The following is a 57,671-nucleotide window of genomic DNA, read 5'->3' on the forward strand; positions in this document are numbered from 1 at the left end:
TGGAGCCGATCCGCCGCCGATTTCGTCTCTTACTACACACAGTTGCGCGAAGAGCCAGCCCAGCGAGCCTGGCTCCGGCTCGCCGCGATGGTCAACGACTATCTGTCCGACCCAGATGCTGATCGCGCCAGCGGCCTGGAGACGGCGATCAAGGCAGAGCTAGGGCCGGTCAGATCACGGAAGATCACGCGAATCCATAATCAGCCACTGCCGACCGAAACTGCCGCGGCGCTGAGCCCAACTGAGGTTCGGCTAATGGATGCATGGTTGCGCCATCACACGCCGATGCGCGATCGAGTATTTCGCAACACACGAGATACGTTGCTGGCGTACCAAGCGGCGGGAATTATCGGCCCCGAAGTCACTATCCCGGAACGGCACGTGCAAGACGTGTTCATCGACTTGGACCAGCGGGAACGGCGGCTGTATGAGCGTATTGAGAACTACATCCGCCGTTACTACAACGCGTACATGGCCGGAAATACTACGCAAGCTCTCGGTTTCATTATGACCGTATACCGACGCCGCCTCACCTCATCCTTCTATGCCATTCGGTGCTCACTTGAGAGGCGTCTGGCCGCGCTCGAACACGGCGCGACGCTCGGCGATTTGCTCACCGATGACGACCAAGCCAGCCTCGACGAAAGCCCTCTTTTCGACGTCGATGATCTGGATATCAGCGTCCGCCTGCTAGAGGGCGAGATCGCAGAGCTGCGCGACTTCGTCGCCGACCTCGCCACATTCGCCGGGGAAGACACGAAAGCTTCGCGACTTGCAGATGATCTCGCCGAGTCGCTCGCCACCTACTCCTCTGTCGTCGTGTTCACCCAGTACACGGACACGATGGACTATGTGCGCGAGCGGCTGTTGACTGCTGGATACGACAAGGTCGGCTGTTACTCCGGCCGCGGCGGCGAGTTATGGGACGGGGGTGCGTGGCGACACGTATCCAAGGCCGAAGTCAAGGACGAGTTCAGGCGCGGCGGGCTACACGTACTCATCGGCACGGACTCGATGAGCGAGGGCCTTAACCTGCAGACCTCCGGCCGGCTGATCAACTACGACATGCCATGGAACCTGATGAGGGTCGAGCAGCGTATCGGCCGTGTTGACCGCATCGGCGCAACCTACAAGGAAGTGCGTGTCACGAACTACTTCTACTCCGACACGGTGGAAGAAGCAGTCTACCGGGGCATCGCAACCAATTACGGCGACTTCACCGACATCGTAGGGTCCGCCCAACCCGTGCTTGGAACTATCGAAACCGCAATCGCGCAACTTGCACTGACCGACGCAGCCTCCTCCCGGGAGCAGCGTGAGGCCGACATCGACGAGGCGGTCAACCAGATCAGGGGTGACATCGCAGTCGCAGGCCGCCAGGCGGTCCGTCTGGACGACCTAGGGGATACGCCGTACCTCGATTACGCGTCGGCTGAAGCGCTCGCCCTACCCGATGACGTGAAGGATCATGGCCAAGTCGAGAAACTTCGTCAGCGTCTGCTGGCCAATCCGCTAACTCGAGATCTGCTCAGCCCTGTGCCAGGCAGGGACGGCATCTACCGATACCAACCGCCCCGGGTGCCGTCGGCAATCTCATTCGCACCAGGAAGCCACCCCACTACACCCGAAGAGGTCCGCGGAGAGGTAGGCAGTGGGTCGTTACTGGTGACTTTCGATCGCGACGTTGCCGATCAGTCGCCAGATGTGCTCTACGCCACCTACGGTACGCCCTGGCTGGATGCCGTTCTGCCAGCCCCGCCCGACTAGCCCGACGCGGCGGTGATGACTTGATCGAGCGTGTCGACGCTCGCGGCAGGTGTGCAGCGTCCCCCTACTGGTCGTGGATTCTCCACTTCTCGAAGGTGCGTAGGGGGCGCACTCGGGCTGCGGCGCCTTCGACGAATGGCCGCCGGGCAGGTTTTTTGGGGACCTGCGGGCTTGCTGGACCAGCCCAGTACTGTCCGAGCCACCGCTGCGTCTACGGTCACCCATGGCGGACAGTCACTGCGGGATCGGGCCTAGTCCGGTGGCGGTTCGGGTGACGGGACGCCGAGCTCAGCGAGCGCTTGAAGCGCTTCTGGGAACGGTTCTACATGCGGCACGTGGGGGATGGCGGTAGCACTCTCTAGGCTCCGTTGCAGCGCGAGGGCGCGCGGGCTGAGCAGGCCCGTCAGTCGGTAGTGTCGCCACAGCGTCCGCGGTCCGCCTCGATCAATGGTGAACAGGTCTGGCCGGCGCCAGATGCATAGCGCCCACTTGTCGCTCGTAGAGCTCGCCCACGCACCGATGATCTCGGCGTCTTGGGCAGCGCCGACGGCCTCAAGTGCGATGAGCATAGGGTTGCCGAATCGTCCGACGACGTGCAGCATTCTCTCGCCGTGCCGATGCGCGTCGCGGTCGAGTTCGGCGAGCGCCCACAGCGCGTCCGCAACTGGGTCGTTCTGCACGACGTCCGCTGCGATGGCCTCGACGGTCTCAATAGAGACGCTGCTGCCAAAGGCGTTTCCGAGTAGCTGGGTGTACTCCTCGATGTAGGTGCGGTCAGCGGCGACGAGTAGGTGCGCGACGGCGCCGGCCGCATTGTCGAACGCCGTTGTCTCCTGGGTGTGCACGTACCGGGGGGCCGCGGACCGGAGCACACTGAGCGCGACCGCGGCCAGGCTGCCGATCTGCGGCTCGGCCGGTACCGGAATTTCGGCGCCGCCGATCTTTTGCAAGGACTGGGACAACAACCCGACCCAGGAGTAATCGTCGCGGTCCCAGGCGCCGGCGGCCGCGGTCCACAGCAGCAGCCGGGTGACCAGCATTCGCTCGGGTGCCCCCACCTGCCCGGCGGCCGCAGTCATTCGCTCGGCCCATCGCCGGTACCGGCGGCGGACCCCAACTTCCGCTGTGCTGAGGTCGGGAATGACCGTAGGTGTCTCGGCTGTGTCGGCCTCTTGCTCGGCCGCGATGTCCTCGACGCTGTCGTCGTCGAGGCCAGCCTGCTGGTCACTGACCATTTCGTCGGCCCAGCTGACTGGCAGCAGTGCTTCGAAGGCTGCCCCCGTCCCGCCGGGGAGCGCTGGCAGGCCGAGTGCAAATCGAAGTAGCGGATGCCCGATTCGACCGGCGCATTCGTCCAGGTAGCGCTCCCAGCCGTCGAGGTCGTCGTCGAGTGGGCTCGAGACACTGTCGTGCCCCGAGCGGTCGGCTGCGACGACTTGTGGTGGCGCAGGTGGCAGATTTGACTTGAGCGTGACCAGGTCGCCGAAGAACTTCTCGGCGAGCCGAGGGTCGGCGAACAGGTCGTCGGGGCGCGTCGCTGGAGTGTGCACCGCCGTGATCCCGGGGCGCTGAACGACGCGCACAGGGTCGACGACGAAGACCAGATTGCTGTAGCGCAGGGCTCCCTCTTCGGCTGTCGTGACTAGCCGCAGTCGACTGCCGCCGTCGGCGGACACGGTGAGGTTGGCCTCGGTGGCGCCTGCGGCGACCTCACCGACTCGTTCCCATGTCTCGGGAGGGCTAGCGGCGGCCGAAAGCTCAACGTGTCCCCGAGCCGTAAGCGCCCGGGCGAACATGATGTGCAGCCCGTTTGCGGTCCGGGTGGCGCCGAGCATCAGGGCTCCAACTCGGGCCGAACGGCGAACGTCGAACTGCTTGCCGGCAACGGCAGCCGGAGCCACCCGACCACCCTCAGGAAGCAGGCTCATCGGCACGCGGGTGATGAGTCCCAACTCGCAGTTGCCACCGTTGGCGAGTGGTTGCAGCAAGGCCGCGCCCGATAGGTTCGGGCTCCCGGTCAACGCGTACCGCGCGCCGCCCACGGTCCATTCGATGAGCTTGCCGTGCCGGTATCGGGACTCCCCGTCTTGGCGCAGCTCGGCATCCCACTGCTCTGCGAGCGCACGTACGGCGGGCCCGTCGAGCTGGGTCAACTCCGGTTGGTAGGAGATTCGCAACTGTTGCGGCTGCAGCCGATCGACGAGCTCCCGAAGGGCGACCGCACCCGGATCGTGGAACGGCGCGCACACGGCGAGTTCCTCTACTGGCCCCACCGGCAGGTGGTCGAGGATCGGGGCGGGACTGGTGGAGACAAGGCGCACCCCGTCATCGATCACCTCCGCCGCCTGCCCAAGAAGCTGGTCCAAGTGTCCGGCCACCCTTGTGAGCGCGTCTGGGACGCCGTGGGAGAGCCGGACGAGTTCCGGCAGGTGACGCAGCCAGCTCGCGAGGTCGGCGAGGGACTTGGGGCAGGACGTGGCGTCGCCATACAGCACTGACCACAATTCCGCGTTCGCCTGCCATCCGGCGAGGGTCGCGTTGCCTGATCCGATTGCAGCGGTCACCCGACTCGGCCCGGCGATGAGCACTAGTTTTGGGTGGAACGCTCCGCCGCAGAGCGCCTGCCCGGGCAGGTAGGTGCGGCCGGCGCGGCGGGCGGCTCGGGGATCTGGCTGGCTCATCCGAGCGTCGCCGACGGTGGTGACGCGGGCGCCGCATGCCTGGGCCGCGCCGAGACCAAACGCCTCGAAGAACCCGAGGTCGATTGTGTATGACAGCAGCAGGACGTCTTCCGCCTGCCGGTCGCCGTGCTGTTCCTCCTCGAGAAGCAGCGTGAGCGGCGACGCAAGTGTCATTTTCGTCTTCTGAAGTGTCACGTTTCACCCAAGGAGTGCCTCGCCTGCGGAGGTGACCTGCCAGGTTCCCTCAACCCGGGCGACGACACCGGCGCCGGCGAGGACGGTGGTCAGCTGGTCGAGCCGCAGGCCCACGTCGGCGCGGCCCTCAGCGCTGGTCTTGAACAGCAGGCCGCCGCGCTCCTGAAGCCGCGTGGGAAGCCACAGCGTGCCATCGGCGCGACGGCGAGCCTTCGCGAGGGCGACGCGCTGGGCGCGCAGGAGTAGGTCAGCGGTGAGCCGACGGGCGAAGTCGCGTAGCGACGTGGGCGCGGCTTCTGTAAACCGTCGCGCGGTCCATTCCGGGGCGAGGTCGATGCCGCGGCGGTCGCCGAGGAACGCGTCGCGGACGTGACCGGCGAGCTCGTCCACTCGCCGCGCATTGACGGCGAGCACCGACAGTTCCCGCAGCGGTAGCACGAGGTCGCTCCCGCGCAGCTGTTGTTCGGCGGGCGCCGGCGTGCCGGACGGTGTCCGGGTCGCTGGGAGCTGGTCGAGGAATGCCTGCACTGTGACGTCAGGTAATGAGTCGGCGAATGAGTCGGCGACGGCGTCTGCCGGCGTGAGCCCGTTGACCTGCTCAACCAGCCACGACCACAAGCGCCGCCACGCCCCTACGTTGTAGTTGCGGAGGATGACTCCGCGCCAGGCGCTGGTCGCGGCGAGGCCCCTGGTCACGCGATCGCTGGTGACGAAGTCGCCGAACGCGATGACCGGGGCCAGGTCGGCAGTGACGTCGGAGACCTGGTGGGTTTGCATGATGCGCGTGATTAGCCGGATCGTTTCGCGCCGGGTCCCGGCCCGCGATCGCGGGTCGGCCTCGGTCGTGGCACACAACAGCTGTGCCAGCCAGCGGCCGTCCGGCGAGTCGCCCCCTGCGCACACGCATAGATGGGTGTGCTGACGCAGATCGTCGACGACAAGCTCTGGCCGTCGTGCCAGGTCCAGCAGATCATCCAGCCCGGCTCGGACTGCACCAGCATCGCTGGCGGGCCCTGGAGTCGGTACGCCCTTGGCGGCGAGTACACCCAACGTGACCTCGGAAGCGAAGTACGGGAACCAGAACCCCCACGAGTTCTGGACATAGCCGTCCTTGCCTGGCTGCGATGCCTCCGCGACATCGACGTGACCAGCGCGCAGCCTCCGGGCCAGCGCGTCCGTCCCGTGAGCCCGGGGCAGACCGACGTGGCTGTGCTCGTGTGTCCATGACACGGCGGCGAGCGCCACCTCTGTACGGCGCAGCAGCTCCTGCGTCTCGGCACTTGACAACCCCCGCTGTTCCGCTTCGTCAGCGATCAACGCGTGCAAGGCGTAGTACCGCGCGTGTGGAGTCACTGTCGTGACCCCCGGTACAAGCAGGTCCGCCATGCGCATCACGTGCCGCTCCACCGCAAGTGGGTACCGGCCGGCGGCAATATCCAGGCCGGCCGCACTCCAAATGGGACCCTGCAGTGTTGTCACCGCTGGCCGCCTCAAGCTAAACGGGAAGTAGATTGGCTTGCCATGTTGTCTCCAGCTCAGCCTTAAGGGCGGGCGAGAGCCCGCTCGATCACCGTGGAAGACGAGCTAAGTACTTTGCTCAGCGATGAGCTTGCGGTACCGATCGTATGCCTCATCGACTCGCTCGGGAATGGAAACGAGTGTGCCTTCCTCCATCCTGTAGGTGCGTTCCGGATCTCCGCGGAACGACAGCCAGTTGAAACTGGTGCTCACCCATTGTCCGTCGAAGATGAGGATTTTCGCATGCGTGTTCTTGAGTCGCGCAAGGGTGAAACGATCGTGGTACCGCGATGCCAAGTTGCTCAGACGCTTGAGGGCGTACTCGTCAGATCCGGAATCATCGTCGCCGTATCCGTGAGCGATCGTGACCTCGGCCCCAGTCCGGAGACGTTGTTCAAGCATGGCCAAGAAATCGGTCGTTACCACGGCGGATCTCACCCAGGGGGAGATAATGAGCAGGCGCTTCTTCGCCGTGTCCAAAGCCTGCGTAAGTAGGTCGGCGTGCTCAAAGACGCCCACGCTGCGCACAGCAAGCTCGGCCACTGCGGGCACGGTGCTGGGGGTCGCGGCTTCGTCGGGAGCGGCCGATGCGATCTGCTCTACCTGAGCGAGGTCAATACGCTGCTCTTCAAGATCCGGATCCAGGATCGGACGTGGCTCCGGTTCTCCCACGGACAAGCCGAGGCGTTCAACGGCATTAGTGGCGTCGAGAGCAAGTCCGTGGTCGCGCTGCAGTTCACCGTCGATGCAAACCGCCAGTTCGATGTCGCCCCGGGATGCGTCCCCATAGACAAGTAACTGACCCGGAAGGTAGCGATGTGTGTTCGGCGCGATCTTTCGCACCCGTAGAATTTCCACTCTGCGTTCGTGGCCGTCGCGGGCGCTGAGGAGTGCGTTGAAGCTCTCCGCAGTGACATCGGCAAGCCCAATACGAGCCTTATGAGCAGCCGGCAGCAGTTGACGCCCTTGATCCCGCGCGTCCTTTTTCGTCATAAGGCCTGACCGATTGTAGTCGGCGAGCCGCCAGACGAGTCGGTCAAAAACGACGGGCAATTGTCTGACCACTGGCTGCGTGGCCGCCAGGTTCCGCACTACTTCAGTACCCTGAGCTGTCAGCGCTAGGCTAGTACCGGCGCGACGAAGGTTGTTTTCGCTGACTTGGATCGCAGCGGCCTCCAGCACCTGATTTCGCTCAAGCCCCAGCATGTCGGCGACGTCGTGGCCATCTTGAATCCCTGCGGCTACAAGCCGGACGAGGAACTCCTCGATGATCGGAAGCGGCTTGCGCTCTTGGGCGAGTACGTCTGCATGAACGATGGTGACTGGGATCGCCGCTTCCTCGACAGCCAGCAATTGCATACCTGGGCGCTCGTCCCCGAAGCGCCGTTGGAAGAGTTGAAACGAACTAGTCACGATCTGCCAACCTCACTTCGCAGTCGTCCAAATGCGTCGAGATGTAGTCCAGTACCGTCCGCAACGCACCGTTCGTACCTTGAATGAACCCCGCGTCCCCGACGATCATGAGCCCATAGCGTGCCCGCGACAGTGCGACATTGATACGCCGCCAATAGTCCGCTCCGAGGAACCCCAACTTGCCTTCTGGGTTGCTGCGCGTTACCGAGAGAATCGCTACGTCTGCTTCGCGTCCCTGAACCGCGTCGACAGACATGACAACGGGGTCGAGATGCTTGAAGGCGACGGGCGCGAGCTTGCGCCTCAACTCATCTACTTGGCTCCGATAGGGAGAGATGACCAGTACCTCCAGCCTCTCCATGCCGTCTGCTGGCCTGACCAGCCTGTAGTCGATAGCACCGTCCAGCGTCTGCAATTGCTTAACCACGAGCTGCGCCTCCGCGCGGTTGGCGTAGCTCGTCGCCTGGCCACCCGGCGCTGACTCGCGACGGCGGTCACCCAAGGGCCCTGTGTCGAGCCACATGACCGCACGTCCGAAGACCTTCTCGTAGCCATCGAGTCCCTCAGACCGAGGGGAATACAGCTGACCGTCGTAGAAGCACGTCGAGATGAGATCGCCGATAGGGCGGATCATCCGATGCTGCTGGCGCAGCATCCGCTGCGAATGGGCGGGCAAAAGATCTGCCAAGCGCTGGAACAGTGTCTGGGCCACGTCGCCTTTGGTGACCTCGTGCTCGCGCATAATCTCCGTTGCCCGCATCAGCTCCTCGTCCGTAGGTGGCAATTGCCGAGTATCACCCACGATGATCCAACGCCTCGCGCGCGATATCGGCACGAGGGCCTCCGTCAGGGTCGCCTTCGACGCCTCGTCCACGATGCAGAGGTCAAAGTCGAGTAACTTAACCGCGCGGTTCCGCAAGAACCCCGTGCAAGTGCCCGCGACCACACGAGTGGTCTCCAAGTACACAGCGGCAAGGCTGTCATCAGAGGCAATACGCTGCAGCCACTCGGCCTGGAGTGACAACCGCTCTAGCAGCTTTCCCACCTCGACACTTCCACCCAGCAATACGTCCACGGCAGCCGCTGCTTCCCCCGAGCTGATGGTGGCGTTCACGGTGAGATCACCGGCAAGATGACGCTGCGCATCCTGGACGAGCTCAGCTCGGTAGTCCGAGAGGCTGTCGATTCTGTCCTGGTAGTTGCTGCCAAGGGAGTCCGCCGACAACGCCGTGGTCAGCTCAGACGTCGTTCCGTCGTCGCCCTGGCGCAAGCTCTGCTCAACAGCCTCGATCTCTCGACAGACCGAAGACAGCTGCTGCAACGCGAGGGCGGCTCGGAGGTGGTCCACCGGGATGCCAAGCTCGACCGCTTGCTTCTGGACGCTCGCCTCTGCCCTGGTCCTAACACCTTGGGTCCAACGCTTCGTCTGGGCGTCGAGTAGGAGGTGCTGAACGGAAGCATCCACGCGCGATTCATCCACGCCTGCCAAGCGGACCAGGCCCTGAAGCCCGCTTCGATCGAGACGCTCCAGCGCGTTGTCAACGGCCACGTGGGTCTGTGAGGCGATAAGAACTTTGGCGTCTGGGTTGGCGCTGAGAAACTGGGCGACAGTCTCAGCGATGAAGCTCGTCTTGCCGGTGCCGGGCGGTCCTTGGACCAGCACATAGTCTTTGGCCCCGAGCGCCAGCTCCACCGCCTCTCGCTTGCTCTCGTCCAGATCCAGTCGCCAGCTGTCTACTATGGCCCGGCTCGGTTCGGCGTTCGTGCTGGGGTCAAGAAGGATCTGTCGGAGGTCCGGCCGGAGCGTCGTGCCAGCATTTACGGCAGTGACCGCGTCGCGCTGACGAGCCAGGGACACCTCGGAAGGGCCAATGTGAGGAACCAGGGATGCGCTCTCCGGCAGAGACTTCAGACGCGACCCGAGAAGCGTTAAAGTCTCGCCGTCCTGATCAATTACCTCCCCCCATCCGAACTTGTGTGCGCTCCGAGGATCTTGTACCTGCCACTCGGTGCCGATCAGATCGAGTTCGCAGGGGGTCATTAATCTGAAGACAGCTTGTCGCCCGCTTGCGCGCCATGAGCGGTACGGAATCGGCTCGTGTTCACCGCGGGCTAGATCCTCCCGGGCATCGAGAATGCGCAGCCAGGTATCGAACAGCTCGTTACCCTCTTGCGGCCGTTCCTCGCCTCCCGCTTCCTTCTTACCTTCGACGAAGTCGTCGATGAGCTGAACAAGCGTACTCAACCCCCGGAGGGCGAGATCGCGGTTGGCTGGCTCCTGCACCGTCCAGGTGAAGATCGGCGGCAATGCGCATGACCGCCTCCGGAGTCCCTCGAGTGCCTCAAACTCTGGCTGGGCAGCAGCCGTCACTACGCATCCGCTACCGTCGTCATCAATCTTCAGCGTGTAACGGAATTCCTTACCCACGAGCGTGACGACGCTGCGATTGTGCTCGCCTGTCTCCGGGTCCAATCGGAAGGATGCGAACAACTCGCCGGCAAGATCGGCTTGCAGCTTCGAAGCCGCCCTCGCGCGGTCGACTCTGTTCCCGACGAGGTGCTCGACAGCAGCATTCGTGAGTCGTAGCCAGACGGGATTGCGCCCTTGTTCGTGCCGTGCGACCCTCTCGCGACGGATCGTTGAAAGAGCAGAGGCTAAGTCAGAAGCGTTCCGGGGACGCTCGGATGGGTCGGGGTTAACGCATGCCTCAAGCAGCTTTCTGGCGTCCGGCGGGACGGGTACGGATTCCAGGGCCCGCGCGATGTCTGGGAAGTCACGTATCCGCTCCGCGCTCAGACACTGCAATAACAGGACACCGACGGAGTACACGTCCCGGACGTAGGGGAACGGCGTGTCGATCTCTGGCGGAGCGTATGGTCCGGATCTGAACCCCGCCACCGTGAGCTCGCTGTCCTCCTGTTGACCGCGGATCTTTGCGATGCCGAAGTCCGCCAGCAGCGGGTCACCCGCAGAAGAGATCAGGATGTTTAGAGGCTTGATATCGCGGTGCTCAATCTGCTTGAGATGGGCGTACGCGAGCCCATCGAGAAGCGGTCGCGCGAAGTCTCGGTACAGTTGGTCCCACGATTCCCACGGACCATCCTTCAGCAGGTCGGCGAGATTGCGGTCCACCCAGTCCAGAATTAGGTAGTAGCTGCCGGTATCGTCGATACCCGCTTCGCGATAACGGACGATGTTGGGATGGCTCAGTTCGCTGAGGGTCTTGACCTCACGCTCGAATACCTTGCGGGATAACTCGTCTGTTGGGCCTACTACGAACTTGACTGCTACGGACGAGCCGTCGCGAGTGTCTACTGCGCGCCTGACAGTGGACAATCCACCTGATCGGCTATCTACCCTGAGTAGTACGTAATGACTACCGATCTGCTCTGGCACCGCTCGCCCCCATCTGTCGAAGTCATGAGCATAGTAGGCAGCAGCCCACTACTTGGGCATAACCGCCGAGGAATGATGTAAGGAGGGCGATGAGTCTCGCCTACGGCTCCAGACTCGGCCCATCGAAGTTGGCTTCCCGACCTGGGCCGCAGCCAGCCGCTTCAGACGTGCGATGCCGTCTCGGGAGGCCGGGAAGCGGCGCCGGTCGACCAGCTGCCCCAACCATCGGCCTCCCAGAAGCGACGGGCGCCAGCTGGCCCGGCTCATGTCGGGCGTCCTCCTCTGCCAGTCGTGCGGAAGCAAGCTGAGGCTAGGCCGCACCCTGACCGCCGGGTGTAGCGGTGCCCAGAGGGATACGCGGCGAGTCCGTGCCCTCGGCCCGTGTCCATCGACGCGACCGCCGAACAACTACCTCAAGACGCAGCCGCCCGCGGCAACGGCGCCGCGCTGCACGCTCTGGCCTGGCAGCGCGAGAAGGCTGGTGACCACGCCGCCGCCGAAAAACTCCTTCGGTTCGGGCTCACAGACGACGGCAAGCCAGCTGACTCGTTGGGGTAGCAGCACCGTTCGTGTGCCCACGATCACCGAGCTGTACCTCGGCAACGGCTACGGCGTCAGCTAGAGCACAGAGTCGGTCTACCTAGACATGATCCAGAGATTCAGCAGTACAGACGCAGGCATCGCGCCGCGCCTTAGTCCCGAAGGCGCGTCGAATCCGACTGTTGCGACCCCTTAAGGTCCTGCGAAGGGCAGCCTGCCACTGTTGGGCTCTCTCGAACTCCCTACCCGTGAACACCTCCGCGAGCAGGACGCCGTACCCGAGTTCGGCGGCGGCACGATCGGCGAGTCGTTCCTGAGTGCAGGCGGCCCAGGGCACGACGAACGGCGCGAGGAAGGGGCTCAGCATGAATACCACGTAGTCGCTGAAGCCGAGGAACATCCACACTCCGAGCACACCGACTAGCAGGAACCCGATCACGATCTTGGCCATGATCGACAACACCCGATGTCTCAGGCAGAAGACGATCGCCCGGTCAATCGTGCGGGCGGGCACAGTGAGCCAGTACAGCAGTAGCGACGGCGTACGGGGATTGCCAGGCGGTGCGCCAACTCGCGTGCCAGGACCGCCTCCAGGTGCTGGGGTGGCAGCCGGTACACCGCCCAGCTCGTCACTGCGACTGTTGACCAGCGGTCGCTGGCGCGGTCGCCTCCGGTCCCTCGTGCGCCCAGACGCGGTAGTGGTCGGGGTTGACGCCGGCGGCGGTGCAGACCGCCCCTGATCGTGGGTCGGAGTGGGCCGCGGACGGGGGAGTTGTAGCGGCGGCGTGGAGCCATTCGTGGAGCGAACTGCCCGATACTGATGAAAAATACGGGCACCGGAGATAGGTTCCTTGCAACGAATCACGCCTGAAGACGGCAGATGTAACGGTGACCTTCCTCCTCGTAATGAGAGGCTCATTCGTTCGACACATCAGCCTTCAGCGGTGTGCCGTTGTGAATCGTCAGTGCGCGGCCACTCTCGGACGGCGTCCCACCATCCCCTCGCGGCTTGTCAGGCGACGCATGCTGAGAGCGAGCTCTTGCTTGAGGAGGCATGCGGCGGCTATGACGAGCTGGGCAACTTGAGCTCGCTGCCGGACCCGAGTGTTTGTTCATCGCCGCCGGCTACGGTCGCGCGTCTTCCACGTGATGCAGTGACTAGTCCTGCGGCAACCAGTAGCGCGACAGCTCTGTGTGCGGTGCTGGCAGCCACAACCGGCGCCGCCAGCAGCGACTCGACACCCGCCATCGACGCTCGCAAAGCGGCTCAGGCCCGCTGACAGATGGCGATCCGACTGCCCGTCCCAGATCCGGCATTGCGGCCCGGCAGGCGCTGATGGCGGCATCAGAGCCTCACTACTTTGCACCTGGGGACAGCTTCGGGGTCCCGGACCAACTACACTCGCTCTCTGCAGGGTCATCAGCCGCGGGTGCCACGAGCTGCGCGAGTCGTTCGAGCGCACGCGCTCGGCAAGGCGTACGAACTCGGTCGACGCGCTGAACGGCGCGAGGTGAGTCTCGGCACCTTGCTGCGGTTCAGGCGCTCGCACGCAAAGTGACTGATATAGCAATCGGGGCGCCCGATCAGTGGTAGTGACCGGGTGCCCCTACTCATGTGACGTACAGAAGGTGGGGACATGACGGGGAAGTTCGCGGCCGTGTGCGCGGCCGGGATGCTCGCGCTTGTTGGATGCGGTGGGGGATCGGGCTCGGGTTCTGGCGATGTCCAGGCCGATCAGGCGACAGCCTCGGCGCCCAGCTCGACGCCGGCGAGCACGCCAACGAGCCCGCCCGCCGAGGCGGCAGGCGGGCTCAAAGTTACAGAGGTTGGGTTCGGGAAGTCAGGCGAATACGTGACGGCGGTAGCGGTGATCCACAACGGCTCGGATCAGATCTCGTCGCTTGAGGTCAGCTTTGCCGCGTACGACGCGGCGGGAGAGGTGCTCGGCCAGCAGGAGACGTCTGCGCCGATCGCTCGCGCCAATGCCACGGTTGCGACCACAGTGCCGATCGAAGTCAAGACAGGCAAGGTCGCCAAGGTGACAGCCGAGGTCAACGTCCTGCAGAAGCAGAAGGACGATCACCCGACGTCGGCCTTCGTCGCGTCCGGCGTTCGCTACCGCCCGGGCGACTACGACGCCTCGGTCACCGGGAAGATCACGAGTCGCTACGACCAGGACGTAAAGGACGCCTACGTCGCCGCGGTCTGTCGCGACGCGGCAGGCAAGATTGTCGGGGGAGGAGAGGACTACTACAGCGTCAAGGGTGGCGGATCGACCGCCGTCCAGGTCTCGGTCAGCGGAGGCCGCGCGAAGTCCTGCCAGCTCTACCCGACCCTTGGCGGCGCCAGCTCGGCGAGCTAGGCAGCGTCGATCAGGCGGCCGTCAGCGGTTCGCCATTGGATGTGGATCGACTCGGGCGTCGGCTTGGCGCCCGAGCCGATCGGCAGGATGGTGACGACCGTCAGCGCCCTGATCACCGCGCGCTTCAGTTCGAGCGGCGCCGCCTTCCACTTCTGAGCCTCATCGGGGCCGGCGAGCTGCAGGATGCCGGGTTTTGGGTGGCGCACGCACAAAGCTCCGCCTTCGCCGCTGCGATCTTGGCCCGGATCTTCCCGGTCACCCGGGTGAGCTGCTCGACGGAGATCTCGTCGTCTGCAGTCCAGGTGATCGAGCCGGTCCGCATGCGACCACGGCGTACCGTTGAAGCCTTCGATCGAGCCGCGGTACCGCATCGCCGGCCAGTCGCGGATCTCGACGCCGTCCAGATGGTTGCCCTGGACAAGCTGTGCGAGGGTCTGCGCGACGTAGAAGGTCCCGTCGGTGTCGACTCCGTCGAGCACGATCTCGCGTTCGCCAACGGCGACGACGTACCCCTCGGCGGGTAGTCCCTCGGCTGATTCCACCTCGAGGGCGGTGGCGCGTCCGCCGAGCCGGGCAGACTAGACATGTCGCCTGTCCGGATCCGATGTCACCGCCGGAGCCGGCTCCCGCAAGGTGTCGAGGTGTCAGGTACTCCCACCGGCAGGCAGATCTGGGCTGGCGACTTTGTTCAGCGAAGGCGCCTGATCACCTCGCGGGCGAACGCCTCATGAAGCTGGTGCCCGTTGTCGTTCTCAGGTCGGGGGATTGCGAGAGCGTCTGAGCCCCGCACCACTAGTTGGTAGTCACATGTGAAGTTTTCAGCGTCTGACGAAACCAGCCTTAGCAGCCGAACCTCTGACAATTCGCTCAGAGGTAGGATCCTGCCGAACACGCTTGGGGCCGGCGGACCCTGCACCGGCTCGTCGCATCCTGGGAACCAGTCACCGCCTGACCTGTACCCCGTCACCTGAAAGACTGAATCGGCTGCGAGAGCCATGCACTCCCACCTCGCCTGAGCGGGGTGGGTCGACCGGTTGCACCGGTACTCAGAGACCGCGGCGCTGACCAGCGATGCGTCCCCGATTAGCCCGACGAACGCCTGAACGATCTCGCGGGGAGCCTCGATCTGCCGGTCCCTGTATCTCTCGTTGAAGTGGTCGTTCATGCTGCGGAGCGGGCCTAGGCCCTCGAGCTTCATGGATCCCTCCAGAACCGGACTCGATATGGCCCGCGCTTGCTGACGTCCGGGTGCTCTCCCATGCGCTGGGTTCTAGCCCAGGCTGTAGCAGAACGCCAGCAGATTGTACGCCTTGACGTTCTCGGCGATCGAGTTCGTGATCGCCTCTCGAGGCTCGAAGAGTCGTCAACTGAGCTGGCCCGAACAGTTCCGGAACTGGCCTGGTCGGTGCTGCACCGTCTATCCGGCGCGGGTGAGGCTCAGGCCGAGATGCTGCGGGCGCCGCCGAGGGTTGCACCGGATGACCGTGCTGACCGACGACCGATTCGTTGATCCGAGCGAGGACCCGGACGAGCGCGTCGACAGGAAAGTGGTTAGTCTCCGCGACGCGGACCTACCGCGCCCAACCGCCAGGTGCGAGCCTGATCATGTCTGCACGGACGGTGACCATCCCGCGGTCCGCACCTGACGGGGAGTCGTCCAGGTTCACCGGGTAGGTACCGGTTTCCCAGCACTCGGTCATGGTGACTAGGAGCGGACAGATGCTTCCTTCCCAGCCGGCTTCGAAGTGATTTCCGCTGGAGCCGGTGAAGGATTCGAGCAGGGTGACACGGTCGCCGTCATTGAATTTCGGGCGGATATAGACCATGTCTTCCTTGCGGTATACGTGGTAGTGACCTGGAATTCGCTCCAGAGCTGCTCCGCCTACGCCCGGAAAGGCGCCGCCTGAGTACAGTTCGCGGCCGTCGTCCAGGGCGACGAGGTACTTGGACTGCAGTTTCATCTGTGCGATGAGCTCGGCGGTTGCGGGGTCCGGGTACAGGATGGTGCCTTCGTCGCCGGCGGCAACGGTTGGATCTGCTCCGCTGTGCTCGAGCTCCGGGTCCCACGTCAGCACCTTTTCACCGGGCTCGGCCGAGCCCCAGAACGGGTTGGCCAAGCGCACGCGGTCTCCTTCCTCGAAGCCGGAGGGTGCGGCAGGCTTCGGTGCCGGAGGCGGACGTTTGACGACGACCGGTGGGGTTACCGCCGCGGGGGTGGGCGGCGGGACGTACTCAACCGGCTCGGGGGCAGGCTGTGGTGCGGGTGGGACGTAGGCGACCGGCTCGGGGACAGGCTGTGGTGCGGGTGGGATGTACGCGACCGGCTCGGGGACAGGCTGTGGTGCGGGTGGGATGTACGCGACCGGCTCAGCGTCCGGTTGCTTGATCTCCTCCGTGTGGTGGTACCTGGCATGGGACGAATGCCGGCACGGTGCCGGATCGCGCCAGTCGTCGATGAACCAGACCACCGGCCACAGCAGACTCATGGCCGCCGCGCTCGGGATACCGGGCTCGTCCGGCGACGGCTCCACGCCGCACCGGCGCTTGTAGTACCGCCGCCCGCAAACGGCCAACCCCACCAGCCAACTGACGAACACAACGAACCAGAACATCCACGCCCCCTCGGCCGTGCCGGCCGGCTCCGCTACTTGATGTACGGATCCGGCACGGTCTTCCCGCAGTGTTCACACGGATCGTTGTAGTGTTCCCGAACCCACGTCTGGTGCCCGCAGTGCGGGCAGGTGACTTTTACGTTCCCCATGTCATCGACCTTCCCCCCGTTTGCCGGTCTATCGGCGGGAACCACAAGTCCGTTACGGCCGATGAAGAATTCAAACAAATGATTGTGGGTTTCCTCCGACTTGCCGGAGACAGCGTGCCACCGAGGACTGACGAGCAAGCCGGACCGCTCGGCTTCGAGGATGTGCTGTTGAGAGGTGCCTACAAGTTGGGGCTCCATTGACTCCGAGTACAAACACGTCGTGCCCAGGCTGATCTTGCTGAGTACGATGAGGATGCGTTCGAGCTGATCTAGGCGTTTGAAACGCACGAGGAAGGGCTTTACGAATGCGTGCTCATGAGGTGAGCTTCCTCGACCTGGTCCAGGGTGAGAAGCAATTCCAGGTTCCGCTGTACCAGCGGCCTTACAGCTGGGTAGAGCCGCAGCTCGCTCGGCTGTGGAGGGACATCGTCGAGCAGAGCAGCGCCATGGCGGTGTCCTCGGCTCACCCGCGGCACTTCATCGGGTCGGTCGTGATCGCGCCGAGTCCGGCGTTGCACGCGGCCGGCGTACAGCGGTGGTTGGTCGTCGATGGCCAGCAACGGCTCACCACGCTGATGCTGGCGCTGGCCGCATTGCGTGACCACGTCGAGCAGACCGACAACCGCGACGCGGACCGCATCCATCGGCAGTATCTGGTGAACGAGTTCCGGCAGGGTGACGAGCATCTTCGTCTGTTGCCGACCCAGGCGGATCGCGATTCCTACCGGGCGCTGATGCTCAAGCACTCGACTGGCGAGCGGATCGGCAACATCAGCGAGGCCTACCGGTACTTCCGAGCCGCGTTGGTTGCAACGGACGATCCTGACGATGATGAGGACCTGACCCGGATCGAAAACACCATCCGGGCCGGGCTGTCAATCGTCGAGATCACCGCAGAGCCGGGCGATAACGTCTACCGGATCTTTGAGTCGCTCAACAACACAGGCATGAAGCTCAGCCAGGCAGATCTGCTGCGCAACTACCTGTTTATGCGACTGCCCAAGCGCGGCGAAGATGTCTACCGTGACGTCTGGCTTCCAATCCAGGAAGCGCTAACGGGATCGCAGCTCGAGCTCCTCGTATGGCTGGATCTGGTCATCCGCGGCGATGTGCGCGTCAAGCAGTCAGAGATCTACCGTGCCCAGCAGGAACGTCTCGAGGGAATCGACGACGGAGACGAGGCTGCGATCGAGGCCGAGATAGCCGAGCTGGCACGAAGGTCCCGGCACCTCGAACGCATCCTAGACCCAGCGAAGGAGCCTGATTACCAACTCAGCGTCGGCCTCCGGCGCCTTCGCGCGTGGGGCGCAGCCACCGCCTACCCGCTCGTCATGCATCTGCTCGACCTGCTGGACCGAGGCGTCACCGACGCAACCGATGTTGCCGAAGCGTTGGCCTACATCGAGAGTTTCCTGGCCCGGCGCATGATCTGCCAGGTGCCGACCAACAACCTTAACCGCGTCTTCAACGCCTCACCGAGCGCGGTTGGTGATACCGGGCCCATCGCCCCGGTCGTGCGCCGGTACCTATCCGGGCGACGCCGGTACTGGCCGAGCGATGCTGAGCTCAGGAACAGCGTGCGCAACCGCCCGTTCTACTGGACCGGCCGTGGCCCGCAGCGCGCCTACGTCCTGCGCCGGCTCGAGGAGAGCTACCAGGCTGCTGAACCTGTCGACTTCGACCGCGCCAAGCTCACCATCGAACACGTCCTTCCGCAGACTCTGACGCAGGAATGGATCGACCTCCTGGCCGCCGAGGTGACCGACGAGGGAGGCCCGAAGCAACTGCACGAGCTGATCGTGCATACCCTCGGCAATCTCACCCTGACCGCCGAGAACGCCAAGCTGTCCAACAGTCCGTTTCAACGCAAGCAGGACATCTATCAGTCGAGTGCGCTGCGGATGAATCGAGAGATTGCAGACTCGCCAACCTGGGGCAAGGCGCAGATCCTGGCCCGCAGCGACGGCCTGGCCGAGCGCGCTCTTCGCATCTGGCCGAGTCCGACCGACGGTGTCACCGACGAGAGCGAGGGCCGGGACTGGTCGCTGCTCCGGCGCGCGTGCGCCGCCATCCCTCCCGGGACGTGGACTACCTACGGCGATCTGGCCGAGCTCGTTGGCAGCCACCCGGTCCCAGTCGGCGTGCACCTGGCCACGCACCCAGTCCTGAACGCCTGGCGGGTGCTGACCGTGGACGGCCGGATTTCTCCGGGATTCCGTTGGGAGACCGAGGGACGCACCGACGACCCGCAGCAGCTTCTCGAGTCAGAAGGCCTCACGTTCGTGTCGGGTCGGGCGGCCCCAGCACAACGTCTGACGGGCACGGACCTCGCTGCGCTTCTAGGGATGGAAGCCAGTGAGCCGTTACCCCGCCCGGACGCCAAGGTCGACCTCGACTCGGAGGCGGGGCAGCGCTTCCTCGCCCAGCTCACTGAGGCCCACCCGCATGCTGTGGACGGTGTCCAGGATCTGCTGTCCGCGTGGCGGGCATCGGGCGGCGAGCTCTCCTACGGCAGCGCGGCGGAGACGTCATGCTTCCTTACACTCGAGCCAGCACGCTACGACATCCAGTCGACCTGGCCACTCGTGCTCTACCCACAAACCGGAGTGGCCGAAGTGGTGTTTCAGCACATGCGGCGCCGTCCAGTCTTCGACGATGTCGCGCTACGCGATGAGTTCCGGCAGCGCATCGAGCACGCAGGTCTGGAGATTCCCCAGGCCAAGCTCAATCTTCGGCCGTCCTTCTCGCTCGACCTCCTCACAGACCCGCAGCGGCGCTCGGCGATCACGAGCGCGTTGGAATGGTTCGCGATGGTCTTCCAAGCGCGACTAGCTCAGGCTGAGCGTGACAGTGCAGCCACCATGTTCAACGACAGCGAGAGCTGACAGACCACGCCGACCATGATCGGAGCGAATGCGACGTAGCTAGTCGAGGGCCGCCCTCTGGTCAGAGATCGGGCCCCGGACCGCCGCAGCACGCGATGTGCGCAACCCACGCCAGGATTTCGGACTGTTGCTCGTAGCAAGTCGCGTTGAAGCGGTGCAGACCCTCGAGGAGGAAGTAGGGATACTGGCCACTCGGATTGTGAAGGAAGTTCACCGGTGGTAGCGCCTCGCCGGCCCGTATCGCTGTCCGAATGCTGTCGACCTTGTCGGCCGAATCGCCCCCCAGTTGATCCTCCAGTCGCTGCCGCGGATCGACTCCGTCGACAGGAACGCGCTCCAACTGCCAACACGGCAGGACCGGACTCGCGCCGTATGTCTCCAGGTTTTCGAGCGTGGAGTCGTAGTGGTGATCCGGTGTGAGCCGATTGCACTCCTCGGCGCTCAACCACGGTCCATTTCGGGTCATGGCACGAGTATTGCTGAGGCATCGCGCGGGTATTCTCTTTAGGCCAAGCGCGACAGGCGGAGGCCGTTTGGATGCCGTCCATGCGGGCATCGAATCGGGCGACCACCTGTTCACCTTTCGCCGCAACTCGAACGCGGCCATATCTACGACCGCCGTAATCACGCGCACGCACAAATGATCGACATCTGGGGTGCGGGTACTACATCCGGGTCGGCAGAGCAGCCGCAGCACGTAGCGCGCCCCAGCCGCCGAGGGACTTGGCCGATCACGCGATCTGCTGTAGCAGCTCGCCGGTGCGGCGTTCCGCGTCAACGGTGCCTATGGCTTCAATGGGGGCGAAACGCGCTTGAGCGTCTGCCGCGTCTTAGCCTGAACTGGGCATACGCCTCCCAGGGCATGCTCCACAAGGATCGAAATGACCGCTTGCGGACTGCTTTGGCAGCGCGATCACTGGATCGCGGGACCTGTGACCGTTGGCGATCTTGCTCGTGTATGCCCCTCAGGGCATGATCCAATAGGCTTGCTGCCTCCGGGTTGCGAGCCCGGCGACCGATGTATTGGTCGATCGTGGTCGACGTCAATGAATGCCCTAGCTGATCAGCAATCTTCCGCGGTGTCTGCCCAGAGTCAGCCAGAATCGTCGCCGTCGTCCTCCGGAAGACGTGGGCAGTGACCCATGCCATCTCGTCTGCCAACGACCGCATGCCGGCGAGCTCAGTCAGCTCCAGCAGCGCTGCCCGCTCGCCTGTGCTCAGCCCATAGGCATTAGCCAAAGCAACGGCTTCCTCAGCGTCCAGCCTCACCCGACCGGTCTCGATCAGACTGACCCGTGTCTTCCGCCAGCCGAGATTCGACACGATCTGCGCCTGGGTGAGACCAGCTCGCCGACGATGACGCCTCAGCGTCTCCTCCAATTCCGCTCGTCTCTGACAACCGAGCGGGCGCCGAGCGTTCCGCAGCGCATGCTGGACGTTTTGTGGGTCCCGGAATCCACCCTTCGAGTCGGGGAAGATGGGGGAATCAGGCGAGGTGCCTGGCGACCAGCGGGCGATCAGCATCTCTAGAGCCCAATCCGGCAACACGAGAATCCGTTCTCCTGCAGCCGACTTCACGCGTCGGCGCACCAGTCCTTGGCCGTTGAGCCTCTGGATCTGGTGCCCGCAGTAGACCTCGCCGGTTTTCCAATCGATTTCGTTCCAGGTGACGGCAAGCGTCTCGCCGATCCGCTGACCGGTGGCGAGCATGAACTTGCACAGATCGACCAGATCCGCTCGAACTGCACACTCGTCCTGCCGCAGCAGTTGGAACCACGCCTTTCTCTCGCCTGCCTCCAACGCCCGCGGCGGCCGACGCGCCTTACTACGAATCTTGACGTCCCGAACCGGATTCGCAGGCAGCACGCCACGTCGCACCGCTAGCACGCACGTCCCCGACAAGATGCTCTTGCACGTCTTCGCGCTGGCGACGCCGACCTCTCTCCTGATCGCTTGAATCACCGCGTCCACACGCGGTGTCGTCAGCTCGACAAGTCGAATCTCGGCAATGCGGGGAACAAGATTCTTGTCGTACTGATACCGGTAGGTCTGATACGTCCCGGGCGACAAAACATCCTGCTCGCCAAGCTCCTTCACCTCGGCCAGATACACCTCAGCCGCCACCGACACCCGACTCTGAGGCCTAATCTCAGCAGGCATGTGCAGCGTCGCCCGGGTCCTCAGCAGAGCCCTGAGATTGCACTTCGCACCAGCAGCGGTCTTCCCCCAGGCGGCCACTCGCCGAGTCCGACCGTCGAGGTCTCGATACCTGGCCTTGGCTTCGAACTTGTCCGGCCGTCCCTTGCCGTCGCAATGCACGGCCCTGGCAGAAATCTTGCCCCACGTCCCCAACGGCAACGGCTGCCTCGCCATCTAGCCCTCCGGAATCTGTAGCCCGTCCGCGTGATGCCCCGTCGTCCAGGGCATCATGCGGCTGAACGAGACGGGTGCCCTGCAAGAACGAGACTCGTAGGCTGCTCAGCAGCAGCGAGAGTCAGAGACCATGTCAAGTGCTACCGCATCGATCGGCTCGTGCTGTCGGGCCACATGCGGGATGGCCGTGCTCTGTCAATGGATCTGTCAATGAACTGCAGTCTAGGCATGCCATTTGAGACAGGCTAGACAGTCATCGATGCAGTCATTCAGGCGTGGGACAGCGCGGGCGGTACGGAACAGGCGACTTGTAAAGCGGTGGTTAGGGGTTCGAGTGCCTCGCCGATTTCCTGACCGTAGGCATGCCCGCTGACCGGCCCCGACGGCGGGCTTCGCGACGGATGTCAGCCGCTCATCTACTTGTAGCGGTGCCAGAGTTCCGGGACGCCGGATCTTAGGGTTGATAGGCGGTGGGCGTGGACCTTGGCGATTTCGGGGCGGTTGCAGAGGTCGGTGATGACGCTGGTGACGAGGACTAGTTCGCGGATGCGGCGGAGGACTGGCCAGGAGGGGAGGGTGGTGACGTCTAGGCCGTAGGCGGTGGCTAGGGCTTCGTGGTCTTGGGTGGCGCCGAAGCGTAGGGCGCTGACCGCGGCGACAACCAGGTCGTAGGCGAGAGGGCCGATGCTGGTGCCGTCGAAGTCGCAGAGGACGAAGCGGCCGGTGGGTTCTCGCAGGAGGTTGCCGATGTAGGCGTCCCCGTGGAGTAGGCCCATCTGGAGGTCGGGGATGAGGGCGCGGTAGTCGGATTCGGTTTCAGACCATTGCTGGGTGAGCCAGGCGTGGTCGTCGGCGGGGAGGCCGTCGGCCATGGCTAGTCTGCTGCGGGCGCTGCTGAATGGGTCCCACTGTTTGAGGCCGGGCATCGGAGTGAGTTTGTGCCAGCCGAGGAGTGGGGCTGCGAGTTCGGCGCCGGTCCAGTCTGGGTTGCTGCCTTCCAGGAGCTGCCAGATTGTTGCTGAGTAGTTCTCGAAGAGGACGGGCTGTGTCAGGGCGGGGGCGAGTCTGACGGCCGGGGCGTCGTTGGCTTGCAGCCAGGTGGCTATGCGGGCGACGTGGTCGGCTCGTTGACTGGCCAGATCGCCGGCGCCGAATCTCACGACAACGCCGTGGGTGGGGAGGCGGTAGACCGCGTTGTTCGTGTATTTGATGAGTTCTGCCTCGTCCGCGAGGAGGCCGGCCTCTTGGCAGATGCCCTTCAGAGCATGCTTCAGCCGTTGGTCGAGCTCGGCGGTCAGGTTGGTCATGCGGTGAGTGCTTTCGGCGCAGTTGTGCGGACAGATTCGAGCTGATGCATCAGGTCCACGGCGTCGGAGTTGTGGGTGTGTTGGGAGGCTGCGGTGGCGATTTCGGCCAGGCGGCTCACGCCGCGGCCGCTGCGCAGGTGCTGCGCCTCGCTGATCACGTCGCGGGCCACGTCGACACCGACGTCCAACTCGTTGGTCCGTATCAGGTTCGTTGACAGGATGATCCGATCGAATGTCCGGCTACGCCGTGATCTGTCCGGGCCGGACTCCGCAGTCGCCTGGTGCGCGAAGGCCACCGCGCGTACGGCGTACTCCCGACTTTGCGTCGGGTCCTTCGCATAACCGGCCAGCGAGTTGTACACGAGGGCCTGGTGCCCGGTGTAGTCGCCGGGCGTGAAGTACAGGGTGGTCCATGGCGAGACTCGGCGCTTGTCGGCGCGTCCCATTTCGTGCTCGGCGCGCGCGAGTGCGTCGCGAACATAGTCGTGCTTGCCGAGCATCGCGTAGGCCAGAGCCTCATTCGCATGCAACCGCGCCACCTCGGCCGGATCACCCGCATCCTGCGCCGCGAGCTGGCCGAGTTGCAGCATCTTCAGCGCCTCGACGGGTTGCACTTCTTGCATGCTGACCCTGCCGAGGCGGTAGAGGATCGAGGACGCGGGTGATGGTTCGTCGGCGTCCTTGGCAAGAACCAGCGCGTTCATCAGGAACCGGCGCGCCGACGACTGATCGCCGATGTCGTGGAAGGACCAGCCGAGCATGCTGCTGGAGTCTGCGAGTGAGACTTTCAGGTCTCGGTGCGTACGACGATCTGCTGCGGAGTGGATCATCCGACGCGCGTAGCCGTAGAAACCGCGGGCCGCGTCGACCGCGGCTCCGCCGCCGTAGCGTTGATCCAGCTTCCGCAGCTCGGCGGTCATCGACGCGACCTGTTCGACGTCGGATCCGGTGATGACCGGTGGCACTGCTGCAACGCCGTTGGAGAACTCGGGAAGCCACTTTCGTGCCTCGTCACTTACTGATCCGAAGGCGACACTTGCGACCGCGCCGGCGAAGTTCTTGCGATCCTCCATGGTGAGTCCGCGCGACTGGTAGCTCTCCGCCTGCGACGTGGCGCTGTAGGCCAGGGCGGTCCCACCAGGAGGAGTCGAGCTGCGGCTGCGGTGCCGTCATCGTCACTCCTTGTCCCTAGGCGGCTCTGTGAAGTTAGCCCGAGCGCATCTGACGCGTCTATCGGCACGACCGATAGGTCCCTTCGATGAGCACAGCCTGTAGTGAGCCGAGTCATCCACCACCTCGAGGTCGCCGGCGATCCCGCGTCTGTCATGAGGCGTGTTGAGTCCAACGGCATCTCCGTCGTGGTCGGCCAGTAAGCAAGCAGGCGGAGCGGATGTGCTGAGGAGACATCCCATCCCTCTCCTCAAGTCCCCTGGCTGGGTGACGCTCCGTTGTCCGGCTGGGAGGCCAGCGGGTTCGGCGTTTGGTGGTCACTGAGAGGTGCCGTGGGGGTGACCGGGCGGGTTCATCCGTGCAGGGTGAGGTTCCGGGGGGCTGGGGCGGAGACGATCGAGGCGCCGACGTACAGCCGACCGGCGAGGAGGCGCAGCATGTCTGACCCCACGGTGCCCGGTGGTCCGGAACGGAGTGTGCCCGTCCAAGAGCCCGCGGCGAAGCGGCCTTCCATGGGGCGTGCGGTCGCGGTGGTCATCTGCTTGGTGTTGGCGGCAGTGCTGACGACGCCGGCGGCGATCGCGTACTGGGGACAACGCACGCTGAATGACACCACGCGGTACGTGAACACCGTCGGCCCGCTGGTGAACTCGCCGGAGGTACAGAACGCCATCGCGACGACGGTCACCGATGCGATCGAGAAACAGGTCGACATTGAGGCGCTTCTCAACGACGTGTTCGCCGGCGTCATCACCGACCGGCCGCGGCTGGAGCGACTGGTCGGGCCGCTGGCTGCGGCGATCAACGGATTGATCGACCGCCAGGTGCGGGAGTTCCTCGCCTCGGACGAGTTCGCCGACCTCTGGACCGCCGTCAACACCAGACTCCAGCAGGCTCTCCAGCGCCTGCTGACGGGTGATCAGACCGGCGCCATCTCGCTCCAGGGTGATCAAGTGGTCCTCGACGTCTCCGAGGTCATCGAACGGGTCAAGCAACGCCTGGTCGACCGGGGACTCACGATCGTGCAGAACGTGCCGATCCCCAACATCGACAAGCAGATCGTGTTGATGGAAGCGCCCCAACTTGCACAGCTCAAGACGATCTATGCGTTCGCGAACCCGCTGGCGCAGTGGATGCTCGTCGTGGTGGCGGGACTCTATCTGGTCGCTCTGGTGCTGTCGCGCCGGCGTCCGCGTACGACGGTGATCATCGGGGTGCTGCTGGCGGCGAACGCGCTGCTGCTGGCGCTGGCGCTGACTGTCGGGCGGCAGTTGTTCATCGACGGACTCTCGGGTACGACGTTCGGTCCGGCGAGCGCAGTCTTCTACGACACGCTGCTTGCCTATCTCGACCGCGGTCGACAAGTGTTCCTCTGGCTGGGGTTGATCCTCGTGGTCGTCGGCTGGTTCGCGGGACCCAACCAGTACGGCACTGCCGTACGCGGTGCCGTCACCGGCGGTCTGGAGAGCATCGGCGGTGCTCTGGCCGGCAGCCCGGTCGGTGACGCGGGCCGGTGGGTCGCGCCCAACGCCGGGTGGCTGCGCGTTGCCGTGGGCCTGCTGGGCGTCGTGGTGCTGCTCTGGGGCAACGACGTCTCGCTGTCGCGGCTGTTCGGGTCGCTCGCGCTGGTGGTCGGGTTGCTGGCTGTCGTGCAGGTCCTGGTCGGAGCGGGCAGGGCGCCCGCTGCCTCCCCCGTTCCGCCTGCCGCAGCCGTCCCCGGGACCGCGAAGTAGTCGGCTGTGACTGCGGCGGCAAGCAGGCGTAGATGAACATCGTCTGGGCCGCCCTGGTCATAGTCCTCGTGACCGCGGTCACCGTCACGGCGATGCTCCTCGTGCGCAGGCGGGCGCCGGAGGGCAGCTACTTCAGTGACGGTGACCGCGCCTCGGGTGTCTTCGGTGTTCTCGCCACCGGCTTCTCGGTGCTGCTCGGTTTCATCATCTTCCTGTCGTTCACGTCGTACGACCAGGCGCGGTCCGGGGCCGAGGCCGAGGCGACGATCGTGGCGCAGCAGGTTCAGACGGCGCAGTTCCTGCCCGACAAGACCGCGGCGGAGCTCACCGGCGAGCTCGTGTGCTACGCACAGTCCGTGGTTGGGGTCGAGTGGGAGGCTCTGGACAAAGGGACGCTCGGGAACTCCATCAATCCGTGGGGAGCGGAGATGTTCCTGACGATCTCGGCCGTCAACCCGCGGACGCCGGTGGAGCAGTCGGCGTACGACCGGTGGATGGACCAGACCGCCGAACGGGAACAGGCGCGTATCGACAGGGTGCACGGAGCGGAGGGGATCATCCCGACGCCGTTGTGGCTGGTCCTGTCGGTCATCTCCGTGGTGATCTTCGTGTACCTCTTGTTCTTCGCCGACCGGGCCGAGGGCGCGGTGACGCAGAGCCTTCTGATGGGCAGCGTGACGCTGGTCATCACGCTTCTGCTGTTCCTGCTCGTGTTCTTCGACCATCCGCACGGCGAAGGGGTCGGCAGACTGCAGCCGACCGCGATGGTGCGAACCATCGGCGTGATCGATACCGAGGTAGAACTGCTCGGGCTCGACGTGACGCCTCCGTGTGACGATCGTGGCAACCGGCGCTGACGAGCGGCCCGAGCGCGGCCGCAACTGGCAGGAGGTGCTCGTCACCGTCATGCTGGTGGTCGCGGCCCTTGCGACCTCGTGGAGCAGCTACCAGGCCACCCGGTGGAACGGCGAGCAGGCCAAGGCGGCCGGCCGCACGAACGCGATCAGGATCGACGCTGCCCGGGCACAAGGCCTGGCGCAGGCGCAGAGCCAGGTGGACGTCGCCACGTTCATCGCCTGGGTGGATGCGGATCGCCGGGGTGAGGCCGACCTCGCCGACTTCTACGCCGACCGCTTCCGCCCGGAGTTCCGGCCCGCGTTCAACGCCTGGATCGCGACCCGCCCGTTCACGAATCCGGATTCGCCGCCGACGCCCTTCGCCATGACCGAGTACCAACCCGCGTCGCGGCAGGAGGCTGAACGGCTCGACGCGGCCGCCGAGGCCTCCGGGGCCGAGGTGCGCCGAGACCTCCAGATAGCCAGCAACTATGTGCTCACCGTCGTCCTGTACGCCGTGGTCCTGTTCTTCGCCGGCATGAGCACCAAGATCGCCAACCGCCGCCTGCGCTGGATCCTGACTGGGGTCGGCTGCCTCATCCTCGTCACCGCCCTCGCCTGGATCGCCACCTTCCCGGTGAGCGTCGAGATCTGATCGTCGGGGACACACGCAGCGGACCCCTTAGGTGCCCAGCCACATCACCCGGTGGGGATGAGGCGGTTGTCGCGCAGCAGGCCGAGGCTGCTAGCGACGTACAGACCGATCCAAGGAGCGCGCGATGACGACACTGACGGTATGGAAGTTCGACAGCCCCACGGCGGCCGACGAAACGATCCAGACGTTGGAGAACCTGGCCAAGCAGGAACTCATCCAGGTGCACGATGCGGCGACGGTGTCCTGGGCTCCGGACAAGAAGAAGCCCAAGACGCGGCAACTGCACAGCCTGACCGGCGCAGGGGCGATGGGCGGCATGTTCTGGGGGATGCTGTTCGGCCTGATCTTCTTCGTTCCGTTGCTGGGCGCGGCCATCGGCGCCGCGACCGGTGCGCTGGCCGGATCCATGAGTGATGTCGGCATCGACGACGACTTCATCAAGTCCGCCCGCGACAAGATCACGCCCGGAACCTCCGCTTTGTTCGTAATGACGAGCGACGCCGTCCCGGAGAAGATCAAGGCTGCCTTCGCCGATCGCGGACTGCAGGCCGAGCTGATCCAGTCGAACCTCTCGGCCGAGCAAGAAGCGGAACTGCGCGAGATGATCGCCCAGTAACGGAAATCGGTGCGTTCTGGCAGTACCGACCCTGGCCGGTACTGCCAGGTGCCGATCCCGCGGAACGTCCGTGGTCATACCTCAGGGATGACGACACACCCCGTGAGCCGAGGGTGCGATGGTCGCAAACGCTACGACGCGGCCGGAACGTCATGCCGCGAAATCTGCGTCCTGACGCGTGCAGGACGATGCCTGAGGAGGCCGCCGTGGAACAGACAACGTACGAGATTCGCGTTGTCGGTCCGGTACCGGCCGGGCTTCTGCCCGATCTCGGGGACGTCGTGATGATAGAGCTGGAGACGAGGACAGTGCTGACCGGCATGTTCACTGACCAGGCTGCGTTGCACGGGTTTCTGGCGCGTCTGCGTGCGCTCGGGCTCGACCTCGTGGAGGTGCGGGCAGTGGCCGCTCCCGACGACGACGAATCGCCGGGTGAGGAGGCACCATGATCGCGCGGCCGGCCTGTGTGGCGTACGAGGTCACGGTCGTCGGCCCGCTGGGTCCGGTGTTGCGCGCCGCGTTCCCCGAGCAGCACTTCGCCGCGATCGAAGCGTGCACGGTCATCCGGCTGCGGGTGCCGGCCGAGCGTGATCTGGATCTGGTGGATCTGGTCGGCCTGTTCGAGTCTGCGGGGATAGTCGTCCAGGACCTCTTCCGGTCATCGGTACCGGGACAGGACGGAGCGGTGGAACGACGGCGCTAGCCGCTCAGCAGTCCGAGAGCGCGAGCCCGGTGAACGGCCTGCCGGCGACTGGTGACGCCGAGCTTCTGGTAGATCCGCTTGAGGTGGGCCTTGACCGTGTTCACGGAGACGAAGAGCTCCGACGCGATCTCCGCGTTGGTCATCATCGTCGGCAAATAGCGCACGACGCTCAGCTCCCGGTCGGTCAGCGGTTCGGCCGGCGCGTCGACCAGTGTGCCGTGGGACCTGACCAAGCCCATATCCGCGAGAAGCTCGTCCACGAAGCCGCTGGCACTTGGGTCCATTTGTTGCACCCGGGTCAGTAGACGCGGCAGTCGCTCGGTATCCACGACGAGGAACGGCCTGCGGACTCCCTCCTGCCTGGCGGCGTCCAGCGCCTTGCCGAGCGCCTCGAGGGCGCGGTTGTCTTCCCGCAACGTGTCGGCCACCAAAGTCGTCAACAGCCAGGCCTCCACGGTGGCACTGCGGTCGTCCGTCCGGTGACGAAGCGACGAGAGGATCTCCTCGGCCCGATGTGGGTCACCGCCGGCCAGCAGCGCTTCGGCGAGGCAGGTCTGCTCATGGGCGAACGGCGGCTGATCGTCGGCCGACGTCCTGACCTTCGTCATCGCGGCACTCGGGTCACCGGCCGCGAGGTCGACCTCGGCCTCGGTGATCGCCTGCCATCGTTCGAGGAAGGCCGGCAGCTGCCACTGTCCGATCTCGTGCCGCAGGCGCACCAACTGATTGCGCGCCGCCTCCACCCTGCCGAGCGATGCGTCCAACCGGACCTGGGTCAGGCCGAGTGCGTAGCGTGGCGCAAGGTCGAGAGTCGCAGCCGCTCTGCCCTGGGCCAGCAGGCTCTGCGCCTCGTCGACGTTGTTCCACTGGAGGTGAACCATCGCGAGCGTCAGATACGCGGTGGCCGCCTGGGTGAGAGGTTCCCAGCCGCGGGCATCGACGAGCTCGACGGCCTTGGCAGCGTGCGCGAAGCCCTCCCGCAGTCTGCCCGAGACCGTGGCCGCGAACCCCAGATGCGCCAGCATGTTGATCCGGGACGCTTCCAGCCGGGTGGCAGTGGCGATCTCGAGGCCTTCGTGGAGGCACGCCTCGGCCTCGTCGAGGCTGCCGGACCACAGCAGACCGGTGCCCAGGGTGCTCAGGGCGATAGCTCGGTACTGGTCGGCCGCCGGCAACGCCACACCGGGGCCGGACAGCACGTCGAGTGCCTCCGAGGAGGCCGTGACCAGGGCGGCGATATCTCCACGGACGCGTGCGACAGCAGTCGAGAACAGGCGGATCGCGATCTGGGTGCCGATCCTCGACTCCGGGCTCGTCGCGTCCAACTGCGCCTGGGCCCGCTCGAGATGCGGTTGCATGTCCTGGAAGCGGCCGGCGTGCATGCGCAACGCCGCGGCCGACACTGCCAGCTCCGCCCCGTCGGCAAGGAGCTCGGCGGGAATGCGGGCCAGTAGCGCGACGACCGCCGCGCGTTCGGTCGAGACAGTCAACGGCGCGGCCTGCGTGACGAAGAGGCGACCGAGCAGGTGCCAGTCGGCCGCCTCCGCGGCATGCCGCATCGCCTCGATCGGCTGCCCGTTCGCAGCGAACCAGTGCGCTGCCCGCCGCTGCAGGTCGGGCAGCATCTGCGGCTCATCCACCATCAGCCGATGGTGGAGCATCTCCCGGAGCAGCGGGTGGTACCGGTACCACTGCCGATCCGAACCGAGACCGACCACGAACGCATTGGTCCTCTCGAGCAGCTCCAGGAAGCGCTGGCCGCGTGGGTCGTCGGTCAGCACCTGGGCGAGCCCGCCGCTCAGCCGCTCCGCGACGGAGGTCCGCAGCAGGAACTGCCGGAGTTCGGGCGGCTGCCTCGCGAGCACCTCCTCGGCCAGGTAGTCGGTCACTGCCTGGTCGTTACCGGCGAAGTCCGCCGGAGTGCGGCCCGGCCCCTCGCCCTTGAGGAAGAAGGCGGCCAGTCGCAGCCCGGCCGGCCATCCTTCGGTGCGTTCGACCAGAAGCTGGGCTCCGTCCGGATCAACCACGACACCGTCCGCCCCAAGCAGTGCAACCGCCTCCGCGACTCCGAAGGCGAGGTCCCTGGACCGGATCTCGGCCAGATCGTCCTTGATCCTCAGCCGATGCAGCCCCAGGGCGGGGTCCGCCCTGGTCAGCAGCACCAGCCGCAGCGGCGCAGGCGGGCGGCGCAGCAGCTCGGACAGGCCGGCGAGCACCGCGGGTTCATCGATGACCTGGAAGTCGTCGAGAACGATTACGACAGGTTTCGGTAGCCGCGTGAGCCCGGCGACGAGTCGGCGGAGATTGTCGACCTCGCCACCGAGTCCCGGCGCGAGGCCGGCCAGCGGGTTGCCGCGGGGAACCTCGACAGCACTGCGGATCGCGGCCACGAGGTAGGACCAGAACGACCGCGGATGGTTGTCGCTCTCGTCGAGGGACAGCCAGGCCACCGGCCCGACGGCAGGTGTTGACGCAGCCCACGACGCCGTCGCCAGTGTCTTTCCCCAGCCGGCGCCGGCGCTCACCACTGTCAACGGCTTGCGGGTCCCGTCGTCCAGCATCGCCACGATCCGCGGGCGCCCGACGTACGTCGACGGAACCCGTGGTCTCGCCAGCTTCGTTGTGAGCAGGTCGTCGTCCGCCGCCAAGGAGGCATGGAACGGTAGCCGCTCAGCTTCAGCAGATGACATCTCCCCGACCCCGTCGACCGCCCGCTCCCTCCCTGTGCGCAGGCGTGCACGTCGGGTTGCGGGTGCTGCTGATCGCCGGTCCCAGAGGTCCCCGGACTACAGCGCCCCCGCGCCGAGGTACTCGGTCTGCATCGCCCCCACGACCAGCCTGTCTCCGCCTCATAGTACGCGAGATCCGCGGACCTGCCCTGGCTGCGGTCGGAGTGCGACGCTGTTACTACCCGCAGCGGGTGATGCCTTCGGACCCGAATTCGCGTAAGCGTATGGAACGGGCGGGATGACGAAGGGCGTTGGGGGATGAAGACGACCGAGCAGGCTGCCGCACGGACCGGCGACGCTTCCGACGATCCCGTCCTGGCGGTGAGGTTCGCTGTCCCGGGACCTCCGAGACTGTACGTCGAGCGCCCGCGCCTGATCAAGCGTTTGGACGAGGGTGCCGAGCTGCCGCTGACCCTCGTCAGCGCTCCGGCCGGCAGCGGGAAGACCGCCCTGGTGGCCGCATGGGCGGCGCAGCGCGAAGCGGCCGGGTACAGCACGGCCTGGATCACCTTCGAGGAGCGGGACGTGCCGGCCTCGGTGTTCTGGCCGCACGTCCTCGAGACCCTCCGCCGTCAAGGCCTGGTCCTTCCGGCCATGCGCTCCGACACTGCCGGCGCGCGCTCTCGCATGCTCACCAGGCTCGCCACTGCGCTGTCCAGGCGGTCAGACCCGATGACACTGGTGCTGGACGGTTACGAGATCGCCACCGCGGAGCAGTCGAGCGACATCGACTTCCTGTTGCGGCACAGCGATCAACGCCTGCATGTCGTGATCCTGACCCGCGTCGATCCCGTGCTCCCGCTGCACCGCTATCGCCTGGCCGAGATGGTCGCCGAGGTGCGGATGGCGGATCTCGCCTTCACCGAGGACGAGACGTCGCAGCTGGTGCGACTGTCCGGCATCAGCATGAGCAGCGACTCGATCGGTGCACTCACCCGGCGCACCAGAGGCTGGGCGGTCGGTCTGCGCTTCGCGGGCATGTGCCTGGAGCGGAGCGACAATCCGGACGAGGCCGTCGCCCAGCTCGCCGGGGACAGCGGCAACATCGCCGAGTACCTCATGGCCGAGGTACTCCAGACGCAGTCCGCCGCGGTCCGATCGCTGTTGCTGCGCACCAGTGTCGTGGACGTGCTCCAGCCCGGTCTGATCGAGGAACTCGGCGGACGTTCCGCAGGGCGCACGCTCGCGTCGCTCGCCGGCGGCAACGTGCTGGTCGAGCCGCTGCCGGATCATCCCGGCTGGTATCGCTATCACCCGTTCCTGCGTGACCTGCTGCGCGCCGAGCTCGCCCATGAGTCACCGACGCGCCGCCGGCGGCTGCACAAGAAGGCGGCGGACTGGTTCGCGCGCAAAGGGTTCCTCGGTTCCGCCGTCGGCCTGGCCACCGCGGTCGGGGCCTGGACCGATGCCTCGGCGTACGTCGTCGACGGCCTGGCCATCGGACAGGTCCTGCTGAGCAGCGATACGAGCGGGCTCGACGACGACCTCAGGAAGATGCCTCCCGGCATCGGGGATCCGGCCGCGGGCGTGGTCAGGGCGGCGCTGGCCCTCGCCGACCGCGATACCGACCGCTGCGCCGACGAGCTGAAGCGGGCCGGTGAATCGATGATCACGGAGTCGGCCCACGACCAGGCGGTCCAACTGGCAGCCGACATCGTCCAGACCGTGCGATCGGGTCTGCTCGACGACCCACAGACCGTCATGCTCGCCGATCTGGCCCAGCAGGAGCTCACCACGCAGGAGCGAGAGAAGATCAGGGCGCACCCCGAGCTGACGGCGCTGATCCAGGCCATCAAGGGCATTGCGCTCCTGCACAACGGTGAGCTCCTCCAAGCACGAGCTCCTCTGATGGCGGCGGTGCGCGCGGAGGCACCGGGATGCGAAGCGCTGACGGTCGCGTGCCTCGGTTACCTCGCCGTCATCGACTCGTACCAAGGCGAGCTTCGCTGCGCAGACGAGTGGGCGGCACAGTCGGTGGCTCTCGCCGAACGGTCCGGCTTGCTGTCGGACGGCCGCCCGCGGGCGGCCGAGATCGCTCTTGCCCGGGTGAGCATCGACCGCCACGACCTGCGTGCCGGGCGTGAGCATGTCCGGGCGGCGATGCGTTCGGACGACATCTGCGACGACCCTGTCCTGCGGGCCCTGTCGGCCGTCGTGCAGGCGCGCCTGCTGCGCGCCGGCGGAGAGGTGGATGAGGCGATCGCCCTCCTCCAGCGAGTCGCTGCTCACTCGGTCGTCACTGCCGGCTGGCTCGTCGAGCCACTGCAGATCGAAGCGGCGACGCTGATGGTCGTACAGGGCGAACCCGATGTGGCGACGCGGATGATCAAGCAGCTGGGCAAGCCTGATGATGCCCTCGGGTCCCTCGTGCTCGGTCACGCAGATCTGCGGCGGCAGGACTGGGGCGGCGTCGAGAAGTCCGTGTCCGCCATCCTTGCTCAAGGTAACGGAGTTCAGCTGCCGACCACCGTGGGCGCGCGCCTGCTGGAGGTCGCTTGCGAGCTGCACGGCGGACAGCCCGGACGGGCGCGGATCGCGCTCGACCACGCGCTGCGTCTTGCCGAGCCGGAGGGCCTGCGCAGGCCGTTCCTCGAGGCTCCCACAGCTGTCCGGCGACTGCTGGAAGCCGACACCGCGCTGATCGATCGGAACGGCTGGCTCGGTTCCGTCGTCGGTTCCCGCCGCCAGATCCTCGCGTCAACCAGCAGTCCGGCGGCCGGCGGGACGGATGTGCCGCCCTTCGCGACGTACATCGAACCGCTCACGGCGAAGGAGACCGAGGTGCTCGGTCACCTGTCCGAGCTGCTGTCCACCGAAGAGATCGCCGCCGAGATGTTCGTGTCGGTCAACACGGTCCGCACCCACATTCGCAACATCCTTCGCAAACTCGCGGTCTCGCGGCGGAACGAGGCGGTACGACGGGCCCGCGCGCTCAGCCTGATCCCGGCCTGACCCCGCTCGGCCTCGTCCCCTGGGGATGATGCCGCATCGGACGTGGTTCGTCAGCCTGGTGTCATCCTGAGCACAAGGGAGTGAACGACAGTGACACAAGGGGCAGCAGCATCTCACTACGAAGCCGCGGACGAGGAACACGAGGTCAGCGGCTGGGCGGTCGGGTTCATCCTGTTCGCCGGCGTCATGATGATCATGGCCGGAGGCTTCCAGGCCTTCGCCGGTCTGGTGGCACTCTTCGAGAACGAGTTCTACGTAGCCACCCGCAACTACCTGTTCGAGTTCGACGCCACCGCGTGGGGCTGGATCCACCTGCTGGGTGGCCTGCTGGTGCTGGCGGCCGGGATTGCGGTCATCGCGGGCCAGACCTGGGCCCGCGTACTCGGAATCGTCCTGGCGGTGCTGAGCGCTCTGGCCAACTTCACCTTCATCCCGTACTACCCGTTCTGGGCGCTGACCATCATCGCCATCGACATCTTCGTCATCTGGGCGCTGGCCGCGCACGGTCGCGATGTCGCTGCTGACTGACGGCTCCCACATCAACCGGCAGGAGAAGCGCAGGCCACCGACGACCTGCGCTTCGGACCGGAGGCCGAGGTGGCTCTCATCTCGGCCTCCGCAACGAGAGGAGTTGCCACGATGGCTGCGAAAGGAAGGGCCATGGCCGGCTTCATCGTGTTCGCCGGCTCGATGCTCCTGGTGATCGGCCTGATCAACATCTTCCAGGCCTTCATCGCTCTGTTCGCCGACGAGCGTGTGCTGTTGACGCGGGAGAACCTCGTCGTCGTGGACGTCACCGCCTGGGGATGGGTTCTGCTGATCTCCGGGTTCCTCATGCTGGCCGTCGGCGCCGGCCTGCTCTCGACGCAGACGTGGGCCCGGGTCGCGGCCATCGTGATCGTCTCCCTGCACGCTGTGGTGCAGATCTTGTGGCTCAACGCGTACCCAGTCTGGTCGCTGATGATGATCGCGCTGGACACCGTCATACTCTTCGCGCTCACCGCGCGCTGGTCCGACGCACGGGACAGGCTCGCAGAGGCGGGCGACGCGCCATGGACCGGCCAGGAGGCAACCAAACTCTCAGCCGCCGAACGGCATACGCCTCCCCTCGTCTGAGTGGCGGGATCACACGACGATGATGCTTGCCTAGCTCTCGGACGGTCGATCATGGCGATGCGAACAGCCCTCGGGTGGTTGACGATCGTGCTCACCGCGACGGCCTGCACCACGACGGCCACCGACCCACCTGGTGGGTCGACCGCCGAGCCGTCCCGGACGACGCAACCGGCGCAGACGGGCGGCACCGTCGGCGCAGTCGACCGCGAGGCGATGAAGGACGACGAGCGAACGGCCGTCAGCGCGGTGGACACGTTCTGGCGCCGTTACACCACCGAGCAGTTCGGACAGCCGTACCAACCTCCCCGCGTTGCCGGGGCCTACACCGGCACGAACGGACCACCGTGCGGGGGCGAGCCGGAATCCGTGCCGTTCAACGCCGTCTACTGCCGGCCGGGCGACTTCGTGGCGTGGGACGAAAATCTGATGGCGGCCGGCTACAGCCAGATCGGCGATGCGTGGATCTATCTGATCATCGCGCACGAGTGGGGCCACGCGATCCAGGCGAGACTGCGGAGCGACCGGGTCTCGGTCGCTGCGGAACTCCAGGCGGACTGCCTGGCGGGGGCCGCACTGCAAGGAGCGGCCGACGACGGTCTGATCGCGGTCGAGCCGGGGGACAGTGAGGAGATCGCCAAAACGCTGGCCGCGGTCGCGGACGACTATCCCTGGACCAACGAGAGCGACCACGGAAACGCGGAGCAGCGGATCTCGGCGTTCGACACCGGCGTAGCAGGTGGCGTCGAGGCCTGCATCTGAGGCCCTGACTCAGCCGGCTCGGCGCCGGCTCTGATTCAGCTGGCTCGGCGCGGGCCCTGACTCAGCTGGCTCGGCGCTTGGCATCGTCGACGTACGGAAGCGGATTGCCCGATGCTCGTGCGCCGGAGGCAAGCCAGGCCGCGAGTCCCTCCGGAGATCGCCGGTACAGCTCGTCGAGGTACTGCTGCCGCTGTTCGACAACGGACAGGCGTGCGACCGCCGAACGGGCACCCTCCAGCAGGACGAAGCTCCGGCGCCAGGCCAGGCACAAGGCTGCGTCGTCGAGGGAACGCAGGTCTCGCTCCGGGGCGGCTGCAGGACTGTCGACGAGCGGCGTCGCGGGGATGCGAGGTGTCGCCGACTCTGGGTGTGCGGCGGGAGGATCCCCCTGGGCCCGCCGTCGCAGGACCCTCGAGGTGAGGGCGGGCGTGGTCAGTGCCAGTGCCAGCACGATCAAGACGCCGGCGAACTTGAGGCTTGCGATCAGACCTAAGGCAGCCGGTCCGATCAGCCCGCCGGCGAGTGTGACCCGAGCGATCTTGCGCACGCCGCTCCGCCCGTCCGCTCCCCAGACGGAAGAGGCGATGATGGCTGTCATTGCCGCGATGACGACCACGCTGGTGAGAGCCCCGCCCAGACCCCAGACGGCGATCACACAGAGAAGTCCGGCTGTGGTGGCCAGGTAGATACAGCACAACCGGACACTTTGGCTCTTGCCGCGGGATGTGCTGGGATCAGGTCCATCGCCGCCGGTTGACCGTATCGTCTCGCTCACGTTCTCTGTCCTTTGCTCCGGACTCCATCTCGCATCTCGCCATCGAACGCAGCCAGCCTGCTCGTCGCATCACCTGGCTGTGGTCCCCAGAGCGTCAGCATGCGCCGGGCCGGTACGCTCTCGCCTCCTCCGTCCGGGGTGAATCCGATTCCGGTACTCCGGGAGAGGCTCCGTTCGGCGACCGACCCGGAGCAAACTGTGGAAGGCCCGCATCATCCTTGTGGGGTGAGCTACCGCCGCGGTTCGTGGGGCAGCATGGGGCAGGTCCGACGAATATCGGTGTCGCTCCGTCTCGAATTTCAGCGAGTCGGGTCGACCCGTGCTCAGGGGCATGCTCGAGTTCTGTTGTCGCGGTGGGGGGCCATCGCGCACCGCCCCGTCGTGACACACATTTGTTGTCAATCGCCGGGAGGGGACATGCCGGGCGGTCAGCAGGCAGGGGAAGAGCGCGGACATCGCTCGATTCCGAGGCACGTCCACGATCAGGCGGCCATGCCGGGCCCGTCGGCGATACCCAGGAAAGCGGTGGTACGGCAGCGTCTTCTGGACCTCGTGAGCCAGGGGGTGCAGAGGCCGTTGACGCTTGTCAGTGCGCCCGCGGGCTTCGGAAAGACGATGCTCCTGGTCTCGTGGGAGGCACTCGGCGCCTGGGCCGGCCCGGTCAGGCACATCACGATGGACGCCGCCGCCGAACAGCCTGCGGCCTTGCTGCAGTCCGTGCTCGATGGTCTGCACCGGAGGGGTTCGGCCCTGGCCGAAGAGCCCGTGCTGTTCACGACAGCGGACCTACCCGGTCGACCAGGTCCGGTCACTGAGAGAGCGGCCGGGCCGGAAGCGATGGTCCTCGTGGTCGATTGCGGCGACCTCACCGTCACGCCGGAGCTCGGGGACAGCCTCGACCGCCTCATCCGGGGCAATGCCGGAAGAGTACGGATCGTCCTGCTGACCCGCGCGGACCCGCAGCTGCCGCTCCATCGGTACCGACTGGCCGACACCTTGACGGAGATTCGGGCCGCCGATCTGGCCTTCACGGTCGAGGAGGCCGCCGGCCTGATGCGGCACGAGAATCTTGATCTGGCCCCGGCCGAGCTGGCAGAACTCTGGGCACGAACGGATGGCTGGCCGGCGGGCCTGATGTTCGCGGCGATGCACCTGGCCGGGAAAGCCGACACCGCACAGGCCATCCGAGGGTTTCGAGGCGATGTGGGGAACGTGGCGGCGTTCCTGATGACCGAGGTGCTCCAGGCACAACCGCCCGCGCTGCGGGACTTCCTGCTCCGGACCTGCATCGTCGACAAGCTCCGGCCCGGACTTGCCGAAGCGCTGACAGGTCGCGCTTGTGACCTTCGGTCGTTGGAGTTCATGTCCCACGGGAACGCTTTCATCCAGCGGGTGCCCGGGACCGACGACTGTTACAGCTACCAGTCACTGTTCCGCGAGTTCCTCCGAGCCCAACTCTTGTTCGAGAGATCGGCCCTGGTCCCCGTGCTGCACCGCACCGCCGCCGGCTGGTTCGCGCAGAACGGGCACCAGCTGTCGGCGGTCTGCCACGCCATCACGGCTGGTCAGTGGGGGGACGCGGCCCGGTATCTGGTGGAGGACCTCGACTTCGCGCAGCTACTCGTCGGGCGCGAACGGCGGCTCCTGAAAGAGTTGGTCGCTGACCTTCCCGACGACCTGGACGACGCGAGTGCCGCGGTGGTGCGGTCCGCACGGGCGCTCACGGAGTTCGATGTCGACCTGTGCGCCGCGGAACTGCGCAAGGCTCGATCCGGCCTGGACCAGGGGCTCCCGCCGCGGACGCTCTCCTACGAGCTGGCAATCACCGTGCTGGAAGCGGTCTCCGCAAGTCTTCAGACCGATGTCATGTCGGCGTTGGACGCCGTGCTCGCCGCTGAAGCGGCCCTCAGAGCGGTATCGGTGGGACCGAATGCCGTGCATCCCGAGCTGAAGTTGCTCGTTGCCGGATGCAAAGGCCGGGTCCTCCTCCAGCGGGGAGACTTCGCCGGCGCCGCGGAGGCGTTCTCAGCGGCGATCGCGATTGCCGAGGAAGCCGGTCTGCACGAGGCGTTGGCGGACTTCCTGGGAATGGCCGCGCTGGTCGAGGCGGTGTGGGGACATCTGCGGCGGGCTGCCGAGCTCGCCACGCAGGCCATCGCTCTGGCGGAGTCCGGAGCTCACCTGGACGAGCCCCAGTCAGCGATCGTGGCCCAGGCCTGGGTGAGTGCCGAGCAGGGTGAGCTCGCGGTAGCCCGGGACCTGGTGCACCGCGCCGGGGACGCCGTACCGACGTTCGATACAAGAGTTCTCGCCGCCTGCGCGGCGATGGTCCGGGCAAGGGTGCTCCGGGCCGACGGAGATGTCGACCTTGCCCGTGCTGAGCTCAGGGCGGCCGCCAACAGCTATGGGGCTGTAAGTGACGAGTGGCTCGGCCAGTCCCTCGTCGTGGACGAGGCGAAGATTCTCGTGGCGCAGCACCTGCCCCGTGAGGCCATCGCCGTGGTCGAGCATTCTCCCGGCCGCGACCAGGTCGAATCGATCCTGGTGCTGCGACGGGCGGCTACCGAGGCCGGTGAGCAGGGTCCTGCGCTGCCGGCTCCGGCCGCGCAGCAGGGCACATCCCTGGAGACTCAGGTCGACAGCTGGCTGGTGCAAGCCGCGGAATCGATCAGAACCGGCGACTCCGGCCGGAGCGGACTCCAGGTGGAGCGGGCCTTGAGACTGGCTGCGCCGGAGCACCTGCGTCGTCCGTTCTCGGAGGCGCCGCCACCACTGCGAAAGTTGCTTCAGCCAACCGGCGAACTGATGCGGCGGCACCCCTGGCTCCGCGCGCCGGGACCGGCCGATCACTCGAGTCGGACCCGAACCGAGCTGGTCATCACCGCCACCTTGAGCAGCAAGGAGCACGAGGTGCTGGAGTACCTCGCCGAACTGCTGACCACCGAAGAGATCGCCAGCACCATGTACGTCTCGGTCAACACGGTTCGCAGCCACGTGCGGAGCATCCTGCGCAAGCTGAGCGCCTCCCGACGCAACGAGGCCGTACGACGAGCTTGGGAGCTGGGCCTGCTCCCCTCCCGCCCAGAGGTCTAGTCGGTCACTGCAGGAGTCCAGCACCTTGACCTGCAGCAGTTGGTACCTGCCGGTTCGAAACTGTCCCCGGCGGATGAGGCAGCCGCTGGGCGGCGACTGTCAGAGTGAATGAGCCAGTCCGGGCTGCGCGCCAGTCGCAAGGACGGAGGCGAGGGGAGTGACCGAGACTACGTTCGCAGTGCTCGCGCTCCTCGTCCTTGCGTGGGCAGTGACCTCGGACCTTCTGGCCCGTCTGAACATCACCGGTCCGCTGGTATTCGCCGTCGCCGGCTATGCACTGGGGAACTCTGACTGGGGTCCTCTCTCGGTGGACGTCGAGGCCCCGTCCGTCCATCTGCTCGCGGAGTTGACGCTGGCGCTCCTGTTGTTCTCGGACGCTGCCAGAGTCAACCTCTCGAGGCTGAAACGAGACGTTCGCCTGCCTGGCCGCCTGCTGGCGTTCGGCCTTCCCCTGTCCGTGGTCCTGGGCTCTCTCCTGGCCGCATGGCTCTTCGACGACTTCACCTGGGCGCTCGCAGGCTTCGTGGGCGCCACGTTGGCTCCCACTGACGCTGCTCTCAGCGCACAGGTGATCAACGACCGCCGGATCCCGATGCGCCTGCGTCGCGCCCTCAATGTGGAAAGTGGACTCAACGACGGCATCGTCACACCGGTCGTCCTGTTCACGCTGGCTGTCGCCGCCGGCCAACTCGGGGTAGAAGGTCACGACGGCGGCTCCGACGACGGCGGCGGTGCGCTGTTCGCACTCGCCGTCGGTGTCATCGTCGGCTTGGCGATCGGGTCGGTCAGCGCCAGGCTCATGACGGTCGGCTCTCGACGGCGCTGGATGACTACGGGCGCCCGGCGACTGACGGCATTTGCGGCTGCACTCAGCAGCTTCGCCCTCGCCGTCGCGTTCAGCGGCAACGGATTCATCGCGGCGTTCGTGGCCGGCATCGCCTTCAGAGCAGCACTGGACGACGATGCTGCCGACGAGGAGAACATCGTCGAGCTACCGGAGCTTGTCGGTGAGGTCCTGGCCTTCGCCGTCTGGTTCCTCTTCGGAGCCGCGCTGGTGCCGATCGCCGTGCACAACTTCGACTTCACCCTGCTCGCGTACGCCGTACTGAGTCTGACCGTGGTCCGCATCGTTCCGGTCGCCCTGTCCCTGCTCGGAACGGGTCTGGACCGCAAGACCGCCTTGTTCGTGGGATGGTTCGGGCCCCGCGGCCTGGCATCGGTCGTGTTCGCGCTGCTGGCGATCGAGCAGCTCGGCGACATCCCGGTGGTCGAGCAGGCCGTCGCCGTCGTCGCGCTGACTGTGTTGCTGAGTGTGGTGCTCCACGGGGTCACGGCCGGTCCGTTCGGAAGCCGCTATGTCCGCCTCGAGCAGGCCGACGAAGACCCCGGCGCCGGCCCTCGATCACGACACCCCGCCCACGGTTCTTCGCAGTCCCCGACGCCGCTTCGAAGCGACCAGCCATGACGAAGCCGCGGAGCGGAGATCATGAGTGGCGGATGAGACTCGTCGATACCGGCCGGCATCGGGATCGCCGGTGCGGAGTACAGTCGATGCGCTGCCATTGTCGCAATGTGATTCCGACCCTCCCCGGCGAGTTCATGACTCGAGATTTCTTCGGCGCCTTGTCGCACATGGCCGATCCAACAGTGTCAGTCAACGTTTGGCCGCTTGCGATGCAGGAAGTCAGAAGGCTTGAAATGACGGTCGATGACCATGGCGGCAGCGACCGCCAACCCGACGACGAGCTCGATCATCCACTGGTCGACAGTCGCGAGACGGCCGCGCTCAGAGAGCAGGCAACCGAAGTCCTGGCCCGGTATCACCAGATCGAGCTGGCCGAGGCAGCCATGCTGCTGTTCGTGCTGGCGGAGTATCGCGACTGCTCGGTCGATGCCCTGGCCGTTGAGGTACTACGCAAGGCGGCCGCGCGCCGTGCGACGCCCGACGAACCAGCGTCGTAGAACCAGGTGGCCTCACCCGTCAGGGATGAAGCACCGTGTCGCCAAGGGCCTCTAGGCTCTACTGCCAGCGCTGGGGTGAGGAGAGCTCGGGTCATGGGAATCCTGCGAAGAAAGCGCGGCGACGACGACGTCGAACCGCGCCGGTACCGGATGAGGGCGAAGCTGGTCTCGATCGGTGACGACTTCTGGATCGAGGACAACGAGGGCACCCGCGTGTACCGCGTGAACGGTAAGGCGCTACGACTTCGCGACACGTTCGTGCTCGAAGACGTGTCCGGCCACGAGGTCGCGAAGATCAAGGAACGAAAACTCAGCGTGCGGGACAAGGTCTCCATCGAGCGCGACGGCGAGCGGGTCGCGACAGTCCACAAGGCGCTGGTCGGCATCCGGGACCGCTTCGCCATCGACGTCGACGACGGGCCGGATCTCAAGGCACACGGCAACATCGTCGACCACGAGTACGAGATCAGACGCGACGGCGACACGATCGCCCACATCTCGAAGCGCTGGTTCCGGGTCCGCGACACCTACGGAATAGAGATCGCGCCGGACGAGGACGAGGCCCTCCTGCTCGCGACCGTCGTGGCACTCGAGCAGTTGACCGACGAATAGGCCGCGCGCCCCGGCACGGCCAGGCTCCGATGGGCGGACGTCGGAGCCTGGCCGGCGGACTATCGAGCGAGCGGGACGGCCAGGTCGACGACCTGCGCGTTGCTCGGGAAGGAGCCGAGGCGGGTTGCCTTGCCGGTGGTGAGGTTGATGTCGTACAGGCGGGTGCGGCCGCCGGTGTTCAGTGTTGCCAGGCCGCGGTTGTCGCCGCCTTGCGTGGAGATGTCGAACCCGGCCGACTGGCCGGCATCGACGGTGAGCTTGCCGGTGGGCGCGAGCAGGCCGGCGTTCGCCGGGGACTGGATCACGACCTGGTCGAGCATGGTGTCGATGTCGAACAGCGTCGTCGCGGTGTTCGGGTCGAGGTCGTTGTTCGTGTACGCCGCTGCCGTGACCTGGGTCGCCGTGGTCGGCGGAGCAGGCGGCACGCCCGGGTAGGCCAGCACGCCGTCGGTGGCGGTCATACCTGCCGCGGGCGCACCGGCCGGGTCGTCGAGGTTGTGGCGCAGGTTCTGGCCGGTGTCGCTGATCACCCGCAGCCGGTTCGCGGCCGGGTTGAAGTCGACCCCGAAGTTCTGGCCGTCCAGCGGGACGGTGAGCTGCGAGACCTTCGTGGCCCGACCGAAGCTGGACACGGTGTTGATCGTGTAGATGCCGCCGCGATCGCCGACGCCGTACAGCTTCCCGTTCTGAACCCGGTAGTCGATACCGACGAGCCGCTGGTCGTCCTGCAGTCCCTGCACTCGCGCCGTACGCCGGATCCGGTCGGGCGAGGCGGTGCGGAACTTCACCAGCCGGCCTTTGTCGGTCAGGCCGACCACGTCAGAGCTCTGCGGCCGGGCTTTCGCGGCCGCGGCCGGTGCCGGTGCGACCGCGGCCGGCCGTGCGCCGGCCGTCGCCTGCGTCGCGTTGCTGAGGATCAGGGCCGTCGCGGGCAACGCGATCGCGGCTACCGTCGCGGCGACGACGCGGATGTGTCGTCGTGATTGGAACATGCTGATTCACCTCTCGGTCGCGGCGCCGATCCACCTCTCGCGGCCGGTCGCCGGGCGGAGCCGCCGGTGGGCCCAACTCCGGCGGCGTCTCAACCACCTCTTCGTCGCCACCAACCGATCGGATGTGCGCGGATGCGCCTAGCCTGGCTGGATGGAGGGGGAGCGGGCTGACGAGATTGCGGTGAACCGCGAGCTGTGGGCGCTGGTCAACGAGCGCTACACCGGTCCGGCGGCGGAGGCGCTGTGGTCCAGGCCGGAGATGGTCTGGGGTTTGTACGACGTGCCTGAGCGACAACTCGGCGTACTCGGGGACGTCGACGGCCTCGACGTACTCGAACTGGCCTGCGGTACGGCGTACTGCTCGGCCTGGCTCACCAGGTCCGGCGCCCGCGTGGTCGCCGCTGACCTGTCGGCTGAACAGCTCCGGACGGCTCGCGACCTGCAGCGCCGTACAGGACCCGCCTTCCCGCTTGTGCAGGCGGACGCCGAACACGTGCCGCTCGCGAGCGGCTCCTTCGACCTCGTCGTCAGCGAACACGGCGCCGCGGCGTGGTGCGACCCGGAACGCTGGCTGGCCGAGGCGGCACGAGTACTGCGGCCCGGTGGACGGCTCGTGTTCCTCACCAACAGCTTGCTGTCCGCGCTCTGCGTACCGGACGACGAGGGTGTCGCCACCAACAGCCTGCAACGCGGACAGCGCGCCGCCTACCACGTCCGCTGGCCAGGTGGCGGCGCCGAGTTCCACCCCTCCCATGGCGACTGGATCCGGCTTCTGCGCCGGTTCGGCTTCAGCGTCGAAGCCCTGCACGAGCTCTACGCCCCACCGGACGCGCCAGACCACCCCTTCTACGAGATCGTCACCACCGCCTGGGCGTCCCAGTGGCCCGCCGAAGAACTCTGGGTGGCCTGGCGCACCACGGCGGCTGTCACCCGCAACGGATGAGGCGCCGACGGCTGATCCCGCCGAGAATCGACAGCGACCGGGAGGGGAATCAGCATGTGGTACGTGATCATGTTCTCCGGGCTGGCGATCCTGTGTGTGGTCGTGGTGCTGATCCGCAACGCCCGCGTCAAGGCCGCCCGCGAACGCACCGCGTCACCGGAACGCACGGCCCACACCCACACCCACGCCGAGGAGGACCGCGCTCGCAACGAGCGCAAGCGCCGCCGCGCGCAGTCGAAGGCGGACCGCCGCAAGCGCCACTGACCAGCCGGCCAGGACTCAGCCGGCTGATCTTCTCGTGTGCATGACGCTGCCCGTCGCTGTACGCCGGGACCCGGCCGGCTAGCGCGGGGAGCCTGCGGCCTTGCACGCGTTCTGCGGTGTGCACCGGTGCCGGTCCTTGTCGTCCCGAGCCGGGGACTGTTCCGGGGAATCGTCGGGGCAGGTCTCGGAGGGCTGGGCCGGTGGAGGGGTCGGGGTTGGGGGGCAGGCAGGTCGGGCGAGGGCTCGGCCGACTACTTGGCGCATCGCCGGGGCCCAGCCGACCGCGGCCGTGGTCGGCTCCTGCGCCGGGGTGGGCTCGGCGGACGGTGCCGACGTGGACGAGCCGGACTTGGACGGCTCGGACGGCTTCGGCTCTGACTCGGACGGTTTGGACTCGGTCGCCTTCGGCGCGGGCGGTCGCTTCGTGGCCGGCTCGGACGGTCCTGGCTCGGATGGTCGCGTCGTGCGCGCCTCGGACGGTACTGGCTCGGTCGGTCGCGTCGTGCCCTGCCCGGACGGTGCCGGATTGGGCGGTCGCGTCGTGGCCGGCTCGGACGGGTTCGGGGTGGTTGTCGGCTCGGGTTCGGAGGGACGGGTCGGCGCGGACGGTCGGGTCTGCGTCGGTTCGGGGGCGGCCGGGGTCGGGTTGGTCGTCGGTCGTGGTTGGGGTGGTCGTACGGTCGGCGGCTCGGAGGGCGTGGTCGGGGCCGGTTCGCGGATGGCGGTTTTGCCGGGGCTGGGGGCAGCCGGGGTCGGCTGGTCCGGCGGCGGGGTTGTCGTCCGCGGGCGGCTCACGCCGCGGGGTGGCGGCGCCGAGGGTTCGGTCCGTTGCACGGGCGCAGGCTGGGCAACCACCGCGTCGTCCGGCTGCGGATTGGTGGGCCAGGGTCGCGCTGCCGGCGGGGCGGCCGTCCAGGGCCGCTCAGTCGGGGGATCGGCGGTCCAGGGAGGCGCCGCGGGGGAATCGGCAGCCCAGCGGCGCGCTGCCGGGGGATCGACGGGGTCGTTCGGGAGTTGGTCGCCGGTTGACGGCAGCCCGATGACTCGGCCGGCCTGGTACATCCGGGCCAGCGCGAGGACTACCCGGACGTAGGAGTCGGCGTTGTTGTAGCGCCGTACCGCCTGCGCTGCCCGGCCCGGATCGCGCAGGTCCGACGTACCGGTGCACAGGTACTGGGCGGCGCCCTGCGCGGCGTCGAACATGTTGTTCGGGTCGCCGAACCCGTCGCCGTTGCCGTCCGCGTTCACCGCGCGCCAGGTCGACGGGATGAACTGCATCGGACCCACCGCGCGGTCGTACTCGGAGTCCCCGTCGAGCGCGCCGTCGTCGGAGTCGCGGATCAGCGCGACGTTCGGCCGGCCATCGAGCGGGATGCCGCGGATCCGCCGGGTCGCCGAGCCGTCGTCGCGCAGCTGGGCGCCACCGAACTGGCCGTGGTTGGACTCCACCCGCCCGATCGCAGCGAGCAGCGTCCACGGCACCCCGCAACCGGGGTCGCTGACTGCCAACCGGGCCTCGGCCTGCTTGTACGCCCGCAAGGCGACGTCCGGGATCCCGCTCTCGCCGAGAGCCGTGATCACCGGACCACCTGAGAGCACCATCTGCACCGGTTTCGCCACCCGACCCGGCCCGACTGGGACAGCGACCAACTGCTCCGGCTCGACGAACTCGGCCAGTGCCTCGTCCTCGATGAACGGATCGACCGCTGGTGCGTCCGCAGCCCCGGCCGCGTCGTACCCACCGGTGGCCGGACGGTCGGGGAGCGGCGCGGTCGCCAACGCTGCGAGGGTGACCACCGCGGCGACCGCACCTGCCAACTGCCAGCGACTCCCGGTCGACCCTGACCTCACCGCGGTCCGGGGCGCCGGCCGGCCGGCGCGATGCCGGCCTTGGTGTCGTCGCCCGTGTCGCTTGACGAACTTGTGCAGTCCGGGCACTCGCATGATCTCGATTCCCTCCGCCGATCCGCCGGTGCGGTGCAGTCCCGCTTTCCCAGGTGTTCGGGGCGGACCGCACCCCGGATCGGTTCATGGTTGCTTCGCTGAACTGGAGTGCGAGGAGCCAAGACCGGACGGCTGCTGGATGCGGCAGTTGGCGACGTACGAGTGGAGAGAAGGACCGCCGCACCCTCGGACAGCCAACAACGCAAACGGCAGCTAGCCGGCGAGGGCGTGGCGGTCGGGTGAGGTTAGACGCGGATCCAGTCGGTGCAGGTGTCTGCGCCGGTGCCGTGGTTGGTGTTTTCGCAGAGCATCATGTAGATGGCGCCGACCGGGAAGTACGCGGTGTCACAGCCACTGTCGCCGCCGTCCCACTCGACCACGGGATCGCGGCCCGCACCCTGTGTCCAGATCGCGTAGACGGCGTTGCCATCCACTTCCCGGTCGCAGACGCTGCCATGGCCGTGCGTCTCGCTCACGCTGATGAAATCCTTGCCCTGGTAAAAGTAGTTGTAATGTGCCGCCGCCGTCGGAGCTGTTGCCATGAGCAACGGCGGTACGGCGAGCAGCGCGGTCGCACCGACGGTCAGCCGGCGGATCTTGTCCCTGTTCATTACTCTCCCGAGACGGTTGTCGAAACAAATCTTGACCTTCGCAAGTCTCGACAGCCGGCCGTGCTGAGTCTTTGTCGCAGCGTGCACAGCCCTTGTACGACGGTGCACTCCTAGTCCCGGACGAGGGCCTCGGCGAGGACTGGGTAGGTGGTGTAGCCCTCGGGGCCCTGGGTGTAGAGGGTGTCCTCTTCGATCGTGTTCAGGGGAGCGTCCAGCGCGAAGCGTGCCGGTAGGTCGGGATTCGCGAGGAAGGCACGGCCGTAGGAGACGAGATCGGCCAGGCCTTCGGCGAGGATCTTCTCGCCGACTGAACGCGTGGTTGCCTCGCCGTTCTCGCCGACGTTCGCGATCAGGGTTCCGCTCCACCCGGGACGCAGGTCGGCCAGCATGGGGAACGGCGTTTCACCGGTCCGTACGCCGGGACGCTCGGCGTCGGTCAGATGGAGGTAACCGAGGCCGAGCGTGTCGAGTTCCGCGAGCAGGGCACGGTAGACGGGCAGCGGGTCGGCCTCGTGCATCCCGAACTGCGGGTTCCCCGGTGACAGCCGCAGTGCGGTCCGCCCGGCGCCGATCTCCTCGGCGACCCTGGTCACGCACTCGACCGCGAAGCGGATCCGATCGGCGGTCGAGTTTCGCCCGTACCGGTCGTCGCGCAGGTTGGTGTTGTCTGCCAGGAACTGGTGGATCAGATAGCTGTTGGCACCGTGCAGTTCGACCCCGTCGAATCCCGCGGTGATGGCGCCGCGGGCCGCGGCAGCATGATCTTCGATCGCGACGCGGATGTCGGCGCGTGTCATCGTGCGGGGCAGCGGAGGGTCCGCCTTGCCGCCGTCCCGGATGTGCACGGGGCCGGGGACCGGCACGGACGACGGACCGGCGGGAATGTCCCCGGCGATGCGCGAGAGTGGGTGTCCCTGCCGTCCGCCGTGCATCAGTTGGGCGAAGATCCTGCCGCCCGCGTTGTGTACGGCGTCGGTGACTCGTCGCCAGCCGTCGATGTGGGCGGTCGTTTCCAGACCAGGGATCCGCCACTCGCTCTGGCCGCGCCGGCTCGGCCAGATACCTTCGCTGATGAGCAGTCCGGCGGTGGCGCGCTGGGCGTAGAAATCGGCGACGAACGGTAGCGGACTTCCGTCCTTGGTGGCGCGGAACCGGGTCATGGGCGCCAGCACGATGCGATTCGGGAGGTGCAGCGCGGGGCCGGCCAGGGAATACGCGTCGAACAGAGAGGCAGTGGTCACGGAAGGACGGTAAAAGTTGACACCAATGTCAGGGTCAAGGTCCGCTGGGCGCCTCGAGCGGTAGCTACATCACGGGTTGTACTGGCTCCAGGTGTGGTTGACCTGGCGGATGACGGCCAGGACCAGGGCTGTGAGGGTGGTGAGGGCGGCGGCGAGCCCGATGATGACCGCCGCGCTGAGGTTGAGGCCGAACGAGCCGGCCACCATGCCGGCCAGGGCGCCGATAAGCAGGGCGACGATGATGCTGACGAGCATCGCGATGCTGGACAGGTACTGCGCGGCCGGGATGCGGGTGTGGTGGGTGCCGTAGGTGCGCATGAGGCCGGGGACGTCCTCCTGGTGGCCGGTGATGAAGTAGGGCTCGGCTTCGGGGGCGAGGTCGAGGTAGCCGCGCCGGAGCCTGTTCATGCCGGCGACCAGATGGACGTCCTCGCTGTTGAGTTGGACGAGCCGGATGACGGTGGCCAGGCCGATGACGATCACCAGGGGGATGAGCAGGAGGGCGAAGAGTCGGAAGCCGAGGCCGAAGTCGGTGCTGTCGGCAACCAACGCCAGCGCGACCACGCTGGCGGACACCACGGTCACGAACCAGTTCGCCCGACTGAAGCTCTCGCTCCAGGCGAGGCTGCGCGTCGCCAGGAGACTCCAGTGCTCGGTCGACAAGACCTGAGCCCGCAGGGATTCCGGTGCGGTCCGAGGGTCCTGCTCGGGCATCGTCGACTCCTGGCTTCTCCGTCTCACCGACGGACGCGGTAGCGAATGTGGGCAGCCTCGCGCCAGCGAACCAAGACGGGCTTTCAAACTCCTTTCACGCCGGGGGCCGAGCTGGTGCTGCCGGACCCTGCACTGACGCCAAGCGTCCAGAACGCGGCGTACCGGCCGTCGTGGCGGAGGAGGTCGTCGTGACTGCCCTGCTCCACGATCCGGCCGGCGTCCAGGAAGACGACGTGGTCGGCGCGTTGGATGGTGCCGAGGCGGTGGGCGACCATCACGACCGTCCGGCCGGTCATCAGGTGATCGAGGGCCTCGTGGACTGCTGCTTCGTTCAGCGGATCCAGCGCGGAGGTCACTTCGTCCAGCAGGACGACAGGGGCGTCCTTCAGCAGGGCGCGTGCGATCGAGACGCGCTGGCGCTCGCCACCTGACAGGAGTGCACCGCCCTCGCCGACGTTCGTCTCCCAGCCGCCGGGCAGTCGCTCGATCACTTCGTCCAACCGTGCCGCTGTCGCTGCCGCCCGTACCTCGGCATCGCTCGCGTCGGGACGGCCGAGGCGCACGTTCTCCTCGATCGTGCCGTCGAAGAGATAGACGTTCTGGAAGACGATGGCGATCTGCGCCATCAACACCTCGGTGCTGATTGAGCGCACGTCCACACCCCCGACGCGGACCGCACCTGAGTCCACGTCGTAGAACCGCGCGAGCAACTGCAGCAGGGTGCTCTTACCAGCACCCGACGGTCCGACGACGGCGAGCCGTTGACCCTGCACAACAGACAAGGACAGGTTGTCGATCACCGTCCGGTCGCCCTGCCGGAACGTCACGGACTCGAACGACAGGTCGTGGTGTTCCGGGCGCCGAGGCTCGCGCGGTTCCGGCAGCGGCTCAGTGCGCAACAACGTATCGAGCCTGGCCAGCACGGCCCGCGCGCCGCGGAGTTTGCCGCCGATATCCGCCAGCGACAGCAGCGGATCCGCGCACCGAGCGGCCAGCACCAGGATCGCCAGAAGCTCTGCCGCACCGAGGTTTCCACCGAGCGCGAGATAGGTGCCCAGGACAAGCAATACGGTGAACACGCCCTGTACGACGAAGGCCAGGCCGACCACACCGGGCAGGGCCGACAACGTCGTACGTCGGGATGCCCGCTGGAGCTCCTGCAAGGAGTCGTCGAGCGACTGGAAGCGTTCGACGGTCCGCCCGCCGGCTCGCAGAACCGGCTGAGCCTGGAGATATTCGATGACCCGCCCAGTGGCCTCCTGCTCGCGTTCGGCGCGCGCCGAGTCGTTGGCCGCCATCGAGCGACCCGTCCAGACCTGGATCGCCGCCACGATCGGTACGGCGACCAACGCGGCCAACCCCAGTTGCCACTGGAAGGCAAGCATCACGACGACGATCGTCAGCGGCGTCACGCAGGCAGAGATGAACGGTGACAGCAGATGCGCGATCACACCCATCGCCTGCAGGACACCGCCGCTGGCCAGCACGGACACCTTCCCGACACGACCTCCGCTGTACCAGCCGAGAGGCAACCTGGCCAGGTGATCGCCGATCCGGTGATACATGCCGTGCAACAACGTCGTCCCGGCTCGGAAACCGGACAGATCACTGGTGTAGCGCAGTACCGCATAGACAGCGACCACCGTCCCGAACGCGATCAGCCAGGGCCAGGCGTCGCCTGGTGAGCTTCCGACAGTGCCCGCAGTACCGGAACCAGCAATGCGTAGGACAAGCCTTCAAGAATCGCGGTCGTGGTCATCAGGGCCACGGTGCGTCGCACCGGCCGGGCGTACTCGGGTCCCAGCACTCGCAACAGCATCCGAATCATCGAACCTCACGTCCTCTCCAGAACGCGGCGAACTTCCCGTTCTGTGCCAGTAGTTCTGCAGGCCGGCCGCGTTCGACGATCGACCCGTTCTCCAGCAGTACGACGGTGTCCGCGTCGGCCACCGTCTCCAGTCGATGCGCGATGACCAGGATCGTCCGACCGTCCAGCGTCGCCAGCGCACGGCGTACGGCGTGCTCGGTCTGCGGATCGGCGAACGCGGTCGCCTCGTCGAGCACCAGAACGGGGGTGTCGGCGAGCAGTGCGCGGGCGATCGAGATCCGCTGTGCCTCGCCACCCGACAGCCCGGTGTCCTCGCCGATCACCGACTCGTAGCCGCGCGGCAGTTCGAGAATGCGATCGTGGATGTTCGCCAGCTTGGCGGCGCGGACCACGTCGTCGAGATCGGCCTGCGGCACTGCCAACGCAATGTTGTCCGCCACCGACGCGCGCAGCAGGCGAACATCCTGGAAGACGAACGACACCATGCGATACAGCTCCTGGCTGCCCAGCGAGCGCAGATCGACACCGCCCAGGACGACCGAGCCGTGCGTCGGGTCGAAGAACCGAGGCAACAGCTGAACCAGCGTGGACTTCCCACTTCCCGACGGCCCGACGATCGCGGTGACCGTCCCCGGCTCGAGCACCAGGTCGACGCCGCGCAGTACTTCGTGATCGTCGTCGTACCCGAACCGGACGTCACGCAGCTCCACCCGATGCCCCTGCGGTGCGACCGGACGCGCCGGCTCCGGTAGCGACTGCACCGCGAGCACGTCCCGGATCCGGCCGACCGCACGTCGGGCGGCCTGCATGTCGTCGAAGCCGTGGCCGAGGGCGGCCACCGGTGCGGTCAGTCCCAGTCCGAGTAGCAGGAAGGGCAGTAGATCGGCCGCCGGCATGCCGCCGTTCGTGATCAGAGTCGCACCGCCGATCAGCACGACGAGCAGCACGAACGGCGGCGCGAGCGCCAGCTGCATCCCAGCGGCGATCACGGACATCCCGCGCACCCACCGGTAGAACGTGCGGACGAAATCGTCCGCGGCCGTGAGGAACTTGTGGTGGGCGCGGCCGGCTCCGCCGAACGCCTTGACCACCGCGATGCCCTCGACGAATTCGACGACCGAACTCGCGATCCGTCCCATCGCCACATCGAATTCGGCCTGCTCGTTCGTCCGCACCGGGGTCATCATCAGCGGAACCAGCGCCACGGCCAGGAGCACCGGGATCAGCGTGATCAGGGTGAGTCGCCAGTCGATGGTGAACAGGTAGATCAGCGACACCAGCGGCACCACAAAGGCGGCGATGAGCTCGCCGGGGGTGTGGGCGATGAACGGATGTACGGCGCTCACGTCGTCCCCGACCACCTTGGCCAGTTCGCCCGTACGGCGCTTGGAGAACCAGCCGATCGGGACGCGACCCAGCCGCGCGGCCAACTGCCGGCGGAACGACAGTTGCACCTGGTCGTCCAGTGCATGCCCGATTCCGGCGGACGTGGCCGTGGCCAGCAGCCGGACCAACAGGCCGGCCGCACCCACGATCACGACGGTCCAGACATGCCCGGGATCAACCGGGTCAGGCAACAGCAGCACGCGGCCGATTTCGACAACCGCCAACAGCGGCGCCAATCCCGCGACAGCGCCGATGACCTGCAGGAACACAACGGCGGCGAAGGTCCCTCGGTAGGGGCGCAACAGGCTCGTCATGCGGCGAGATGGTCGCGCAGGAAGGCAGTGATCCGTTCCCGCGCGGCTTTGGCCTGCGGCACCAGGTTCGGCATGCTGAGGAACGCGTGCCCCGCGCGGTCGTGTTCGGACACCTGCACGGGCGTCCCGGCTTCGCGCAGCCGGTCGGCGTACGCACGTCCGTGATCGGCGACTGGATCGAGGACAGGTATCACCACGAGCGCCGGCGCCAGGCCGCTCACGTCGTCGGCGTACAGAGGCGACACCGCACGAGGATCCTCACTGTGCGGAACGGCCAACTCGCGGAACATCTTGATCCGCGACCGGGTGAGGGTCGGGCTGTCGGCGTACGTGGTCATCGAGGGGTAGTCCAACGCCGTCGAGGTCAGGTCGGCGCACGGATTGACCAGCACCTGGGCCCGCAGTGGGAGGCCGCATTCCCTGGCCCGGATGGCGGACAGGGCAGCGACCATCGAGCCGGCACTCTCGCCGAAGACGGCGACCCGGGCCGGGTCGATTCCCCACTGCGCGGGCTGATCGAGGATGTGCCGCAGTACGTCCCAACCGTCGTCGACAGCTGCCGACAGGGGAGTCTTGGGGTCGACGAGTCGGTGCTCGACCGAGACGACCACGGCGGGGAGTTGTACGGCGACGTGACTGTTGATCCAGTCGGACTGCACCGCCGTACCCATGAATCCGCCGCCGTGCACGTGAACCACCAGCGGCAAGGCACCTTGGCGAGACGGGCGGTACACGCGCACCGGGAGTTCACGGTCCGCCAGCGCCACCTGCTGCCAGCCGATCTTCGCGCCGCGGTCCGGGAACCCGGTGATCACTCGTGCCAGACCGGAAGCGAGCTTGCGGTTCTGCGCGTCCCGGAAGGCGAGCAGCTCCTCGATCGACAGCGCCGGATAGTCCGGTTCCTTCCGTACGACGTGCAGCAGCCGGATGCCCAGCGGCGGCTGCTGCACAGTGGTGGTGACGCTCATCTCTGCTCCTCGACGGTTTCGCTACTATGAGTATCGATACCGAAAGTAGCATAACTGGATAGGCTGGCACCATGGCCCGAGCAAGCACCCCCGCCAGACCGCCCGGACGGCCCCGCGCCGGGATCGACGCCGAGGTTTACGCGGCCACGCTGAGCACGATCCACGAGCTCGGCTACACCCGCGCCACCGTCGACCGGATCGCCGCCGCGGCGGGTGTTGCGAAGACGACGATCTACCGTCGCTGGCCGTCCAAGGGCGCGTTGATCACGGCCTGCCTGGTGGACGCGTTCGGCCCGCTGCCGCTGAACCAGGACGACAGCCCGGCGCAGATCCTGGAATCGGGCTTCCGCCTCGCCGCGGCGAAGATCGGCGAACCGGGCGTCGGCGCGGCGTTCGCGGGCGTGTTCACCGACGCCATCGGCGATCCCGAGCTGCGCCACGTCCTGTCCACCCAACTGCAGGACCCCTACCGGCTCGTGCTCGAGGAGGCGCTCGGCGAATCGACGCAGCGGATCCTCTTCTTCATCGACGTCACGATCGGTGCGTTGCTGCACCGGATGGGCATGACCGGCGAGCCGATGGTCGAGGAGGACGTCGACGCCCTCATGAGAATGATCCTCCGCGAACTCGGCTGACCAGACCTCGCACTCAAGAGCTGATGTGACGCCGGGGGCTGCTCAACCGATTTCGTCCTCGGGCCGCTGTTCCCCGGCCGAACGCCCGGCCGGGGGCCGGCCTGGTGTACGCCGGATCGACGGGCTGCAGCCGGGTCGCGGGGACCAGGACGGTCAACTGTGATATCCCGGCGCTGGCCAGCGGTGCCACGACCACCCGGACGTTCGCGGCCGACGCTGGCCTGCTCACGCTCGGATCCCTGGTCGCGACGGCGAAGCGCACCGCGAGTTCGCCGACCGACCCGAATGCGGCGAACGACCAGGCGAGCCGCACCTGCACAGCACTCACCAGCCTGATCGTCAGGTGCTGATCGGCTGACGCAAATCGCCACCAGGTCGTCGAATCTGGTGTTCCGGCCGGCGGCCGCGGGAGTCGTACCCCGCGGTCGCCGGCTCTTTTTCTGCCTACGTCTTGCATCCGGGGCGGGACGGGGTTTACGGTCCCGGTTAACGTTTAAGTGTGCATAGATGAGCACTTGGTCTTGACTTGGAGCAACTATGATCAGTCGGCGGCGATTCCTGCAGGTTGGCGGTGCCGTGGTGGGCGCGGCGATGGCCGGGCCTACGCTGGCGGCCTGTGGCGACGGCGGTACGGCGAACGGCGGGGCGAAGGCCTCGAGTGAGCTGACTCTGCCGACGTACAAGCCGTTCGAGGGCCTGCGGCCCGACTTGGCGGGGGCCGAATCGGGGCTGGAGCCGGGCTTCCTGCAGTTCCCGTCGGACGCGATCTCGAGTGTGAAGGCGCCGCCGCTGAAGAACGCGGTCAGTGCGCTGACCGAGACGTTCGCGACGCCTCCGCCGCCGATGGGCAGCAACCCGATGTGGCAGTCACTGAACCAGGCCCTCGGTGCTGAGCTGAAGCTCACCATCGGCACCGACCCGGGATACCCGGAGAAGTTCGCCACCCTGCTGGCCAGCGACTCGCTGCCGGACCTGATGTGGCTGCCGCCGAACCAGGGCATCCCGAACATCGGCCCGATGCTGGAGGCCAAGTTCCAGGACCTGACGACGTACCTGTCCGGCGACGCCGTCCTGGAGTACCCGAACCTGGCCGCGCTGAAGCCGGCGTCCTGGAAGACCGCGGTGGTGAACGGGAAGATCTGGGGCGCTCCGATCCCGTCGACGCCGTTCGGTCAGGTGATGATGGGCAACCCGCGGACCTGGCAGAAGGTCGGCGGCCTGCAGAGCGCCACCGCGGACGAGTTCTTTGCCAAATGCAAGGAACTCAGCTCCGGCACGAACTACGCGCTCGAGCCGGCCATCATCAACATGCTGCACATGTTCGGTGAGTGGTTCGGTGCCCCGAACGGCTGGCGGGTGAACCAGGACCGCTCGCTCACCCACCTGTACGAGACCGACAACTACAAGGCCGCGGTCGAGTACGCCGCCAAGCTGTGGGCGGCCAAGGTCTTCTATCCGGACCTCAACCTGGCCGACGCCACCCCGAAGACCGTGAACGGCCAGATCGCCGCGCAGGTCGTGGTGGGACCGCGGGCGACCGACGACTTCCGGCGGCTCGACCCGACCCTGTTCGTCGACACGCTGATCCCGTTCGGCCACGACGGCAAGGCGAAGCCGGTCTACGACATGGGCTACGGCACGGTCGGGTTCACGCCGTTCAAGAAGACCGACGAGGGCCGGATCCGCGAGCTGCTCGCGCTGGTCGACTACCTGTCCGCGCCGTTCGGCACCAAGGAGTACCTGCAGAAGAACTTCGGTGTCGCCGGCCAGCAGTACCAGCTGGACGCGAAGAAGAACCCGGTGCTGACCAAGGCCGGCACCCAGCAGGCGCCCGGCCTGGTCAGCGCGTTGCAGATCATGACTGCACCGGAGAGCGTGATCTTCAACCCGGCGTTCCCCGAGGACACCAAGCAGATCTACGCCACCGAGCAGAAGCTGCTCCAGTTCGCGATGCGCAACCCGACCGCGGGCACCTACTCCGACACCTCCAGCAAGGTCGGGCCGAAGCTGACCGCGGCGTTCCGCGACACGATCGTCGACATCGTCACCGGCCGGCAGAAGATCTCGGCGTACGACGAGGCGCTCAAGCGCTGGAAGAGCGGCGGCGGCGACAAGATGCGCGGCGAGTTCGAGGCGGTGCTGCCGTCGAGCGTCCCGGTCACGGGGTCCTGATAGATGCTGAAGAAAGCGGTCACCCGGCGGCAGGTGAAGAAGAACCTGCCGCTCGGGGTGCGGTGGCGGCGGGACTGGCAGATGGTGCTGCTGATGGTCCCCGGCGTGGTGTTCCTGCTGGTGTTCTTCTACCTGCCGGTGATCGGGAACCTGGTCGCGTTCCAGGACTTCCAGCCGTACCTCGGCATCATGCACAGCGAGTGGAACGGCCTGCAGAACTTCGTCAACCTGTACGACAATCCCGACTTCTGGGATGCGCTGCGGAACACGCTGATCCTGGCGGCGGTGCAGTTGCTGCTGTTCTTCCCGGTGCCGCTGGCGCTGGCGCTGATCGTGGACTCGCTGGTCAGCAACCGGGTCAGGCGCTGGTTCCAGACCATCGCGTACCTGCCGCACTTCCTGTCCTGGGTGCTGGTGATCACGCTGTTCCAGCAGTCGCTCGGTGGGGCCGGGTTCGTCAACAACCTGCTCCGGCAGGCCGGGCTGGACCCGATCCCGTTCATGACGAACCCGGACACCTTCCCGTTGCTGGTAGTCACGCAGCTGATCTGGAAGGACGCCGGCTGGGCGATGATCATCTTCCTCGCCGCGCTGACCGCCGTGGACGTCTCGCTCTACGAGGCCGCGGCGGCGGACGGCGCCGGTCGCTGGCGGCGGCTCTGGCACATCACGCTGCCGTCGATGCGGACCGTGATCGTGTTGCTGCTGATTCTGCGGATCGGCGACATCCTGAGTGTCGGGTTCGAGC

The 57,671-nt window shown here is 66.6% G+C and carries 47 protein-coding genes (2 of these 47 only partly in view); 24 read left to right on the top strand and 23 right to left on the bottom strand.

Annotated features, from left to right (window positions below; genetic code table 11):
- A protein-coding gene (locus tag EV652_RS10515) for a DEAD/DEAH box helicase (protein WP_132208846.1) crosses the window boundary here: on the top strand, positions 1-1,767 show its 3' portion. The gene continues 1,533 nt to the left of window position 1, outside the view; 1,767 of the gene's 3,300 nt are visible here — the last part of the coding sequence; the start codon falls outside the window, past its left edge; it ends in the stop codon at positions 1,765-1,767.
- Positions 1,768-2,018: 251 nt separating this feature from the next.
- Here the strand turns inward: EV652_RS10515 and EV652_RS10520 are convergent, their stop codons facing one another.
- The 4 genes from EV652_RS10520 to EV652_RS10535 all read right to left on the bottom strand — a co-directional run bounded on the left by EV652_RS10520 (position 2,019) and on the right by EV652_RS10535 (position 10,971).
- Entirely contained in the window at positions 2,019-4,622 is a 2,604-nt protein-coding gene (locus EV652_RS10520) for a phospholipase D-like domain-containing protein (protein ID WP_132208847.1), read from the bottom strand.
- 24 nt (positions 4,623-4,646) lie between these two features.
- The gene (locus EV652_RS10525; protein WP_132208848.1) at positions 4,647-6,122 is read right to left on the bottom strand and encodes a hypothetical protein; all 1,476 of its coding nucleotides are present in this window, start codon (positions 6,120-6,122) and stop codon (positions 4,647-4,649) included.
- Between the two features lie 105 nt (positions 6,123-6,227).
- Entirely contained in the window at positions 6,228-7,520 is a 1,293-nt protein-coding gene (locus EV652_RS10530; protein WP_132208849.1) for a phospholipase D-like domain-containing protein, read from the bottom strand.
- A gap of 46 nt (positions 7,521-7,566) precedes the next feature.
- Positions 7,567-10,971 (bottom strand): serine/threonine-protein kinase, encoded by a 3,405-nt coding sequence (locus tag EV652_RS10535; protein WP_132208850.1) that lies wholly within the window; start codon positions 10,969-10,971, stop codon positions 7,567-7,569.
- Positions 10,972-11,352: 381 nt separating this feature from the next.
- Here EV652_RS10535 and EV652_RS44010 point away from each other — a divergent pair, with 381 nt between their 5' ends.
- The gene (locus EV652_RS44010; protein ID WP_158441141.1) at positions 11,353-11,529 is read left to right on the top strand and encodes a hypothetical protein; all 177 of its coding nucleotides are present in this window, start codon (positions 11,353-11,355) and stop codon (positions 11,527-11,529) included.
- 82 nt (positions 11,530-11,611) lie between these two features.
- On the opposite strand, the gene EV652_RS10540 is transcribed toward EV652_RS44010, so the two are convergent.
- On the bottom strand, positions 11,612-11,962 hold the full coding sequence (locus EV652_RS10540; protein ID WP_132208851.1) for a M48 family metalloprotease: 351 nt from the start codon (positions 11,960-11,962) through the stop codon (positions 11,612-11,614).
- A 1,402-nt stretch (positions 11,963-13,364) separates the two neighbouring features.
- On the opposite strand from EV652_RS10540, the gene EV652_RS10550 reads away from it, so the two are divergent.
- The gene (locus EV652_RS10550; RefSeq protein WP_158441142.1) at positions 13,365-13,874 is read left to right on the top strand and encodes a hypothetical protein; all 510 of its coding nucleotides are present in this window, start codon (positions 13,365-13,367) and stop codon (positions 13,872-13,874) included.
- On the opposite strand, the gene EV652_RS10555 is transcribed toward EV652_RS10550, so the two are convergent.
- From EV652_RS10555 to EV652_RS10565, 3 genes are all read right to left on the bottom strand, one after another.
- Positions 13,871-14,416: a glycoside hydrolase family 20 zincin-like fold domain-containing protein gene (locus EV652_RS10555; protein WP_132208854.1), complete on the bottom strand. Its 546-nt coding sequence runs from the start codon at positions 14,414-14,416 to the stop codon at positions 13,871-13,873. The genes EV652_RS10550 and EV652_RS10555 overlap by 4 nt on opposite strands.
- Positions 14,417-14,562: 146 nt before the next feature.
- Positions 14,563-15,072, bottom strand: coding sequence for a hypothetical protein (locus EV652_RS10560; protein WP_132208855.1), 510 nt, complete (start codon positions 15,070-15,072; stop codon positions 14,563-14,565).
- A 373-nt stretch (positions 15,073-15,445) separates the two neighbouring features.
- Complete coding sequence (locus tag EV652_RS10565) at positions 15,446-16,486, bottom strand: hypothetical protein (protein ID WP_132208856.1); 1,041 nt, start codon at positions 16,484-16,486, stop codon at positions 15,446-15,448.
- Between the two features lie 469 nt (positions 16,487-16,955).
- Between EV652_RS10565 and EV652_RS10570 the strand changes: the two genes are divergently transcribed.
- Positions 16,956-19,520 (top strand): GmrSD restriction endonuclease domain-containing protein, encoded by a 2,565-nt coding sequence (locus EV652_RS10570; RefSeq protein WP_199238108.1) that lies wholly within the window; start codon positions 16,956-16,958, stop codon positions 19,518-19,520.
- Between the two features lie 61 nt (positions 19,521-19,581).
- Here EV652_RS10570 and EV652_RS10575 read toward each other — a convergent pair whose 3' ends face one another.
- The 4 genes from EV652_RS10575 to EV652_RS10590 all read right to left on the bottom strand — a co-directional run bounded on the left by EV652_RS10575 (position 19,582) and on the right by EV652_RS10590 (position 24,327).
- Positions 19,582-19,965: a hypothetical protein gene (locus EV652_RS10575; RefSeq protein ID WP_132208858.1), complete on the bottom strand. Its 384-nt coding sequence runs from the start codon at positions 19,963-19,965 to the stop codon at positions 19,582-19,584.
- 347 nt (positions 19,966-20,312) lie between these two features.
- Entirely contained in the window at positions 20,313-21,644 is a 1,332-nt protein-coding gene (locus EV652_RS10580) for a tyrosine-type recombinase/integrase (protein WP_158441143.1), read from the bottom strand.
- 665 nt (positions 21,645-22,309) lie between these two features.
- Entirely contained in the window at positions 22,310-23,200 is an 891-nt protein-coding gene (locus tag EV652_RS10585; RefSeq protein ID WP_132208860.1) for a phosphotransferase, read from the bottom strand.
- Positions 23,197-24,327, bottom strand: coding sequence for an NsdA family TPR-like regulatory protein (locus EV652_RS10590; protein ID WP_500784489.1), 1,131 nt, complete (start codon positions 24,325-24,327; stop codon positions 23,197-23,199). Before EV652_RS10590 ends, EV652_RS10585 begins: the two co-directional genes overlap by 4 nt.
- Before the next feature lie 480 nt (positions 24,328-24,807).
- On the opposite strand from EV652_RS10590, the gene EV652_RS10595 reads away from it, so the two are divergent.
- The 6 genes from EV652_RS10595 to EV652_RS10620 all read left to right on the top strand — a co-directional run bounded on the left by EV652_RS10595 (position 24,808) and on the right by EV652_RS10620 (position 28,913).
- Positions 24,808-26,103, top strand: coding sequence for a hypothetical protein (locus EV652_RS10595; RefSeq protein WP_132208862.1), 1,296 nt, complete (start codon positions 24,808-24,810; stop codon positions 26,101-26,103).
- Positions 26,104-26,135: 32 nt separating this feature from the next.
- A complete protein-coding gene (locus tag EV652_RS10600) occupies positions 26,136-26,960 on the top strand; it encodes a bestrophin-like domain (protein WP_132208863.1) in 825 nt (274 codons plus the stop codon).
- Complete coding sequence (locus EV652_RS10605; RefSeq protein ID WP_132208864.1) at positions 26,935-27,594, top strand: hypothetical protein; 660 nt, start codon at positions 26,935-26,937, stop codon at positions 27,592-27,594. The genes EV652_RS10600 and EV652_RS10605 overlap by 26 nt, the downstream gene beginning before the upstream one ends.
- 124 nt (positions 27,595-27,718) lie before the next feature.
- Positions 27,719-28,210: a DUF1269 domain-containing protein gene (locus EV652_RS10610; RefSeq protein ID WP_132208865.1), complete on the top strand. Its 492-nt coding sequence runs from the start codon at positions 27,719-27,721 to the stop codon at positions 28,208-28,210.
- 206 nt (positions 28,211-28,416) lie between these two features.
- Positions 28,417-28,659 (top strand): DUF8691 family protein, encoded by a 243-nt coding sequence (locus EV652_RS10615; protein WP_132208866.1) that lies wholly within the window; start codon positions 28,417-28,419, stop codon positions 28,657-28,659.
- A complete protein-coding gene (locus EV652_RS10620; protein WP_132208867.1) occupies positions 28,656-28,913 on the top strand; it encodes a hypothetical protein in 258 nt (85 codons plus the stop codon). Before EV652_RS10615 ends, EV652_RS10620 begins: the two co-directional genes overlap by 4 nt.
- Here EV652_RS10620 and EV652_RS10625 read toward each other — a convergent pair.
- Positions 28,910-31,603 (bottom strand): winged helix-turn-helix domain-containing protein, encoded by a 2,694-nt coding sequence (locus EV652_RS10625; protein ID WP_132208868.1) that lies wholly within the window; start codon positions 31,601-31,603, stop codon positions 28,910-28,912. The genes EV652_RS10620 and EV652_RS10625 overlap by 4 nt on opposite strands.
- 297 nt (positions 31,604-31,900) lie before the next feature.
- Between EV652_RS10625 and EV652_RS10630 the strand changes: the two genes are divergently transcribed.
- From EV652_RS10630 to EV652_RS10645, 4 genes are all read left to right on the top strand, one after another.
- Complete coding sequence (locus EV652_RS10630) at positions 31,901-34,594, top strand: winged helix-turn-helix domain-containing protein (protein WP_132208869.1); 2,694 nt, start codon at positions 31,901-31,903, stop codon at positions 34,592-34,594.
- Positions 34,595-34,684: 90 nt separating this feature from the next.
- The gene (locus EV652_RS10635; protein ID WP_132208870.1) at positions 34,685-35,122 is read left to right on the top strand and encodes a DUF7144 family membrane protein; all 438 of its coding nucleotides are present in this window, start codon (positions 34,685-34,687) and stop codon (positions 35,120-35,122) included.
- A gap of 132 nt (positions 35,123-35,254) precedes the next feature.
- Positions 35,255-35,710 (top strand): DUF7144 family membrane protein, encoded by a 456-nt coding sequence (locus EV652_RS10640; protein ID WP_132208871.1) that lies wholly within the window; start codon positions 35,255-35,257, stop codon positions 35,708-35,710.
- Positions 35,711-35,761: 51 nt separating this feature from the next.
- Positions 35,762-36,469 carry a neutral zinc metallopeptidase gene (locus EV652_RS10645; RefSeq protein ID WP_132208872.1) on the top strand — a complete coding sequence of 236 codons (708 nt, stop codon included), beginning with the start codon at positions 35,762-35,764 and terminating at the stop codon, positions 36,467-36,469.
- A 61-nt stretch (positions 36,470-36,530) separates the two neighbouring features.
- Here the strand turns inward: EV652_RS10645 and EV652_RS10650 are convergent, their stop codons facing one another.
- Entirely contained in the window at positions 36,531-37,244 is a 714-nt protein-coding gene (locus EV652_RS10650) for a hypothetical protein (protein WP_132208873.1), read from the bottom strand.
- A 576-nt stretch (positions 37,245-37,820) separates the two neighbouring features.
- Here EV652_RS10650 and EV652_RS10655 point away from each other — a divergent pair.
- The 4 genes from EV652_RS10655 to EV652_RS10670 all read left to right on the top strand — a co-directional run bounded on the left by EV652_RS10655 (position 37,821) and on the right by EV652_RS10670 (position 42,911).
- Positions 37,821-40,337: a helix-turn-helix transcriptional regulator gene (locus EV652_RS10655; protein ID WP_158441144.1), complete on the top strand. Its 2,517-nt coding sequence runs from the start codon at positions 37,821-37,823 to the stop codon at positions 40,335-40,337.
- A gap of 157 nt (positions 40,338-40,494) precedes the next feature.
- Positions 40,495-41,802, top strand: coding sequence for a cation:proton antiporter (locus EV652_RS10660; protein WP_132208875.1), 1,308 nt, complete (start codon positions 40,495-40,497; stop codon positions 41,800-41,802).
- 107 nt (positions 41,803-41,909) lie between these two features.
- A complete protein-coding gene (locus tag EV652_RS10665) occupies positions 41,910-42,299 on the top strand; it encodes a hypothetical protein (protein ID WP_132208876.1) in 390 nt (129 codons plus the stop codon).
- A 93-nt stretch (positions 42,300-42,392) separates the two neighbouring features.
- Positions 42,393-42,911, top strand: coding sequence for an LURP-one-related/scramblase family protein (locus tag EV652_RS10670; RefSeq protein ID WP_132208877.1), 519 nt, complete (start codon positions 42,393-42,395; stop codon positions 42,909-42,911).
- Positions 42,912-42,970: 59 nt separating this feature from the next.
- On the opposite strand, the gene EV652_RS10675 is transcribed toward EV652_RS10670, so the two are convergent.
- Positions 42,971-43,903 carry a DUF4394 domain-containing protein gene (locus EV652_RS10675; protein WP_132208878.1) on the bottom strand — a complete coding sequence of 311 codons (933 nt, stop codon included), beginning with the start codon at positions 43,901-43,903 and terminating at the stop codon, positions 42,971-42,973.
- Positions 43,904-44,054: 151 nt separating this feature from the next.
- On the opposite strand from EV652_RS10675, the gene EV652_RS10680 reads away from it, so the two are divergent.
- Positions 44,055-44,846, top strand: a complete 792-nt coding sequence (locus EV652_RS10680) for a class I SAM-dependent methyltransferase (protein ID WP_132208879.1) — start codon at positions 44,055-44,057, stop codon at positions 44,844-44,846.
- A gap of 54 nt (positions 44,847-44,900) precedes the next feature.
- Positions 44,901-45,110, top strand: a complete 210-nt coding sequence (locus EV652_RS10685; protein ID WP_132208880.1) for a hypothetical protein — start codon at positions 44,901-44,903, stop codon at positions 45,108-45,110.
- Between the two features lie 78 nt (positions 45,111-45,188).
- On the opposite strand, the gene EV652_RS44570 is transcribed toward EV652_RS10685, so the two are convergent.
- From EV652_RS44570 to EV652_RS10720, 8 genes are all read right to left on the bottom strand, one after another.
- On the bottom strand, positions 45,189-47,054 hold the full coding sequence (locus EV652_RS44570; RefSeq protein WP_199238109.1) for a lytic transglycosylase domain-containing protein: 1,866 nt from the start codon (positions 47,052-47,054) through the stop codon (positions 45,189-45,191).
- Between the two features lie 245 nt (positions 47,055-47,299).
- Entirely contained in the window at positions 47,300-47,665 is a 366-nt protein-coding gene (locus tag EV652_RS10695) for a hypothetical protein (RefSeq protein WP_132208881.1), read from the bottom strand.
- Positions 47,666-47,775: 110 nt separating this feature from the next.
- The gene (locus EV652_RS10700) at positions 47,776-48,906 is read right to left on the bottom strand and encodes an alkene reductase (protein ID WP_132208882.1); all 1,131 of its coding nucleotides are present in this window, start codon (positions 48,904-48,906) and stop codon (positions 47,776-47,778) included.
- Positions 48,907-48,975: 69 nt separating this feature from the next.
- A complete protein-coding gene (locus EV652_RS10705) occupies positions 48,976-49,620 on the bottom strand; it encodes a hypothetical protein (RefSeq protein WP_132208883.1) in 645 nt (214 codons plus the stop codon).
- Between the two features lie 83 nt (positions 49,621-49,703).
- The gene (locus EV652_RS10710) at positions 49,704-51,263 is read right to left on the bottom strand and encodes an ABC transporter ATP-binding protein (protein ID WP_206752085.1); all 1,560 of its coding nucleotides are present in this window, start codon (positions 51,261-51,263) and stop codon (positions 49,704-49,706) included.
- 14 nt (positions 51,264-51,277) lie between these two features.
- Complete coding sequence (locus EV652_RS44995; RefSeq protein ID WP_206752086.1) at positions 51,278-51,448, bottom strand: hypothetical protein; 171 nt, start codon at positions 51,446-51,448, stop codon at positions 51,278-51,280.
- The gene (locus EV652_RS10715) at positions 51,445-53,148 is read right to left on the bottom strand and encodes an ABC transporter ATP-binding protein (protein WP_132208884.1); all 1,704 of its coding nucleotides are present in this window, start codon (positions 53,146-53,148) and stop codon (positions 51,445-51,447) included. Before EV652_RS10715 ends, EV652_RS44995 begins: the two co-directional genes overlap by 4 nt.
- Positions 53,145-54,116 (bottom strand): alpha/beta hydrolase, encoded by a 972-nt coding sequence (locus EV652_RS10720; protein WP_132208885.1) that lies wholly within the window; start codon positions 54,114-54,116, stop codon positions 53,145-53,147. The genes EV652_RS10715 and EV652_RS10720 overlap by 4 nt, the downstream gene beginning before the upstream one ends.
- Positions 54,117-54,187: 71 nt before the next feature.
- Here EV652_RS10720 and EV652_RS10725 point away from each other — a divergent pair, with 71 nt between their 5' ends.
- From EV652_RS10725 to EV652_RS10740, 4 genes are all read left to right on the top strand, one after another.
- A complete protein-coding gene (locus tag EV652_RS10725) occupies positions 54,188-54,751 on the top strand; it encodes a TetR/AcrR family transcriptional regulator (RefSeq protein ID WP_132208886.1) in 564 nt (187 codons plus the stop codon).
- A 104-nt stretch (positions 54,752-54,855) separates the two neighbouring features.
- A complete protein-coding gene (locus tag EV652_RS46150; RefSeq protein ID WP_369410008.1) occupies positions 54,856-55,101 on the top strand; it encodes a hypothetical protein in 246 nt (81 codons plus the stop codon).
- 187 nt (positions 55,102-55,288) lie between these two features.
- Positions 55,289-56,923, top strand: a complete 1,635-nt coding sequence (locus EV652_RS10735) for a type 2 periplasmic-binding domain-containing protein (protein ID WP_132208888.1) — start codon at positions 55,289-55,291, stop codon at positions 56,921-56,923.
- 3 nt (positions 56,924-56,926) lie between these two features.
- Positions 56,927-57,671, top strand: partial view of an ABC transporter permease gene (locus tag EV652_RS10740; RefSeq protein ID WP_242001683.1) — the 5' portion only. It continues 209 nt past the right edge of the window; only the first 745 of its 954 coding nucleotides appear in the window; it begins with the start codon at positions 56,927-56,929; its stop codon lies off the right edge, out of view.

This window comes from Kribbella steppae (assembly GCF_004342025.1).
Taxonomy (GTDB): domain Bacteria; phylum Actinomycetota; class Actinomycetes; order Propionibacteriales; family Kribbellaceae; genus Kribbella; species Kribbella steppae.

What these genes read in the sequence shown, in the direction of transcription:
- EV652_RS10520 (WP_132208847.1), bottom strand. Translation starts at nt 4,622, where the DNA reads ATGACACTTGCGTCGCCGCTCACGCTGCTTCTCGAGGAGGAACAGCAC.
- EV652_RS10530 (WP_132208849.1), bottom strand. Translation starts at nt 7,520, where the DNA reads ATGCAATTGCTGGCTGTCGAGGAAGCGGCGATCCCAGTCACCATCGTT.
- EV652_RS10540 (WP_132208851.1), bottom strand. Translation starts at nt 11,962, where the DNA reads ATGGCCAAGATCGTGATCGGGTTCCTGCTAGTCGGTGTGCTCGGAGTG.
- EV652_RS10560 (WP_132208855.1), bottom strand. Translation starts at nt 15,072, where the DNA reads ATGAAGCTCGAGGGCCTAGGCCCGCTCCGCAGCATGAACGACCACTTC.
- EV652_RS10565 (WP_132208856.1), bottom strand. Translation starts at nt 16,486, where the DNA reads ATGTTCTGGTTCGTTGTGTTCGTCAGTTGGCTGGTGGGGTTGGCCGTT.
- EV652_RS10585 (WP_132208860.1), bottom strand. Translation starts at nt 23,200, where the DNA reads ATGACCAACCTGACCGCCGAGCTCGACCAACGGCTGAAGCATGCTCTG.
- EV652_RS10595 (WP_132208862.1), top strand. Translation starts at nt 24,808, where the DNA reads ATGTCTGACCCCACGGTGCCCGGTGGTCCGGAACGGAGTGTGCCCGTC.
- EV652_RS10600 (WP_132208863.1), top strand. Translation starts at nt 26,136, where the DNA reads ATGAACATCGTCTGGGCCGCCCTGGTCATAGTCCTCGTGACCGCGGTC.
- EV652_RS10610 (WP_132208865.1), top strand. Translation starts at nt 27,719, where the DNA reads ATGACGACACTGACGGTATGGAAGTTCGACAGCCCCACGGCGGCCGAC.
- EV652_RS10620 (WP_132208867.1), top strand. Translation starts at nt 28,656, where the DNA reads ATGATCGCGCGGCCGGCCTGTGTGGCGTACGAGGTCACGGTCGTCGGC.
- EV652_RS10625 (WP_132208868.1), bottom strand. Translation starts at nt 31,603, where the DNA reads ATGTCATCTGCTGAAGCTGAGCGGCTACCGTTCCATGCCTCCTTGGCG.
- EV652_RS10630 (WP_132208869.1), top strand. Translation starts at nt 31,901, where the DNA reads ATGAAGACGACCGAGCAGGCTGCCGCACGGACCGGCGACGCTTCCGAC.
- EV652_RS10640 (WP_132208871.1), top strand. Translation starts at nt 35,255, where the DNA reads ATGGCCGGCTTCATCGTGTTCGCCGGCTCGATGCTCCTGGTGATCGGC.
- EV652_RS10645 (WP_132208872.1), top strand. Translation starts at nt 35,762, where the DNA reads ATGGCGATGCGAACAGCCCTCGGGTGGTTGACGATCGTGCTCACCGCG.
- EV652_RS10670 (WP_132208877.1), top strand. Translation starts at nt 42,393, where the DNA reads ATGGGAATCCTGCGAAGAAAGCGCGGCGACGACGACGTCGAACCGCGC.
- EV652_RS10675 (WP_132208878.1), bottom strand. Translation starts at nt 43,903, where the DNA reads ATGTTCCAATCACGACGACACATCCGCGTCGTCGCCGCGACGGTAGCC.
- EV652_RS10680 (WP_132208879.1), top strand. Translation starts at nt 44,055, where the DNA reads ATGGAGGGGGAGCGGGCTGACGAGATTGCGGTGAACCGCGAGCTGTGG.
- EV652_RS10685 (WP_132208880.1), top strand. Translation starts at nt 44,901, where the DNA reads ATGTGGTACGTGATCATGTTCTCCGGGCTGGCGATCCTGTGTGTGGTC.
- EV652_RS44570 (WP_199238109.1), bottom strand. Translation starts at nt 47,054, where the DNA reads ATGCGAGTGCCCGGACTGCACAAGTTCGTCAAGCGACACGGGCGACGA.
- EV652_RS10695 (WP_132208881.1), bottom strand. Translation starts at nt 47,665, where the DNA reads ATGAACAGGGACAAGATCCGCCGGCTGACCGTCGGTGCGACCGCGCTG.
- EV652_RS10705 (WP_132208883.1), bottom strand. Translation starts at nt 49,620, where the DNA reads ATGCCCGAGCAGGACCCTCGGACCGCACCGGAATCCCTGCGGGCTCAG.
- EV652_RS44995 (WP_206752086.1), bottom strand. Translation starts at nt 51,448, where the DNA reads ATGATTCGGATGCTGTTGCGAGTGCTGGGACCCGAGTACGCCCGGCCG.
- EV652_RS10715 (WP_132208884.1), bottom strand. Translation starts at nt 53,148, where the DNA reads ATGACGAGCCTGTTGCGCCCCTACCGAGGGACCTTCGCCGCCGTTGTG.
- EV652_RS10720 (WP_132208885.1), bottom strand. Translation starts at nt 54,116, where the DNA reads ATGAGCGTCACCACCACTGTGCAGCAGCCGCCGCTGGGCATCCGGCTG.
- EV652_RS10725 (WP_132208886.1), top strand. Translation starts at nt 54,188, where the DNA reads ATGGCCCGAGCAAGCACCCCCGCCAGACCGCCCGGACGGCCCCGCGCC.
- EV652_RS10735 (WP_132208888.1), top strand. Translation starts at nt 55,289, where the DNA reads ATGATCAGTCGGCGGCGATTCCTGCAGGTTGGCGGTGCCGTGGTGGGC.